Genomic DNA, 57,311 nt, shown 5'->3' with positions numbered 1-57,311 from the left:
GTCCAGCCCCGCACCGATCAAGCGCTGGCGCCATTGCGCCGCCAGCGTGCTCTTGCCACTGCCCGCAGGTCCCAGGATCAAGGTCAACTTGCGCTCGCGCCCTGCCTCGATCAGTTCCAGCAGACGCTCGCGCGGCAGCGACCGGGGATCGATTCGGGGCGGCGACCATTTGGTGCGGATGAGTATCGTGTTGGAGGATTTCATAAGGCTAGCGAACCAATGAACTGCTCATGTCACGCTTGATGAATTCTAGCGCGCTGCCGTTCCTGCGCGAGGAAGGACGAGATGATCGGTGCAACGGTTTGCGCCCGGGCCACCAGGAACAGATGGCCATCGCCGATCACATGCAACTGCGAATTGGGAATGCGCCTGGCCAGCAGGCGCATGTTGGGCAGCGGAATGATCGGGTCGTCATCGCCGGCCAGAATCAGGGTCGGCTGATGGATCCGATGCAGCCAGTGGATGCTGGTCCAGCCCAGGCCTGCCAGCAGTTGCAGGTAGTAACCGCGCCTGCCGCCGGAGCGCACCTTGCTGGCGAACGCTTGTGCCAGTGCCGGGTCATGGCGAAAAGCGCCGCCATAGATGTCCGGCGCGATCCGCGCGCCGTAGGACGGCTGGATGTAACGGCGCGGAGTGGCCATCCTCCAGAGCACTTTGGGTTTGGCCGGCAGCATGGCCATGCCCGCACACGTGGCGGCCAGGATCAGTTTCTTGCAACGCTGCGGAAAATCGTGGGCGAACTGTTGTGCCAGCGCTCCCCCCCAGGACACGCCGATCACGTTGACCTGGCCAACGTCCAGATAGTCGAGCATGCGCGAAACCCGTTTCGCCAGGTCAGAAAACCGGTAAGGCAAGCTCGGCAGGGAGGAGCCGCCGACACCGGGCACGTCGAAGGCGATCACTTCCATGTCCGGATCAAGCGCCCGGACGAATGGAAACAAAAGCTCCAGGTTGGCGCCAATGCCATTGAAGACTAGCAACGGCGGCAGATCGGCCTTGCCTGGACGAATGGCAACACGCAGATGCCCACCCTCCAGTTCGATGGTGCGATAGACAAAGGGCTGTGACATGTTACGGAGGTTCCTTCTGCGGCGCCGGGCCAAGGGATCTGGAGCGTGGACAGGACGGGACGCGAGCGCCCGTCCGGCTACAGCGAGTCAGCGCACGTGCACGTAGGTGCCAGGAGCCGCTTCAGCCGCGACGTAAGCCTTGTTGCCCAGCTTGACGGGGGCCTTCCTGCTCTGACCGGAGCGTGCTTGCAACCAGGCCAGCCAGTGAGTCCACCAGGAGCCGGTCTCTTTACTGGAACCTTCCAGCCAATCCTGGGCATCAACCGGCAGGCTGCTGCCGGTCATGAAGCGGGCCTTGGGGTTACCCGGCGGGTTGAGGATGCTCTGGATATGCCCGCTGTTGGACACCACGAACTCACCCTTCCCGCCGAACAGGTGCATCGAGCGGTAGCAGGCATCCCATGGGGTGATGTGGTCGGTCAGGCCTGCCATGCAATAGAAATCGCTGGTGACCTGCTTGAGATCTATTGGAGTGCCGCAGACCTCCAGGGCGCCGGCACGGGCCAACGGGTTGGTCTGGTACATCTCGATGAATTCGCCGTGCAGCGCGGCCGGCAGGTTGGTGGTGTCGTTGTTCCAGTAGAGGACATCGAATGCAGGCGGCTCGTTACCGAGCAGGTAGTTGTTGATCCAGTAGCTCCAGATCAGGTCGTTGGGGCGCATCCAGGCGAAGACTTTTGCCAGCTCACGACCTTCCAGCACACCCGCTTGATAGGAACGGCGCTTGGCCGCCTCCAGGGTTTTTTCATCAGCGAACAGCGAGACCTGGGTGTCGGGGCGAATATCGAGCATGCTGACCACCAGGGTGAAGGCATTCACCTTGCTCTCGCCCAGTGCCGCGTAGTGGCCCAAAAGCGATGACATGGTACTGCCTCCGGAGCACGCTCCAAAGGTGTTCAGATCAGTGCTGCCGGTAATCGCCAGCACTGCGTCGACCGCCTCTTTCAGGGCTTCGACATAGGTGGACAAGCCCCACTCGCGCTGCGCCTTGCCCGGATTGCGCCAGCTGACGGCAAAGGTCTGGATGCCACTGTCGAGGAGGAAACGAATCAGGCTCTTCTCCGGCGCCAAATCAAACAGATAGAACTTGTTGATCTGGGGCGGCACCACCAGCAACGGGCGTTCCAGCACCTGCTCGCTTCGAGGTTTGTACTGAATCAGCTCCAGCACCTCGTTTCGAAACACCACCGCGCCAGGCGTCGTGCCCAGATTGCCGCCCACCTCGAAAGCCGTCTTGTCCACCTGGCTGGGCATGCCACCGTTTTCAATCAGATCGCGGGTCAAGTGCGCGAATCCATCCAGAATGCTCTTGCCACCGGTTTCGAAGAAACGCTTGAGGGCCGCAGGATTGGCCAGGGTGTTGGTCGGCGCCATCGCCTCGGCCAGCAGGTTGATGACGAACTGGCAACGGCTGGCATCCTGATCGCTGAGGTTGCTGCTACTGATCCAGTCGTTCATTTCCCGGCACCAGGCCAGGTAGGCCCGCATATAGCGACGATACAGCGGGTTGCCCTGCCAGGCTGGCTCATCGAAACGCTTGTCCCCCGCCGCCGGCTTGAGATCCGAACGGTCGAGCAGGATGTTTTTCAGTTCCATGCCGAACGCCGCCATGTGCCGGGCGCTGTGCACGGGTTGCTTCAACACTTGTTGCAGGACCATGCGAGCGCTGCTGAGTATGTCGCGCCCGCGAGGGCCGAACGCTGGATTCAGGCTAAGCGTGTGCTTGGCGGCTTGCAGGGAGAGCTCTTTATCATTTTTATCCATTGTGACACCCCATGCTTGACACTAGGCCCCTTGGTGGCTCGGGGCCTTGATCGCTTCGTGGAAGTAGCTCGAATCACAGACAGGCTCACAGGTGACGCGCGTCTTCCTTGAGCATGGCGGCAGCCTTTTCACCGATCATGATGGTCGGCGCGTTGGTATTGCCCCCGGGAATGGTCGGCATGATCGAGGCGTCGGCAATCCGCAGGCCTTCGACACCGCGCACCCGCAGACGCGCATCGACTACGGCCAGCGGGTCACTGTCAGGGCCCATCTTGCAGCTGCCTACCGGGTGATACTGGGTATCCGCGCGACGGCGGATGTCCTGCTCGATCTGCCGGTCGTCATTCCAGTCGACGGGATAGATCAGTTGCGGCCCGAAACGGGCGAAATGGGTGGACTCGAGGATCCGGGCCTGGGTCTTCGCCGCCTGGATCAGCAACTCGATGTCTTCCCGTCGATCGAAAAAGCGTGGGTCGATGACCGGCGCGTCGAGCGGATTACGGCTGCGCAGGGTCACGGTGCCTGTGCTTTTCGGGCGCAGTACCTCGATATGGCAGCTGTAGCCATAACCCCAATGCAGGTGACGACCATGGTCGTCGACCACGGCGGTGACGAAGACCATCTGCAGGTCGGGCTTGTCCAGCGCCGGATCGGAACGCAGGAAGGCGCCGGCCTCGGCGAAATTGGTGGTCAGCATGCCGCTGCGCTTGCTCGCCCACTCCACGGCGGCAGCCGCCAGCTTGACGCTGGAACCCACGGTGAGGCCCAGGCAACCCTCCGGATGACTGACCTTGTACGGCACCGTGTAGTCGATGTGATCCTGCAGGTTCTGGCCTACGCCTGGCAGGTCCACCAGCACCGGGATACCGAGCCGCGTCAACTCCTCGGCCGGCCCGATGCCCGACAGCATCAAGGCCTGTGGAGTACCAAAGGCGCCGGCGGCGAGAATCACTTCACGGCGGGCACGCACTTCCTGCACATCCTTGCCGTTGTGGTAACGCACACCCACGCAGCGCTTGCCCTCGAAGATCAGGCTGTGGAACGGAGCGTTGAGGTAAAGCTGAAGATTTTTCCGATCAAGGATCGGCCACAGGTAGCCCTTGGCCGCGCTGCAGCGTTCTCCGTCCTTCTGGGTCACCTGGTAGCGAAAACAACCGTCCTGCTGGCGACCGTTGTAGTCGTCAGTACGCGCGATGCCCTGCTCCTCGGCGGCGCTCATGAAGACTTCGCACAGCGGGCTCGGCGACTTCAGTTCAGCGACATTCAGCGGGCCGCCAGCGCCATGGAACTCGGTCTCGCCAAAGCGCTCGTTGTGTTCCGACTTCTTGAAATACGGAAGAACCTCCTCATAACTCCAGCCGGGGTTGCCGAGGTTCTCCCAATGGTCATAGTCCCAGCGATGGCCGCGGACGTAGACCATGCCGTTGATCGAACTGGACCCGCCCAACGCCTTGCCACGCGGCTGGTAGCCCTTGCGCCCGTTGAGCCCCGGCTGGGGCACGGTTTCGTAGGACCAGTTATGGAAACCTTCGCGCATCATCACCACTACGCCTGGTGGTGCCTGAATCAACACTTTCTTGTCACTGCCACCGGCCTCGAGCAGGCAAACACTGACCTGAGGATCTTCACTGAGGCGCGCCGCCACCGGACAGCCACCCGAGCCGCCACCCACCACCACGTAATCGAACACACTCTGACTCATATCAATCTTCCTCAAGACTTCACATCCGCATCCGGCTTGCCCAGGTAAAACGCCAGCGCCAGGCTCTGCAGCCGGCCGCCAAAGGGTGGATGGAAGAGATGGGTGGGGAACCAGGTTCGCCTCTTGAACACGGTGCGTGCGTGACTGAGTTCGCGAAACCCTTCTTCTGCGTGATAGTTGCCCATACCGGAATTTCCCGTGCCACCGAAAGGAGCACCGTGGTTGAAAGCGTGCCAGCCCCAATCGTTGATGGTCACGCCACCGGAATGGGTCCGTTTGAGCAATCGATCGATGCTCGTCGTGTCGGTTGAAAAAATGTACAGCGCCAGGGGACGTTGCCCGCTGTTGATGTGGGCCACCACACCGGTGAGGCTGTCATAACCCAATACCGGCAGCAGCGGACCGAAAATTTCTTCCTGCATCACCCGCATTTCCGGGGTCACACCCGTCAGGATGTGCAACGGCATCCTGCGCCCCGGGGCAACCTCGCCACAGACAATGATCCGGGCGCCCTTGGCCCGCGCATCTTCAAGCAGGCCCTGGAGGCGCTGAAACTGACGATCATCGATGATCGAACTGTAGTCATCGTTAGCGGCAGGCCGTTCGCCGTACAGCGCCTGGAACTGGCGGCGCACTTCGCCGACGAAGCGCTCGATATCGTCCTGGGGAACCAGGGCGTAGTCCGGTGCAATGCAGATCTGCCCGCCATTGGTGCCCTTGCCGTGAACGATACGTCGCGCGGCATCGCTCAGGTTGTAGTCCGCCAGCACCACCGCAGGCGACTTGCCACCCAACTCCAGTGTTACCGGTGTCAGGTTGGCTGCGGCGGCACGCATGACCAGACGCCCGACCCCGGGGGATCCGGTGAAGATGATGTGGTCGAATGGCAGCGAAGAGAAAAAGCCCGGATCTTCAAGCTCACCACCGACCAGGGCCACTTGCGAGTCGTCGAACACCTCTGCCAGCAGACGCTTGAGTACCTCGTTGGTGTGCGGGTTGAACTCGGACATCTTGAGCATCACCCGGTTGCCTGCGGCGAGCGCACTGACCAAACCCGCAATGGCGATGTAAACCGGGAAATTCCATGCCGATATGACCCCCACCACGCCTTTTGCCTGATACTCCACCCACAACTGATTGCCTTTGAACAGCAGCTCTGTGGGTCGTCGGCTTGGCTTCATCCAGCTCCCCAGATGCTTGAGGGTGTGATTGATGTGCAAGATGCAACCCATCAGGTCAAGGAACTTGGTATCGACGGCGGAGCGATGGCCAAAATCGGCGCTCATCGCCGCGACAATGGCGTCCTGGTAACGCCGTAGCTGGGTGCGCAGTGCGATCAGATTGGCCTGGCGCTCAGCCAGCGAGGAATGAGGTTGAGCACGGAAAGCCTCACGCTGGGTATTGAACACGCGGGCCACTCGCTGAACCGCCATTTCCTGGATCATGCCTTGATTCCTCTGAACTGAAGACCACCAACACCCACTGTCGCGTTCAACCATGCAGGTATCGCTGCGTGAGCAGAGGGTATGGCCGTCACTGTGGACTTCAAATAGCCGAAGACATCAAAGCTATTGCACTTGACCTCAGTTGCCGGCCGCCTTGCCTGGCACAACACTCGGGTGAAATCTTCGTCGCGCAAACAAAGATGCCACCCGGAGGTGGCATCGATGGGTTACTACTGTTTCTGCTGCCGCGCGTTCTCTTCGATCTGCGCATCCACCCGCTTGCGTACCTGGTCGATACTGAAGCTGGCGGGTTTCTGGCTGGGCGGGTACTCGACGAAAGTTTGCAGGAACTTCGCGGCTTTCATCGTGGCCACACCAAGCAGGTAGGCGTTCTTGATTATCCAGTCGTAGTACTGATTGGAAACAACGTCCGCCCTTTCATAGGGGTCCATGCGCAAGTTGAAGATCTTCGGCGCCCGCAGACAGACGAAAGGTTCGCTCCAGACCTCGAACCCCCCTGGCTTGCGCTGCTCGCAGAACACCGCCTTCCAGTCACCGAAACGCGACGCGACCAGCACGCCGTCGTCGTTGAAGTAGTAGAACTCCTTGCGCGCACCGCTCTTGGCCTTGCCGGTCAAATAGTCGAGCTGGTTGTAGCCGTCCAGGTGCACCTTGAAGTTCTTGCCCGAAAAATTCGCCCCCTTGAGCAGGCGTTCCTTGACGTCGGTATCACCGGCTACCGCCAGCAAGGTCGGGAACCAGTCGAGACCGGAGAACATTTCAGTGGACACTTCACCCGCCTTGATCTTGCCCGGCCAACGAACCATCGCCGGCACACGGAACCCGCCTTCCCAGTTGGAGTTTTTTTCGTTGCGGAACGGTGTGGTTGCCGCGTCCGGCCAGGAAAACTGATTCGGACCATTGTCGGTGGTGTAGACGACGATGGTGTTGTCGGCGATATTCAGGTCGTCGAGGGTTTTCAGCAGTTTGCCGACGTCACCGTCGTGCTCGAGCATGCCGTCCGCGTACTCGTTGCCGGGCATGCCACTCTGGCCTTTCATCGAGTCGCGCACGTGGGTAAACAGGTGCATGCGGGTGGTGTTCATCCACACGAAAAACGGTTTGTCTGCCTTGGCCTGTTTCTCGATGAACGCCTGGGCGGCGGCGGTGGTTTCGTCGTCGATGGTTTCCATGCGCTTGGCGGTCAGTGCGCCGGTGTCTTCAATCTTGCCATCGGCATAGGAATGGATGACCCCACGCGGTGTGGCGGCCTTGACAAAGTCCGGATCATCTTTAGGCCAATTGGCACGCTCAGGTTCTTCTTCCGCATTGAGGTGGTACAGGTTGCCGAAGAACTCGTCAAAACCGTGATTGCTCGGCAGGAACTCATCGCGGTCACCCAGATGGTTCTTGCCGAACTGGCCGGTCGAATAGCCCCGAGCCTTGAGTGCCTGCGCAATGGTAATGTCGCGCGCCTGCAGGCCGACTGGTGCACCAGGCATTCCGACTTTGGTCAGGCCCGTACGCAACGGCGTCTGGCCGGTGATGAACGAAGAGCGTCCTGCGGTGCAACTGTTCTCCGCGTAGTAGTCAGTGAACATCATGCCTTCGTTGGCAATGCGATCGATGTTCGGTGTTTTGTAGCCAACCACGCCATGGCTATAGGCACTGATGTTGGTCTGGCCGATATCGTCGCCGAAGATCACCAGAATGTTGGGTTTATCCGCCGCCCCGGCTGTCGCCGAAAGGCCTATCAACGAGACGCCCACCAGGGCCATCCGCGACAACCACGCGCGCTTGTCTTTCATGATTTGTCCTTGTTGTTTTGACTGAATGCTTCGGATTGTCCGGACAGCGGTGGCGCTTAGATTCCGGTCAGACCGCCGCTACAGATCAACGTCTGGCCACTGACATAGTCGGACTCGGGAATGCAGAACATGTACACCGAGCCGGCAGCTTCTTGCGGGGTACCGGCACGCCCCAACGGAATGCTGCGCTCGAGCATGGTCATCAGGTCAGGGTTGATGCCGACCTTGATCTCGCGACCTTCGATCTCGGCGGTGGCGTTACCGTCAGCGGTGGCTTCGGTCAGACGAGTCTTGATAAAGCCGTAGGCCACGCAGTTGACGGTGGTGTTCAGGCGCCCCCACTCCTTGGCCAGCGTCATGGTCATGCCGGTGATACCGGCCTTGGCGGTGGAGTAGTTGGCCTGACCGGCATTACCGAACAACCCGGCAACGGAGGAAATGTTCACCACTTTGCGAATGTTACGCAGGCCGGCGTCCTGTTCAGCCTTGACCAGGCTGCGAATGACCGGCTGCGCCGCGCGCAGGATGCGAAATGGCGCGGTAAGGTGCACATCGAGCATGGCGTACCACTGCTCGTCAGTCATCTTCTGGATCACGCTGTCCCAGGTGTAGCCCGCGTTGTTGACGATGATGTCCAGCCCCTTGTAATGCTCGACCGCGGTGCCGACGAAGCGCTCGGCGAAGTCAGGTGCTGAAACGCTGCCGATACAGGCGACGGCTTCACCGCCCATGGCCTTGATGGCCTCGACCACTTCCTGAGCCGGCTCGGCGTCAAGGTCATTGACCACCACCCGAGCACCATCGGCTGCCAGCTTCAGGGCGATGGCACGGCCGATTCCACGACCGGAACCGGTAATCAGGGCAACTTTACCTTCGAGTTTCTTGCTCATCTGTCTCTTCCGCAAAAGGTTGAAAAAAGGGGTTAGCCAATGGCGATGGCGATCAACGCGTCGCCGACGATCTTGACTTGGCCGTACTGGTTGACCGTGGCCACCTCGACCCTGGCGCAACGTTCGCCGTTGACTTCGACTATCTCGGTTACCTGGCCCTTGCAGGTGATGACATGCCCCAGGTGAGTGATGCCCTGGAAGCGCACGCCAAAGCTGCGCAGCCGGCTTTGCGGCACCCACTGGGTCAGCAGGCGACCCAGCCAGGCCATACTCAACATGCCGTGGGCAAACACGTCCGGCATGCCGGCCTTGCGGGCGAAATCCACGTCGATATGAATCGGGTTGAGGTCGCCCGAGGCGCAACCGAACCGCGCCAGCGTGGTGCGGTCGACCGCCGCCAGCGTCAGGGGTGGCAGCCGGTCACCGACCTTCACGTGTTGCAGTGAATGACTCATGGTCGGGACTCCTCAGTTGCGGACCACGAGCACGGTGCGCAACTCGGCGACCAGCTCGTTTTTGTCGTTGTGGACTTGCGAGGTCTTGACCAGGAACTCCAGCGCACCGTTTTTCTTGTCGAAAATATCGGCGATCCGCGACTTCACGGTGACCGTTTCCCCAGCACACACCGGCTTGTGATAGGTGAAACTCTGTTCACCGTGAAGAATCTTCGCGATCGGGATTTCCAGATCCGCCAGCATGCTGTCCACGGTGCCGGCATCCAGCTCGGCACCGAACAGGAATGTCGGCGGGACCAGCACGTCGCACAAGCCGGCTCCTTGGGCGGCAGCGAGATCGATGTACAACGGATCGGTCTCGCCAATGGTCCGGGCGAATGCGCAAAGGCGCCCGCGCTCAAGCGTCATCGTGGTGGCGGCCAGTTCGTGGCCGATCCACTTCTTGTCGATCATCCGTCGCCCCTCAGACTTTTTCGTAGAGGGTGACGACGCAGGCGCCGCCCAACCCGAGATTGTGTTGCAGAGCCAGACGCGCGCCGTCTACCTGGCGTGGACCCGCCTCGCCACGCAACTGCTGGACCAGCTCGGTGCACTGGGCCAGGCCGGTGGCGCCCAGTGGATGGCCCTTGGAGAGCAACCCGCCGGAAGGATTGGTGACGAATTTGCCGCCATAAGTGTTATCGCCGTCCTCGACAAAGCGCTCCGCCCCGCCGATCGGGCACAGGCCCAGCGACTCGTAGGAGAGCAGCTCGTTCTGTGCGAAACAGTCGTGCAACTCGACCACCTGGATATCTTGCGGACCGACTCCGGCCGCCTCGTAGACCTTCTGCGCGGCCGTGCGGGTCATGCTGAAACCGACCACTTCGCGCATGTCTCTCGCATCGAACGTCCTGGACGTGTCGGTGGTCATGGATTGCGCACGGATGCGTACTGCGCCCTTCAGGCCGTGGCGCTTGAGAAAGTCCTCCGAACAGATGATCGCCGCCCCGGCGCCGCAGGTCGGCGGGCAAGCCATCAGGCGCGTCAGCACGCCGGGCCAGACGGCGGGCGAGTTCATCACGTCTTCGGCGCTGACGACGTTACGGAACAACGCCATCGGGTTGTTGGCGGCATGGCGGCTGGCTTTGGCGCGGATCTTGGCAAAGGTTTCCAGGCGGGTGCCGAACTCCTGCATGTGCGCCAGGCCAGCGCCACCGAAGTAGCGCAGCGCGAGCGGGATGCCGGCGTGCCCGACCAACTCATCGGTGGCCAGGTCGAAGCGCTCGAAGGGGCTGGGGCGGTCGCCAAAAAGCGTGCCCAGCGCACCCGGGCTCATTTGCTCAAAACCCAGCGCCAGGGCACATTCCGCTGAACCGCCGCTGACTGCCTGGTTGGCCAGGAACAGCGCGCTGGAACCGGTGGAGCAGTTGTTGTTGACGTTGACCACCGGGATACCGGTCATGCCGACTTCGTATAGCGCGCGCTGGCCTGCAGTGGAGTCACCATAGACGTAACCGACGTAGGCCTGCTCTACCTGCGCGTAACCCACGCCGGCATCGACCATCGCGGCACGCAAGGCGGCAGCGGCCATTTGCGGATAGGGCGCGTTGGCGCCCGGCTTGACGAAAGGGATCATGCCGACCCCAATCACATAGACATTGCGACTCATAGCGGCTTTCCTGAATTTAAGTTGCGGCACGGTGTGACTTTGTGGGCTTAATGTGATGGCCGTGCGCAAAACCGCCAATGTCATGGCGCCGCAAATGACTTGCAGAATCCACCAATGTCGAATCCAACCCCCGTTACCTTCGCCTCCGTTTTCGTCTCCTCCCTGCTCGCCGCAGCCCGTGATCGCGGTTACGAGATCGAGGGCTTTCTACGCGACGCAGGGATCGATCCACAGCAGCCTCAGGACTTGGACCACCACGTCACCGTCGACCAGTACGTTGCGCTGCTGCGCAAGACCATCAAGGGTCTCGATGACGAAGGCATCGCGCTGTTTTCGCGAAAATTGCGCCGCGGCAGCTTCATGCTGATGATGCGTTCAGCCCTGACCGGCGACACTCTGTTCGGCGCCCTGCGGGAATTCACCCACACCCTGCGGCTCCTGCAAGACGACCTTGACCCGGTGCTGCTGGATGACGGTCGGCATGTACGGGTCGAACTGCACTTCCTCACCACTCAGGTCGAGTCCCGCGATTTCGCCCACGTGCTGTTTCTGCGACTGATCTGGCGCGTCATGGCTTGGCTGGAAGGCGGGAGCCTGCGCCCCGCTGGTATCGACGTGGCATTCACACAACCTGAATCGGTTGGCGACTACCGCAAGCTCTTCCCTACGGAACTGCGCTTCGGCACAGCCTTCTCGACTATCTGGTTCGACTCCCAGGCACTGCAGGCCCCCGTGCGCCGTGACAGTTCCCATCTGCATGAATACCTGGCCAAGGCCCTGCTCGACCTTCTGGTGCCCGCCATACCCGCACGCGTCAGCGACCGGGTGCGGGTCTATCTGCGTGAAGAACGCGCGCGCCATAGCGGCTGGCCAGACCTTGAACAGACCAGTGCCGCCCTGCACTGCTCGGCCAGTTCATTGCAACGTCACCTGGCTCAGGAAGGCGCCTCTTTCCAGAACATCCGCGATAGCCTGCGCCGCGACTGGGCGATCTACCGACTGAAAACCAGCAAGCTGCCGACACCGGTGCTGGCCGAAGAACTTGGCTTCGCCGACAGCGCCAGCTTCCAGCGCGCCTTCAAGCGCTGGACCGGCCAGACCCCGGGCCAGGTTCGCAAGGGCAACTGACAGATTGAGGTCAAGTGCAACAGCTTTGGGGCCAGCGGCTATGTGCGCTCACGGCCCCTCGTTCTAGGCTCGCATTTCGCACGCTGCCATCGGTGGCGAAGCCCAAAATTGCGGAGACCGAGCTTATGCTGCCCCAACTGCACCAACATTCCTGGATGGATAGCGACATCGAGGCCTATCGCGACCAGGTACGTCGCTACATCGCCAATGAGATGACACCGCATAACGATGCCTGGCGCGAGCAGGGCTACGTGCCACGCGAGATCTGGCAGGGCTTTGGCGAGATGGGCTTCCTGCTGCCGGAGATCAGTGAGGAATACGGCGGTGCCGGCGCGCCGCTGTCCTATCAACTGGTTGCCCTGGATGAACTGGCTCGCGCCGGAATGCCGCCCAGTACTGCGGTGCACTCCATCGCCACCCACTACATCCTCGACTACGGCACCGAAGAGCAGAAGCAAAAATGGATTCCCCGCCTGGCCAGCGGCGAACTCTTCGCCGCCATCGCCATGACCGAACCCGATTGCGGCTCCGACCTCAAGACCCTGCGTACACGCGCCCGCCGTGATGGCGACGAGTACGTGATCGATGGTTCCAAGACCTTCATCACCAACGGCTACAGCGGCAACCTGGTGGTGATCGCCGTGCGCACTTCCGACGATGGCGCCAAGGGTATTTCACTGGTGGTGATCGAGACGGGGAACCTCAAGGGCTACAGCGTCAACAAGCTGAAAAAGATCGGCCTGCATGGCTCGGACACATGCGAAATGTTTTTCGACGGCGTGCGCGTACCGGTCGCCAATCTGCTCGGCCCGGTCGAAGGCAACGGGTTCATCCAGCTGATGAGCCAACTTTGCTATGAACGCATGTTGCTGGCTGTGCCCGCCGTGGCGGTCATGGAGCGTGCGCTGGAACTGGCCACGGACTACGCCAAGGAACGCCGGATGTTCGGCCAGAAACTGTTCGACCTGCAGAACACCAAGTTCAAGCTGGCCGAGTGTGCCACCATCACCCACATCGCCCGCACATTCGTCAACGACTGTACCCAGCGCTTGCTCGACGGCAAGCTCGATCCTCAGGCCGCCTACATGGCCAAGTTGTGGTGCAGCGATATGCAGTGCAAGGTCACCGACGAACTGCTGCAACTGTTCGGTGGATACGGGTATATGGACGAATACCCTATCGCCCGGATGTTTGTCGATTCGCGCGTACAAAAGATCTATGGCGGCGCCAATGAAGTCATGAAGGACCTGATCGCTCGTCAGCTGTAGGTCTGGGCTGCGCTTGTTACCTTGGCAGCCCCCCTCCCTGGTGTCTGCTTATTTTGTTAGATGTAAAGCCCGCTCTTCGAAGCGGGCATTTACTGTTGTTGCCTCCCTCCTCCTGCTCCGAAAGCCAACACTCCCGACCGACGCAGTTGCTCCAGCCTCTCTTCAGCGGTTGTTTCATCGTTTAGCGTTTTCCAGGTATGGCAATTTATGCCACGGATAGCCCTTCGCGCTGAGTTGAAAGGCGTAATTGAATAAACGCTTCATGTACTCGCCATCGAATTTCCGATTGCGCGCAAAAGTAAAGTCGGAGCCGATGTACGCAAGATTGAAATCCGCCCCATCCTGTTGCGCCATACGGTAGATACGCTCCAGGTCGCTGATCCCCTGGGTTTGGATCAAGGCACTGATGGCTCGGCCGCCGATGCTCAATGTACGGCGCTTGGTCCCGGACCACTGCGGTTCCAGTGTCCCGTTACGAATGACATAGAAATGACGGTCGAATCGCAGCGGTGCTCCGGTGGCTTTGCTCAGCGCCATCACGGTGCTGGGTGGATAAAGAAACACTTGGGTGATGACTCCTCCGTCCACGTGCATTTCCTGGAACTGTTTGCCGTCAACGTCCACATCAATCATGACGGGTGAGACTGCACCGGGAATGCTCATTGACGCGAGCATGATGTTGCGAAAGAGGTCGAGCGCTCCCGGTGCCAGGCTTGCAGCAATCGCGCCCATGTTCCAGGTGACGGGCCGTCCCGAATCGAGGTCGGTTGTGCCGATCAGCAGGATTCGTCCTTTGGCGTACTCCGTCGCAATGGCCTCAAGAGTCTGTGCAGTGACGTATTTTGCGATGAGCCGCGACAGTGGCTTGCTGTCCGCTATGCCGTCGCTGGCAAAACGGGTTAATACGTTTCGCGAATGAAAAATGTCCTTGGGGCCGATTGCGTTGGAGACATACCGAATCACGCTGTCGTAATCGGACCCCAGGTAAGCGAACGGGGCGACCAGGGCCCCCGCGCTGATGCCGGTGACGACCTTGAACCGGGGGCGAGTCCCATGCGTCGTCCATCCTGCAATCAGTCCCGCTGCGAAGGCGCCCGCATCGCCACCACCGGAAACCGCCAGCATATTGGCCAGCGGCAGGATATGGTTCGGCTTCCCGGCCTTGGCAAGCTCCTCGCTCTCACGCTTGTTGGACTGAACCGCATCCTCAATGAAAGGCGTCAGGTCGTGGTCCAGCCTGTAGCGAGCATTGGGAATGCCGGGGATGACCGCTTTTTCCGTCAAGGTTGGCGGAACAGCCTCACGACGTGGCAGACACGCTTGAAGAAACATGTCCAGGGTTGAGGCGCCAGGTCCGAGCGGGAATGGTTTCAAAGCGCGTCTCCAGCCCTTGCCGTCGTCAGCAAGCGCTCATCATCGCCGAGAGAGTCCCTACCCCTGGTGCTCGAGATGACTACACGCCAGCCCCGCCTGCGGCACTTCATTCGAACGCCAGGCTGCTCATTCTGCGCTCCTTTACCTGATAAAAAAACTCATTGGCCGCGCGCGCCAGGTTTTATGCGAAAGCTGTTGGACTCACCAGATTAAGGGGCTGAGCGTAATATTCAACAAGCCGGGTTGGAGCGTCTGATGAAAGAGCATGATTTCAATAACCAGCAGAAGATCTACCAGAACTTCTAGCTCGCGAGTGACAACCCACTATTAGAACAGGACATTGTATTTATTGCTGGCGATATTCAGTGTTGCCATAACCCTGACGGAACTATCAGCGTATAACTTCTTGATAACACCGTCATATACACAGAGCACAACCCCTTCACTCGACACGTATGAACTACCGTTATCCACCAGCATCAAGTTGTGCACGCCGTAACTACGAGTGATATCCGGCTTGAGCTCGTTGCAAATGGCCAGATGATCAGGTTCGCCAGCAATGGCGATAAGGGGTGCAAGCAGGGTCAGCAGGATGAGTGACTTTTTCACTTTGGCTCGCCTTAACGCACATTTAGTTTGAATCTGACAGGCTCGGTAATCAGCAATGCTGCAGACACAACAGGCACATGAATATATATTTCCACCCGGGTGTCGGAGCAAATGCAAGATACCCGTGATTAGCTGCCTTAAAGTTGATGGCGCCGGATGGTAATTTTGGTTTGACTACCTGTCAATATGCGATATCTGCTAGCTTTTTATACAGCATCGAATTCCATCAAACACAAAAATCGACTGTTTAACTATTGAAAAATCAATAATAAAACCGACAAGCCAACTAGGTTAATACTGATCTTCCATCGTTAAGATCAGCGATATGCAAGGCACCCAAGTTATCTCATGCTTCGAGAAGCGTGCTGCCCGAGCTCCTGGGCAAGTCCGATGAGAATGCCTTCGGGCCCCCGGATGTAGCACAGACGATACGTACCGGACCACTTTGCCGACGAGCTCTGCGCCGTGTTTGTGGAGCCTGGCGAGTGTGTCGTCGATGTCCTCCACAGTGAACATGACTCGCAGGTAACCGAGCGCGTTCACCGGGGCGCTGCGGTGATCGGCGACCACCGGGGGTGCGAGGAATCGGGAAATTTCGAGCCGGCTGTGACCGTCCGGCGTGCGCATCATGGCAATCTCGACGCGCATGTCACGCAATCCGGTGACGCCATCTGCCCAGTCGCCCTCGATGGGGGCGCGCCCCTCAAGCTCAAGGCCCAGTTCGGTGAAAAACTCAATGGCAGCGTCGATGTCTTCTACAACGATGCCGATGTTGTCCATGCGCTTGACCGTCATGGTGTCTCCCTGGCGCTTGAAGGGGCCCGACGCCCGGCCTGAGGCATGCCCACGCCCTCCCCCAGGCGTGAGCATGCGTCGATCACTCAGGTAAAGGCGAAGTCCGACTCGGTGATGGCGGCCTGTGGCACGCCGCTCAAGGTGATGGTTCCCACCCCCGGTTGGCCCGTGACGCTGATGATCGCCTCGCCGAACTGTTCTCCAATGGTGAGGTTGGCGAAGGTCAGACCGCTGGTGCTCAGGTCGATCAGGTCAGTGCCGTCCTCGAAGTCGGCGATGGTGTCCGTACCCCAGAGGGCGCCGAACTGGAACCTGTCCGCATCGAGGCCGGGTTCGAACTGGACGCTGCCGACCATGAAGTCATCCGCCGCGCTGCCCACCAGCCGGTCGTCCCCCGTGCCACCAATCATGAAAGCGCCTGCGCTGCCCGATTGCAGTGTGTCGTTGCCTTCATTGCCCTCAAGGGTCGTCTGGAAGGCGAACGCGGCGCTGCTGCCGATCACCAGGTCGTTGCCGGCGCCACCGAAGGCACTGCCGAAATCCTCGATGGTGAGCGTGTCGTTACCCTCGCCGCCGAACAGATTATCCAGGCCTGTGCCGCTGAGCAGCACGTCGTCACCCGTACCGCCATCGAGCAGGTCCTCCCCTGCCTGGCCGAACAACTGGTCGTTGCCGCCGAGGCCGAAGATCTTGTCGTCGCCATCGGTACCGACAATGATGTCGTTGCCATCGGTGCCCGCCGTGACGAACTCGGTATTGTTACCAAAGTCGCCCACCGTGAAGTTGTTGACGCCGAGGAACTTCGCCGTGAAGTCGGTGTTGTCGAGCCGGCCGTTGTCATCGTCGTCCGCTATCAGCCAGGTGTTGCCCTGGCGGACCGTGTAGAACAGATCGGTGATGCCGTTGCCGCCGCCGACCAGTACCGCGCCAAGCTGTGGATTGAGCGTAACCTGGCCACGAAATACGAACTCATCGTTCAGCTCGAGCGTATCGCCCCCGGCCACACCTGCGCCCTGGAAGTCCTGGACCGTATCGAAGGTCGCAAAGGTCGAACTCGGGTTGAACGAGCCGAGGAAGAACTCGAACTCGTCATTGCCGGCGCCGCCGTTCAACTGGTCTGCCCCGGCGTCGCCTTCGAGCGCGTCGTCACCATTGCCGCCGAACAACTGGTCGTTGCCGGCATCGCCGAACAGTTCGTCGTTGCCGTCTTCGCCAAAGATCTGGTCGTTACCCTCGCCGCCAAAGAAGTCGTCGTTACCGACACCGCCGAACAACTGGTCGTTACCGGCATCGCCATCGAGGGTATCGTTGCCGGCACCACCATTGACGATGTCAGTGCCGTTGCCGCCGGAAAGCGTCGTGTCATTGCCGGCGCCACCATCAATGATGTCGTTGCCGTCGCCCCCCGTGATGAGGTCGCGGTCATCGCCACCGTTGAGGATGTCATTGCCCAGCCCCCCGGTAAGCCGGTCGATTCCCGCGCCACCGTTGAGGATGTCGTTGCCGGCGCCGCCGTCGACGATGTCATTGCCGTTGCCGGCGTTGACCACGTCGTTGCCACCGAGCGCCAGGATCGTATCGGCGTCCGGGGTGCCGTTGATCACGTCATTGCCCTCGGTGCCACGCACGACGAAGGCCGTGGTGCCGAAATCGGCTTTTGTGAGGTTGTGTTGTCCCGTCAGCTGTACGGAGAAGTCACTGGCGTCGAGCACGCCATTGTCGTTGGAGTCCGCGAACAGCAGCGTGCTGGCGGCACCCACGGCATAGAACACCTCGGTAAAGCCGTTGCCGCCGAAACCGAGCGAAGCGCCCAGCGTCGGCACCGTGGGGCGAGCCCCCTCGAAAACCAGGCGGTTGCTCGCGGAGAGAAGCAGGTTGTCACCACCGGCAACGCCGGCCCCCTGGAAGTCGGTCACTGTGTCGCGGGCCAGGGAAGTGGAATCCGCGCCACTGCCGACGAACCAGTTGAAAGAATCATTATCCGCCCCCCCGGTCAGGGTATCGGCACCGACATTGCCCGTGAGACTGTCGAGTCCGGCGCCACCGCGCAGGAGGTCATCGCCGTCGCCACCGACGACTTCATCGTTGCCGTCACCACCTTCTATCGTGTCGTTGCCTCCGTCACCCAGGATAAAGTCGTCGCCACCCAGGCCGAAGATCTGATCAGCCTCCGGGTTGCCAAATATGAAGTCGCCTTGTTCAGTCCCATTGATAACAGCCATGGTACTACCCTCCATTAAAGGAAATGGTAAGCGTTAACTGCGTTACAGCGGGTTGAGGAAATTAGACAAGCCCAAGGGGTCACAAGTGCGCCATTTCGGCCTTACCGTTTATCGCGAATGCAGACGGGTGTTCTGGAGCCTTCGCCCATCTTCCAACGTCGCTACGTGGCTGGTTCGGGGGGTCCAGGGCAGGAGGGTTTGAAAAGCTGCCCTCCTCCGGCGAGCGGATGAAATATTTGGAAATACTAAAGGCCTCCCCTGCGTGAACTTTTATAAAAGTTCTACCGCACACCTTTTTATTCGACAAAAACCCAAAGAAAGGCCTGGCGAACGAACACCACCATTACGCAGTGGTCACAACATCTGATGGCATCGCAAATGACAGGTGGTCACGAACCTGATTCATACAAAAGCGACGCTTGAATTCACACATTTCAGGGCGCGCCGGATAACTTCAGCGGATTCAGTTCCTGCCAGATGCAGGCGCCTGCCGCTGCTCTCATCCAATGCTCCCTCAGCGGAGTATGCAAATGACTCAATCAATGCGGTTCTTCCTCTCGTTCTTCCTCGCCACTGCAACATTGGCTTCGACCGGTTTCCTGAACACTGCAGGAGCGGCCACCGCCGAGGATCTGAATGCCGATGCCAAACAAGCCTTGCAATTGCTTTACAAGGCCCATCCTTTTGCCGAAAAAATCTCGCACGAAGCCAAAGCGGTGCTGGTTTTCCCGAAAATCATCAAGGCGGGTCTTGTGTTCGGCGGCAGCTACGGCGAAGGCGTCCTGATGAGAGGCGCCACAGTCGACAATTACTACAACTCCGTCAGCGGTTCATGGGGGCTGCAGGCCGGCGCCCAGTCGTACGGCTATGCGGTTTTCCTGATGACCGATAAAGCCGTGAAATATGTCGCCGAAACCAAGGGCTGGGAAATCGGTGTGGGACCAACGGTTGTCGTGGTTGATGAGGGGGTTGCGAAGAACCTGTCCAGCTCGACGCTGAAAGACGACGCCTACGCGTTCATCTTCGACCAGCAAGGGTTGATGGCGGGGGTCAGTATCGAGGGGACGAAGATTTCCCTGATCAAGCGCTAAGCTCCGCTGTTTGATTGGCCATCGGGAGTGTGATGGCGGCCTATGCCAATACTGGTGGGTTTTTCCATTCAGGCTAGGCTGTCATCACTCCTGGCGCACAGACGTAGCTGATGATCGGAGCTATCTGGACGAGCAAGGCTGGCATTTGCTGTATCGACCGTTCATTGATCCAGGTCTAAACATTGAATGATCGAATCCTGATAATGATTGATCAGTTTTTAGGTAGGCCTTAAATGACTTCACAGCTCTTCCAGGTTCACGGCCTCGTGAGTTTTACCCTTGCCATCCTCCTGCTTTTCCTCGGCAAAACCCTCGTCCAGCACAACGCCTTTCTCCGTCAATACTGCATCCCCGAATCGGTTGTCGGCGGCTTCGTCTGTGCGGCGGTGACGTCCCTGCTCTACTTCGGCCTGAATATCCAGGTCGAATTCGATCTGCAGGTTCGCGACACCCTGCTGCTGTATTTCTTCGCCGGTATTGGCCTGAAATCGGACATGCGCCAACTGCTCAAGGGTGGGCGCCCGTTGCTGATCCTGCTGTTACTCGCCGCCGTGTTCATTCTCCTGCAGAACTCGCTGGGCATGGGTGTGGCCCAGGCGTTCGGGCTTGATCCCAAGGCGGGCCTGATGGTGGGCTCCATTTCCCTCACGGGCGGAGTGGGCACTACCCTGGCCTGGGCACCGCTTTTCGTCGAGAAACTGGGCATCAGCAACGCCCATGAACTGGGCATCGCCAGTAACACCGTCGGCCTGATTGCCGCTTGCGTCATCGGCGGCCCTATCGCCAACCGACTGATAAGTCGTTATCGACTGACGCCGTCCAGGGATGCGGAACTGGAAGTCGGCATTCTCGAGCAACAACCGAGCAAGGCGCTGGACTACTACGACGTGCTCTGGGCGTGGATGTGGCTCAACCTGACCCTGATGCTCGGCTATGGACTCAACCTGTTGCTGGTCGATGCCGGCATCACCCTGCCGAAATTTGTCAGCTGCCTGTTCGCGGGCATCGTCATTCACCACCTTGTGCTGGCCTTTGTGGGTGATCAACGCCTGAAAAGCTGGAGCGGCGCCAGCCTGGGTCTGTCGCTGATCTCCGATATCTGCCTGGGCATGTTTTTGACCATGGCCCTGATGGGGCTTCAGCTATGGCAGCTCAGCGGCGCGCTATTGTTCATTCTGTGTGCGTTGACCCTGCAAATTCTGCTGACAGTCGCCTATACGTATTTTGTGGTCTTCCGCTTCATGGGGCGCGATTACGAAGCCAGCGTGATCGCTTCCGGATTCGGCGGGATCGCCCTCGGCTCCACGGCGACAGCCATCGTCAACATGTCGACCGTGACACAGAAGTACGGCGCGGCGCACCAGGCCTTCCTGATCGTGCCACTGGTGTGCGGTTTTTTCATTGACCTGGTCAACGCCGTGATCATCAGCCTGTTCAGTGGTCTTTAGCGATCGCCCCTTCGGCTCTCGAACGGCCAGGCACACAGGACGCTCGGTCAGCGCTGAGTGTGCCTCTACCTTGACCCTGGGCGACCGCGAGATCGTTAATGGCTGCGAAAGTGCTCGTGAGGACTCGGCAATACCCTGTCGCGCATCGCACTCAACCCTGCCGGGAACTCCAGCACTTCCATAACCCGGCTGTGACAGGACATCAGCTGCAAGTCCGCCTATAAAGGGGCGGTGAACCGGTGGCGCGGGACAAATCCGCGCTGCCGGCCTGCATGGAACTGCACTTCACTCAATATCCATGGGTATCGCAAAAGTTCTTTTGTTGTTCTGCATCGCCACGAATGTCTTGAACTGCTTGATATTCCCAAAAAAGAAAAGTTCACGAGTGAGTTGCTCATACTCCGTCATATCCTTGACGTTCAACACCAACAAAAAGTCAAAGTCGCCCGTCACGTAATAAACCTGTTGCACTTGCGGGCAACTAACGAAGCGCTTTTTTATCTCATCCAGCAAGTCAAGTCGCTCATTCTCGAGCTTGACTTCGACAATAACGGTAATGGGGCGCCCTACAGCAGCTGGGTCCACGATACTGACGTTGTATTTTATTACACCTGCAGATTCCAATGCTGCGATTCTTCTATTGACCGCAGAGGGAGACAGGTTCACGCCTTCTGCCAATTCGCGCTGGGAAATCCGATTGTTCTCTTGAAGGAAGCTGAGGATTTTTCGGTCATAGGCATCAAGTTGCATCTTGAGTCTCCTTCGCTTGGGCGAACCCATTACAGCAGAAAAGCGCACTGAACGCTCATTCGTTGCGCAAAGCCCCTCCACTCTCGCCCGCTCTCCCCCAACCCGCGCAACAAAATACTGAAAACGCAACGATGATGCATTTGACCACTCGATTTTCGAGCAATCGTGCGCATCCGACGCATTAGCATCCTTCTATCCCACCTGCTTGTCAGGCAAGGGCTGCGCCTTCAACTGCAAAAAACAATAAGAGCGGAGAAAGCATGATCAAAGCTATCCCAACAGCAACCGCAGCTTTTAGTTTGGTACTGCCCCGCCACCTATCCGATGGGAGTTTCACGATGCATATCGCTCAAGAAAAGTGCACAGACCGAAGTGTCATGTTCAAAGCGGGTCGTTTTCTCGCAATTGGCGCGGCAAGTATTATCCTCAGCGCTACCCTTGGTATTACCAGCATGGCCAATGCGGCCAGCCTGGCAGAGATCAAAAGTCGCGGCACACTCAATGTTGCAACCGAAGACAGCTACTACCCCTTTGAGTTTATCAAGGATGGTGAGTCGGACGGCTTCCACAAGGACATTATCGCGGAGCTGCGCAAGTACGCACAATTCAAGGTAAACCAGGACATTATGCCTTGGACCGGCCTGCTGGCCGGTGTCACATCCGGTAAATACGACGCAGCAATCACGGGTGCTGGCGTTACCGAGGAGCGGTTGGGAGCGTTTGATTTCGTTGCACCGGTCGCCCCCGAGGTCTCGTATTACATCAAGCGGGCAGATGACGACCGCATCAAGAATATTTCAAGCCTTTCGGGGATGACCGTGGGTGTACAGGCCGGTGGTGCCCAACTGGCACGATTGACGCAACTGGATGCAAAACTGAAAGCCTCCGGCGGAGCGATAGGCAAGATTGTGCAGTATCAATCTTACCCGGAGGCGTATGCCGACCTGGCTAACCATCGGCTGGACTACGTCGTCAACTCGATCGTGCCTGCCAACATGCTGGTGAAAGAGCGACCAAAAGTGTTTGCCGTTGGCGAGGCCACTTCAAGCATGGGTTATATCGCTTGGCCGGTGGCCAAGGGGAACAAGGAACTACTCGACTATCTGAGTGGTTTTGTTAACCACTTGCGCGAAACCGGCAAACTCGCTGAGCTACAGAAGAAGTGGCTCGGACAATCTTTCGACAACCTGCCCCACGCTCCCATTACTTCCGGTGAACAATTTACACAGCTGACGGCGAAATAATCCGAGCGCCTCCATCGTTGGCAAAAAGAGTTGTCAACGATGGTCAGGTCGGCAACTTACTCTTTTGACTCGCTAGCTAGCAAAGAGCCGAAAGACTTGCTCGAAGGACGTACTCAATGGATAGCAGTGACTGGATCACTCTACTTTATGCTGGCTGGACGACCATTTGGGTTTCCGGCGTATCTATAGTGTTTGGCATTATCCTGGGGCTGGTTGTTGCGATGTTGCGAGCAGCAAAAATCCCTGTCGTCAGTCAGGCTCTCGCTGTGTATGTCAGCTTGATCAGGGCTACACCGATGGTCACCCTGGTTCTATTTCTGTTCGTAATAGCACCTTCCGTTGGCTGGGAAGTCGATGCGAGAGTTGTCGCCATTGCGGCGATGACTATCAATACCACCGCATTTAACGCCGAGATCTGGCGTAGCGCCCTGACGAGCTTCTCGCGTGAACAACTGGAGGCGGCAAAAGCAGCAGGCATGACCACGGGATTGACCCTGCGACGCATCATGCTTCCACAGATGCTGACGACAAGTCTTCCCGGGCTTGTAAATGAAATGTCTCTATTGGTCAAAAGCAGTCCGGCGATTGCGATGATTGGCATTGTGGATTTAACCCGTGTCACCAACCGGATTGCTGCTGTGACCTACGATCCGCTTCCGCCCATCCTCGCGGCAGGCCTTCTTTACATTTTGATCATTGGTGGCCTTGTTCGCTTCCAGCGGATCGCCGATTCGCGCGCCAAGCGCCTGGCCATGTAGGGGGACCCCATGAACGGAATTAAAATGCTGTGGGACAACCTGGATGTGTTCTCGGTTGGCCTCCAGAACACACTCATACTCTTTTGCGTATCGGCCGTGTTTTCATTTCTGTTGGCCTGCTTCATCGCCTTCCTGTTAGAAGGACGGGACAATATTCCCAGACGGTTTGTACGTGGGGGATTGGATCTCATGCGGATGCTGCCGTTCCTGATTTTTTTATACCTGCTTTATTACGGACTTCCTAACGTTGGCATCAGCATGGATGTCTGGTCGGCCGGGTTCATTGCATTGATTACTTATCACGGCGCTTATTTCGCCGAGATCCTCCGTGCGGCGAGAACTTCGTTACCCTCTGGCCAGGCAGAAGCTGCATGCGCTCATGGTTTCATCAACTCCAAGATGTATTGGAGGATTTTACTGCCGCAAATGGTGATGCGTTCAGGTCCGCTGTTTGGCAACCAACTAGTCTGCCTGCTAAAGGACACCGCCTTTTTGTCGATCATCACCCTGATGGATCTAACGGCCGCGGCATCTGCAGTTCAAGCTAAATACTTCGTTCCGCTACCACCCTTCGTATTTGTGATTGTTCTGTATTGGTCCATCACATTGTGTGTAGAGGCGTTATTACGTCGCCTGGGCCGGCGAGCGCAGAAAAGAGGATTGGTAAATGAATAAGTCAGCTCCAGTCGTTGAAATACGTGACCTCCATAAACACTTCGCCGGTATCGAGGTTCTTCGCGGGATCAATCTCAACGTTGAACGAGGACAAACCGTCAGCGTTTTAGGCTCATCCGGCTCAGGTAAATCCACGATGCTGCGCTGCATCAACTGGCTGGAGGTTCCTGACGGCGGTGAGATCTACATCGGCGGGGATCGCATGGGGGTCAAGAGCGGTGGGGTTAAACCCATGTCAAACCGCGAACTTTCAGCCATGCGCGCTCGAACCGCCATGGTGTTCCAAAGCTTCAATCTTTGGCCGCATCTCACGGTGCTCCAGAATGTTACCGAGGCCCCTGTTCATGTCATGGGCGTCAGCCGAAAGGATGCCAACGATCACGCCGTTGCGCTGCTGGAAAAAGTAGGCCTGTCCCACAAGCACGATGCCTACCCCTGGTCTTTGTCGGGTGGACAACGACAACGCGTGGCTATTGCCAGAGCCCTGGCGATGAACCCTGAAGTCATTTTGTTCGATGAGCCGACCTCTGCTCTCGATCCGGAGCTTGTCGGAGAAGTCCTTGCGGTAATGCGCTCGCTGGCCGAGGACGGTTTCACCATGGTCATCGTCACTCATGAAATGGAGTTTGCGCGCGCCGTATCAAATGAAGTGGTCTTCATTGAAAAAGGACAGATCATTGAACGGGCTGCACCGGAAAAATTCTTCACGAATTCAGACAGTGAACGCGTACGTCAGTTTTTAGGGCGCTACAGAACGGCGAGCGCATGACTGACCATGCCACTCGCTGATATTGCACCCAAAGCAACGCCATCCGCGCCTATCCACACGCCACTTCTCAATGAGTTACAAGGAACCGGTATGTTATTCGTAAATCCTCGCGCCTCTCGTTGCCCTTATCCTGCCGACCTCAAGGAAGTCATGAGCGTCGGCTCAGCACATGAATCACGAGACTGGCTTTCGAGCTGGGAGCATCTGAGCCAGGACGCAACGCCGCTGTGGGAGCTTCCCGGCATTGCAGCAGAGCTTGGTGTCGCCCGGTTTTGGGTCAAGGATGAGTCGACACGCTCACCCTTGGCCAGCTTCAAGGCACTCGGTGCCCCCATCGCGCTGATCAGGCTGATTCTGCGTCTCATGCCCCTGGAGTCCTTCGACCCCAAAGGGCTGATTACCGGCAGGTATCGGGAACGCCTTCGTGACTTCACCGTTATCAGTGCCACCGACGGAAATCATGGCCGGGCCCTGGCTGCCGCCGCTCAAAGTGTCGGCTGCAAATGCGTCATCGTCTTGCACGCCAATGTGAGTGCCGAGCGCGAGGCTGCCATTGCGGCGTACGGTGCTCGCATTATCCGCATTGAAGGCAACTACGATAAGTCTGTCGAGCATACGGCCAAGGTTGCTGAACAGAATGGATGGCCCGTCGTCTCCGATACGTCATACGAAGGTTACGAGATTGTCCCTCGTGATGTGATGCAGGGTTACGGCACCATCGCCGCCGAACTGATAGAGCAAACCACGGGGGATACCACAGCGCCCTGCCCCTTTACCCACGTCTTCCTGCAGGGGGGCGTTGGCGGAATGGCCGCCGGGATCAGCAGCTATCTCTGGGAAATTTATCAAGACCAACGACCTGCATTCGTGATGGTCGAACCCCGGCAAGCCGATTGCCTTTATCAAAGCGCGGTTCAGGGTCGTCCTGCCAAAGCGACAGGCTCGGTAGATTCCGTCATGGCGGGTTTGGCCTGTGGTGAGACCTCTCCCCTCGCCTGGCGATTCCTCGAGCCAAGCATCGATTTCTTTTTGACCATCGCTGACCACGAAGCTGTAACCGCGATGCGCAAGCTCGCTCAAGGGAGCGCAAACGATATTCCCATCGTTGCCGGTGAGTCGGGGGTGGCCGGTCTGGCGGCTGTTCAAATACTGGTGCGCGATTCAGAAGCAGCCAGAAAAATCGGCCTCAACAGTGACTCTCGCATCCTGATCATCAGTACCGAAGGTGCTACTGCACCGACAGTATACGAAAGCCTGGTGGGTGAATCCGACGAAGCAGTGATCGACCGCCAGCGCCAATGGCAGAAACGAAAACATCTGTGATTCGAAGAGAAAAGGAGCACCTCCAGTGATCAACCAAGACGAATTCCACGCACAGCTTGTGAGCTGGCGTCATCACTTGCACCAACACCCCGAGGTCGGCTTCGAAGAGCTGCAGACCTCAAACTACGTTGCCGATGCGCTCACCTCTATGGGCCTCGAAGTTAACCGAGGTATTGGTGGCACGGGGTTGGTCGCGAGCCTGAAGATCGGTGATAGTCCGGCGGTCGTAGGCTTGCGTGCCGATATGGATGCGCTGCATATCCATGAAGATGCGCCTGGACGCGATCACGCCTCCGTATCCGCCGGGAAGATGCATGCCTGCGGTCACGACGGCCACATGACGATGATCCTCGGAGCCGCGCGGCTATTGACCGAAAGTCGCGATTTCAATGGCACCGTACGTTTCATTTTCCAGCCCGCCGAAGAACACGGTTGTGGTGCAAAAGCGATGATCGCCGACGGTCTGTTTGAGCGCTTTCCTGTTGATGCGATCTACGGTGCTCATAACATGCCCGGGCTCCCCGCTGGATCGATCGCGACTCGCTCGGGGGGGATCATGGCCAGTGAAGATAACTTCGTTATTCGAATCAAAGGCCAGGGGACCCATGCGGCACGACCTCACATGGGGGTTGACCCAATCGTCATCGCGGCTGAAGTGGTGTTGGCATTGCAGACCATCATTTCCCGAAACCTCGACCCGAGCGTTCCGGCGGTGATTTCGTGCACAGAGTTCATCACTGATGGAATCCGCAATGCGATTCCAACCCATGTGGTGATCAAGGGGGACACTCGCAGTTATGCGCCCGACGTCCAGTCCATGCTGGAAACGCGGATGCGAGAAGTTGCAGAAGGTATTTGCAGGCTCCACGGCGCTTCCTGCGAATTCGAATACTCCCATGAGTTCGCACCGACGGTGAACTGGGCACAGTGCACCCCCATCGCTGTTGCTGCCGCGACAAAAATCGTTGGCGCAGACAAGGTGAATGCTGAAATCCAGCCGATGATGATCTCGGAGGATTTCGGTGCCTTCCTTCAAGTCGTCCCCGGAAATTTTGTGTTCATCGGCAACGGCGAAAAGGCGGATGAAGGGGGTGTTCCACTTCACAACGCCAAATACGATTTCAACGACAATGTACTGACCACCGGTGCGCATTATTTCGCTGAGGTGGCCCGCACTGCCCTGTCTGCGGGATAGGCAAGAAGAGGACAGCACTGTGACGTGCTGTCCTCTCGCAAGGGCGTGAAAGGGGGTACCGCTTTAAAGTATCGAGCGTATGGTTCCACCTTCAATGCGCATGGCCATGCCGTTGAGCGCCGGCGATGCTGCCAGGTGCAGGACGCTGCAGGCCACCTCTTCGGGCTCGATCATGCGTCTGATCAGGGATGTCGGTTCGGTCTCGTCAAAATAATCGTGTACCACCTGTTGCGCCGAGATGCCCTTCTCTTCCGCGATTTCCCGGTGATAGCGCTTGACCGCCTCGGTGTAGGTAGGCCCGGGGAGTATCGAGTTGACGCGCACCGCAGTGCCCTTGGTCAACTCCGCCAAAGCCCTGGAGATACCCAGCAGGCAGGTTTTCATCGCGCCATAGTGAACCATCCACGGCTGTGGCTTGACGGCGGACTCACTGCTGATAAAGACAATCGACCCATGCCCGCGATTGAGCATGTCCTTCATGACAAGGCGCGTCATGCGCACACCGCTCATGACATTGACGTTGAAGTAATGAAACCACTGGGCATCATCTGTTTCGAAAAAATCCCTGACCTCGAATATCCCGACATTATTGATCAGGAAGTCGATCGGGCCGGACTCCAGGGCCATGTTGACCAGGCGCTCCGCCGCCCCGTCCTGCGTCAGATCGGCAACCAGGCCCCTGCAGGAGTCGCCCAGTTCTTCCACCGCAGCGTTCACTTCGTCTGCCAATAGCCCGCTAATGACAACCTTTGCACCTTCGAGAATGAAGCGTTGGGCGATGGCCTTGCCAATGCCTGTCGCTCCGCCTGTGATGAGTGCGGTTTTGCCAGTCAGTTGATAATCCATGAAAGCGGCCTTGTTTGTTGTTATGCGCAAAATCTTGCCCCAGGCTCGGGCTGAAGTCTTTCAAGGGTTGCAGAAGACTGCTTTAACAAAACTCTGAAAATGGCTGCTTGACCTGCCGTTATCAAGGTCTGAGATGCGGGCCAATCCTTTCCAACAGAAAATCAATAAAAACCCTGACGCGATGGGGTAGCTGCTGTCCCGGGCCGATAAACACCGCGTGAATCGCCTCGGTTTCACCGCTGTTGAATGGCTCCAGCAGGGGTATCAAACGCCCCGACTCGATATCGACATTAATATGGAAGCTCGCGAGTCGAGCGATACCCAATCCCGCCAGCGCAGACTGGCGCATGCTCTCGCCATCACTGAGCAAGGCATTGCCTTTGGGTTCAATCTCGATGCGCTGGCCTTCGGCGTCGCGATAAACCCAGGCCTGCGAATGACGATGAAAACCAAAGCTCAGCCGATTATGTCGCTGCAGGTCATCCAGGGTTTTCGGCTGACCGTATCGTGCGATGTACGCCGGTGACGCCACCGTGATCATTCGGCTTTCACCCAGTCGACGCTGAACCAGGCTCGACTCCTTCATCGGTCCGGTACGTATCGCGACATCCGCGCGTCGCTCCAGTAGATCCACAACAGTATCGGTCAACTCAACGTTCAGGGTGATGTCCGGGTAAGCCGCCAGAAAATCAGGCAATTGCGGTAACAAGCAATGCAGACCAAAGGGAAGATTGGCATTGACCTGAATCAACCCGCTAGGTTTGGCCACATTGGCAACATCACGTTCGGCGGAGTCAATCAGCTCAAGTATCCGCAGGCACTCATTGTTGAATCGCTCGCCTTCGGCCGTGAGCTCGAGGCGTCGGGTGGAGCGATGAAGTAAACGCGCACCCAGCCGCGCCTCCAATCGGGCGATCAACTTGCTCACCGCCGAGGGCGACATGTGCAGAAGCCGGGCAGCCTCGGAAAAGGTGCCTGCGTTGACGACTCGGGTGAACACTTCCATTTCGCCAGAGCGGTTGATGTCTTTGAGATTTAGCATGAACTGTATTCACAGATACTTGTAGTTAGAGCAGTCTAGCTCACAAACGGACCCCATCGTATCGTGAAGAGATTCCTTAACCAGGAATGACCGCGCCTTTGTTTCAAGTAACGGCCGGGCAAACTCAAGATGCGAAGGAGACAGAACATTGAAAATTTTCGTTACCGGTGTGACCGGTTACATCGGCGGTTCGATTGCCAAATACCTGGTAGATGCGGGTCATGAAGTCACTGGCCTGCTGCGTAATCCGGAACAGCGCAGTGCGCTGCTGGCGCTGGGCATCACCCCTGTGCTCGGCACCCTGGATGACGCGTTCATTCTCAGCGAACAGGCGCGTGCTGCAGACGCGGTTGTGAATGCGGCCAATTCGGATCATCTGGCATCGGTTCAAACCTTTATCAGCGCCCTGGGCGGCAGCGGTAAAGTACTGCTGCACACCTCTGGTTCAAGTGTTGTAGGAGACGATGCTCGCGGTGCTTATGAGCGTGCCGAGATCTTCACCGACGAGACGCCATTCACCCCCATGGACATCCGCAAGGATCGGGTTCACATCAACCAGACCGTGCGGCGCGCGGGTGTCGAACAAGGTATCCGCAGCATCGTGTTTTGCCCGACCATGATCTACGGTGAATCATTGGGATTGCCGGCAAAAAGCGATCAACTGCCCAAGCTGTTCGCGCAATCGCGCAAATATGGCGCCGGGGCCTACATGGGTGCCGGAGTACATCGCTGGTCCAACGTGCACATTGAAGATCTGGCAGAGCTTTATCGCCTTGCAATCGAAAAGGCCCCATCGGCCTCGTTGTTCTTCGCCGAAAACGGCGAAGCATCGTTCCTCGAAATCGCTACGTCGATCAGCAAATCACTTGGCTTTGGCGGCGAGATTCAAAGCTGGCCGGCTGATGATGCCATCGCAAAACTTGGAGATTGGGCGCGTTTTGCCATCGGCTCCAACAGCCGCGTGCGGGCAGTCAATGCGCGCACTCTGCTTGGCTGGAAGCCAAAGCGCGAATCGATTTTGCAGTGGATCGAAAACAGCGGAGTTCAATGGTAGTAACCGCTGACTGTCGAGATTCTGAAAGCTCACTTCGGTGAGCTTTTTTTATGGGCTGGCTAATGCAGCTTCCAGGCAAATCACACCCATAAAAAAACGTGCAACCAGGGTGATCGTCAATGATGACCCTTGTTGCACGCCAGGCCCATCAAGCCTAAAGGGAAAATTCGTTATCGCGCTACTGCCGGTCAGTCAGGTGGGAGCGAACCTGCTCGCGAAAGCGATGTATCCGTCGAATCATCGGCGACTGACACACCCCCGCGAGCAGGCTCGCTCCCACCCGATATCAAGGCTTAACCCAACACCTCCAGCGCCACGCTTTCGATGCCCGCCGCATCCAGCCGGTAATGCCGATAAAGGTGAGTCGGCGGCGCAATGAGGCTGTACTCGTCGTAAATCCCATGGCGTCGCACTTTGACGCCAATACCTTCTTCGGCGATGACTTCACACACGGCGCCACCCAGACCGCCAATGATGTTGTGTTCTTCAACGGTAAGAATGGACCGGCTGTTGCGCGCAGCCGTCAGTACCGCTTCACGGTCCAATGGCTTGATGGTGGTCATATCGATCACGCCAACCGAACGCCCGGCAGCATTCAAGGCTCGCGCCGCTTCAAGGGCGGGGTGAACCGTGGAGCCGGTCGCGATGATGGTCAGTTCATCGCCCGTCAGGTGCACGGTTGCCTTGCCAAAGACAAAGTCCGGAACGGTTTCATACACCACCGGATCACGCCCGCGCTGGATGCGGAAGTAGATCGGTTGCGGGTAGTTGGCCGAAGCCAGGATCGCCGCCTTGAGCTGATTGCCATCGGCAGGCGCAACCACCGTGATATCGGCAATCGAACGCATGATCGCCAGGTCCTCGGTGGCGTGGTGCGAGGTGCCGTAGAAGCCCAGGGAAATCCCGGCATGGTGGCCGATCAGGCGCACCGGCAAGGCTGAGTACGCGACGTCCATACGGATCTGCTCGCAGCACAGCAATGGCAGGAAAGACGCAAAGGTCGCTACGAACGGCTTCATGCCTACTGCGGCCATCCCGGCCGCGGCAGATACCATGTTCTGTTCGGAAATACCGAACTGCACGAATTTCTCTGGATGCAGTTCGGCAAATTTAGAGAGGCCGTTGGAGTACTGAAGGTCCGCGGTACCGGCAACGATCGGCTCGCCCCGTTCGACCAGTTCGATCAGGGCATCCGACAAGGCATTCAAGCTCGGTGTCTGGCTGTTCAGTTCCCGGTACTGCCAGGAGTTGTTCGACAGAGGTGCGGTATTCATGAGTTAGATCACCTTGCTTTTGATTTCGTCGATAGCACGTTGCGCATCTTCGGGATCGAGATACCCCAGGTGCCAACCTGGCTCGGTTTCCATGTAGGAAACCCCTTTGCCTTTGACCGTATTGGCGATGACGCACACCGGCTGCGTGCGCGTCGTGTCGGCTTTGAGGCGTCGCAACAGGCTGGTGACTGCAGCGAGATCATGGCCATCCACCACGTGGGTTTCCCAACCGAAAGCAATCCACTTGTCCGCCAACGGTTCGATACCGATGACGTCATCGACATTACCGTCGAGCTGATAGCCATTGCGGTCGATGATCGCCACCAGGTTTGCAGTCTTATGGTGGGCCGCCGACAGTGCCGCCTCCCACACTTGCCCTTCCTGCATTTCCCCGTCGCCGAGCATCACGTAAGTGGTGAACGACTTGCCCAGCATCCGCCCTGCCAGGGCCATGCCCAGGCCGCCGGACAGGGCATGACCGATGGAACCGGAGGAGAAATCCACACCGGGGACTTTTCGCATATCAGGGTGGTCGCCCAGGGGATTTCCAAGGCGCGTGTAGTTGTCGAGGATTTCTTTGGCGAAGAAGCCCCACTCCACCAACACTGGAAACAACCCGACGGCCGCATGCCCCTTACCCATCATGAAACGGTCACGGTCGGGCCATTTTGGCTCGGCGAACCGCAGGTCCATCACGTCGTAATACAACGCGGCGAACAACTCGGCGGCGGAGAACACTGAGGTGTAGTGGCCGACCTTGGCGATCTCGATCAGCCGGATGGTTTCCAGGCGAATGAACTGGGCTTTCTCCCGCAGTCGAGACAATTCGTTCTCGGTCAGTTCAAAAGCGTGATCCGCGCTTTCGCGGAAATTCGTCAAATCAGTCATATGTCGTGTCCAGGCGCAATACCAGAGTTTCGGCCGCATCCGCGACGCGGCCGCACATAAGCCCAGCGCAATCGGGCGATTACTGCGCTTTCAAGCGTGGCGTCATGTAGTCGTTGAGGCGCGGCATGACCTGCTGCGCGGTCAGCTGCATCGAGCGCCGCCACAGCGCTTCGTCGTCCCACTCGTGGAAGGTGGTCATCAAGGTACCGAACGGCCCGGTCTGCTCACTGAACGCGACCAGTTGCTCGGTGACGGAATTGACGTCGCCGTAAATCACCATTTCCTTGATGCAGTGGTCGACCGTCACTTCCTCGTCGGTCATGTCGGGGCGGGTCTTGAAGATCTTGGTGTAATGGTTGGTGGCCAGGTTATCGATCATGTAGTCGAAGTAGCGCCGCAGCGTGCAGCTCTCTTGCGCCAGATAGTCTTCGGCCTGGGCCTGGGAGTCGGCAACGAACACCGAACGGGCCACTCGCCAATTATTGGCATCGGCCTTGATCCCGGCACTTTCCGCGCCCTGACAGTAAGCCAGCCAATGGGAAGCCACCGTTGCCGTCGGGTTGAAGTTGGCGGACATCAGGTCCCAATCCCTGGCGCCCGCAAGTTTTGCGGTACCGGAAAACGGACTCATGGCCGTGGTTGCCACCCGAGGAAACGGCTTCTGGAAAGGCGTCGGCATGTAGCCGATCTCCAGTTCGTGGTGCACCGATTCCTTGAGGCTGACCTGGTAGTGCTGCGAGGAAAAATCATAGGGCGCCCCCGAGTTCCAGATCGCACGGATCATCTCGTAGCACTCCACCATCATCTGCCCACGGTCCTTGCCGTTGCTGCCGTACACCTCGAAGTCGGAAGCCAGCCCACCCGGGCCGATGCCCATGATGAAACGCCCCTTGGACATGTGGTCGAACATCGCGGCATCGGCGGCGATTCGCGCCGGGAAATGGTGCGGAAGATTCAGCACACCGGTGCACAGTTTCATGCGTTGGGTGAGCGGAATCAGGGTGGACAGAAATTGCAGCGCATTGGTAATCGGCTCGGTGCGCTGTGACGTATGTTCACCGACCCAAAGCTCATCAAAACCGACGCTGTCGGCATGGACGGCACACGCGATGTCCTGATCGTACATCTCGTGATAGTCCCAGCCCTTGTGATGAAGCGGCTGCATGAACATGGCGAGTTTCATGTCGTTCTCCTGCTGTTTTCAGTGACCGGTGCACTGCGAAACTGTTTTCGCTGCACACCGTTTTGATGACGAGCGCTCGTTTCGCAGGCGTGCCAGTGCCGGCGCTGCAAGTCGCAACGTTCAAGGAATGGGTTAAATATCCGGGGCAATTTACGCGTCACTTCAGCGCGTACAACTCACCCTCAAATGCTTTATTTGTGCTTCAACTTCCGTGCAGCAACCAGCCGCCGTCCACCAGCAAATCGATGCCCGTCACATAGGACGACAGCGGCGAAACCAGGAACAGCACGGCATCGGCGATCTCCCAGGGCTCGGCCGCCCGACCCAGGGCGATGTTGCCCAGCACGTTGTTCTGCCGGTGCTGTTCGAGCAGTTCCGGCTCCAGGTTGCCCGGCGTCGCGGTCAAGCCTGGCGAGATCGAATTGACCCGAATGTTGAAGGCACTCAAGTCCTTCGCCAGGCTTCGGGTCATGGCCAGTACCGCGCCCTTGGAAGCGTCATAGGTGCAGTGATTGGCCATGGGTCGGTGACCGCAAATCGACGACAGATTGACGATCGCCCCGGCGCTTTTCTGCCGGCGCATTTGTCGTTGTGCGGCCTGAGCGCCCAGAAACACCGCTCGCGTATTGATTGCGTGGACTGCGTCCCAGAAACCCGCATCGATGTCATCAACCGCCTGGAGCGGGTAGACGCCAGCGTTATTGACCCAGATATCCAGGCCACCGAAACGTTCGATCGCGGTGTCCGCCAACCCTTGAATGTCACTCGGACGACTGACATCGGTGGCGTGAAAGTCCACGGCGAAACCGGCCTCGATCAGTTCGCCGCTGCGCTCCGGCGCCAGACTGCCGATCAGTACATTGGCCCCTGCTTCGGCCAGGCGCCGACTGATGGCGAAGCCGATGCCGTTGCTGCCTCCGGTGACGACGGCGGTTTTTCCGGACAAATCCAGCAGTTCGGCAAAGGGCCGATACGGCAGTGCCTGGTACGGGTTCGACATGTTTGATCCTCCTCGATTAATGCCCGTCATCAAGCGGTGGCCAGGGTCATGATGCTGTCGGGGGCAATCTGCGGCCGATGCAGAATGCCCTGGGAACAGCCGCGCGCCATGACCATGACCCGATGGGACAGACCGATGACTTCGTCCAGGTCAGAACTGACGACAATCACTGACACCCCGGTTTTAGCCAGATTGATGATCAGCTCGTAAATCGCCGCGCGTGCGCCCATGTCGATGCCTCGGGTCGGCTCATCGAGGATGATGACTTTTGGATTGCGCGCGATCCATTTGGCGATCACCACTTTCTGCTGGTTGCCGCCGGACAACTTGTCGAGCATCTGCCCCGCCACGCCCTTGATCCCCAGCGCCGCAATGCGTTCACGAGCGAATGCCGCTACCCGGTGATTGGCCATGACGCCGCACGAGCTGAGACTATCCAGATTGCAGTAGGCCAGGTTCTCGGCAATCGTCTGGCTCAGCACTACGCCTTCGGATTTGCGGTCCTCCGGGATCAGCACGACACCGGCATGGATCGCCGCCAGCACGTTATTGGCTGGCAGCGTCCGATCCCCCAGCATCACCCTGCCCTGGCTCAACGCACTCAACCCGGCGATCGCCTGAACCAGCTCCGTTCGACCGGCGCCGACGATACCGGCAATGCCGAAAATCTCCCCGGCCTTCACTGAAAATGACACATCGTGAAAGCGCCCCGCCTTGTCCGACAGATGCTCGACGCTCAATACCGGCGCATCCCCTGGGGTCGGCAATTCCGGAAACAAACGGTCGATCGGGCGCCCCACCATCTGCGACACCAGGACGCCGACATCGGCCGCTCCGCTGTCGTGACGAGCGATCAGGTGACCATCGCGCATGACCACGACCTTGTCGGCGATCCGCGCGATCTCATCCATGCGATGACTGATGTAGATGAAGGAAACGCCCGCCTTCTTCAGTTCCTCGATCTGTTTGAACAGCAGGTCGGTTTCGTCCTTGCCCAGGGCTGCGGTCGGCTCGTCGAGAATCAACAGGCGCGAGTTGAGCGTCAGGGCCCGGGCGATTTCCACCAGCTGCTGGGCGGCGATTTTCAGTTGCCGCACCGGTGTATCCGGCGAGATATCCAGACCCAGGCGCCGCAGTTGCGTCTCTGTTTCACGGAACATCTTCTTACGGTCGATGATGCCGTCGCGGGTCGGCAGATGACCGAGGAAAACGTTCTCCGCCACGCTCAGGTCAGGCAGCAGGTGGACTTCCTGATGGATCATGTTGATCCCCAGCGCCATCGCAGCCCCCGGTCCACTCGGCGCATAGGGTTCACCGGCCAGGAACATCGTGCCTTTGGACGGCGTCAGTGCGCCGGCGACGATGGAGGAAAAGGTCGATTTACCCGCGCCGTTTTCCCCCAGCAATGCCACCACTTCTCCATAGCCGATATCGAGGCTGATATCTTCCAGCACCCTGACCGAGTTGAATGACTTGCCGATGTTGCTTGCACGGAACAACGGCGCCTGGGTGGTATTGATCGCACTCATGACTTGCCCTCCCTTCACCGGTCTCAAGGATGCTGCTCAAGGAAGGTTGCTGCGTTTTCCCGGGTGGTGACGAAGGCCGGCAACAGCTGAGTCTTGGTCACCGGTTTGCCTTGCTGTAGATCGACCGCGGTACGCAACGCGGTACGACCCATTTCCACGGCTTGTTGCGTGATGGTCATGTCCAGTTTTCCATCGCGAATCGCTTCCAGGGCAGATGGCAAACCGTCATAACCGAACACCCAGACCTTGTGATCGATGTTGGCCACCTTTACCGCCTGAGCCGCACCGAGCGCCGGCGCATCGGAACGTCCGATGAACACGTTGATCTTCGGGTTCTTTTGCAGCATGTCCTGGGCGACCTTGAAGCCGTTGTCCTGCAGCCAGTCAGTCGGTTTGCGGTCGATGATCTTCATCTCCGGGGCCTCGGACAGCACCGCATCCAGGCCTTTGGCCCGAGCGACTTCAGTGGAATCGCCAAGAGTCCCTTGCAGCAGGCCGATTTCAGCCTTGCCGCCCGTCAACTTGATCATTTGCCGGGCCAGTTCGCCCGCCGCGGCCAGGTTGTCGGTAGAGATGTAGGCATCGCATTCGACGTTTTTCGGAAAGTTGTCAATGCAGATCACCGGCACCCCCTGCTGTCGCGCCAGGCGCACAGGCACGGCCGAAGCAGCGCTACCGGTGGCGGTGTAGAGCAGCACATCGATGCCTTTGCTCAACATGTCCTGAATCTGACTGACCTGGCGCGCGGGATCGGCCTGTGCATCGGCCACCAACACACTCTTGATGCCGAGGGTCTTGGCTTGCTCCATAACACCGTCTCGAACCATCAGGTAGAACACCCATTGCAGGCTCGGGATCGACATCCCCACGGTGATTTCGTCCGTAGGTTTGCTTTGTGCGTAAGCACCGGCCGACATCAGGCAGCCCAGCAATGGCAACCACAGAAAACGAAGCGAAAAAGCAGACAGGTTCATGTTTTTTACCTTTTTATTGTGCGTGGAACGATGCGGGTGTTGGCCAATGACCCGGGATCAGTCGGCCTTGCGCTTGAGCAAGTCGAGCATCACCGCGAAAGCGATCACCGCGCCGATGACCACTTGCTGGACGAAGGGAGAAATGCCGGCCAGGTTCAGGCCGTTGCGCAAAACGCCGATGATCAATACGCCGATGATCGTGCCGACCACACTCCCCGCACCGCCCTTGAGGCTGCCACCGCCGATCACCACGGCAGCGATCACATCCAGTTCGTAGCCGACACCCGCGCCAGCACCGGCGGTGTCCAGACGGGACGTCATGATGATGCCGCCCAGGGCCGCACAGATGCCGGAGATGATGTACACCGCGCTGGTGTAACCCTTGACCCGGATCCCGGCGAGCTTGGCGACCTTGCTGCTACCGCCGATGGCATACAGGCTGCGACCGGGCACCGTGAACTTGAGAACGAACCAGAACACCAGCGCCAGCACCACGAAACAACTCACGGTGAGCGACAGCACGCCGCCATAGCGAATAACCGAGAGATTGCTGAACCACTCCGGGAATCCGCTGACTTGCGCGCCGTCCGTGACCATATAGGCCAGGCCACGCGCTATGGACATCATCGCCAGCGTCGCAATGAATGATGGAAGGCCAGCCCGAACCACCAGCAAGGCTGTGGTCGACCCACACGCTGCACCAACGGCTATCGCTCCGAGCATGGCCGCCCACATCGGCAGGCCGAGAACCTGTTCGAGCCAGCTCATGACCATGATCGCTACCGCCAGCACTGCACCCACCGACAGATCGATGCCACCGATGAGAATCACCAGCGTCATGCCCAGCGCCATGATGCCCAGCACCGTCACTTGATCCAGCACATTGAGCAGGTTGCTCAAAGTCAGAAAACTATCGGTAAAGAAGGTTAATACTGCACATAACAATAAAAGCCCGACCATCGGACCCGCCACACTGTTTTCCAGACCGACCCACTTTGGAACCGACCCGGGCAGTCTTGTTTTTGCCAACAACTGATTATTCATACCCACATCCACTTCTTATGTAATTGTTATAAGATCGAGCAGTACGCGCCAACCACGAATTAACGACCCAACTCCCTGTAACGCCCCTCCATATAAAGAAGTGGCTCGTCCAGTGGCTGCGTGATGACATAAATGACGTTACCGATAATCACCGTGTGCGTGCCGTGTTCAATCTCCTGTACCACTTCGCAAAAGATCGCCGCCTGGGCGTCGGCCAAGTAACGAATACCGTGAACACCCGTGCGCCAATCACCCTCGACAAAACGTCGTTCGCGCAGATCGGGCTGGCTGAATATTTTGCAGATCGGTTCGTGCTGACTTTGCAGCATGTTCACGCAGAACAGCCCGGAACGCTTGATGATCGGTGAAGCGCTTGCGCTGCGATTGACACAGATCAGGGCCGACGCAGGGTCCATCGACACCGAGGAAAAGGCAGTTGCAGCCAGGCCGTGGGGCTGGCCATCGTCATCAAGTGTGGTGATCAGGGTTATAGAAGAGGCAAAGCGGCCCATTGCCAATTTGAACTGACCGGCCAGGTCTATCGAAGGGGCGGCCTCTTGATATTGAACGCGCATAGCATAAACCCTCTTTTTTATTGTGACTCACAGGCACTGGCTAGCATTATTAACAATCAATCGGACTTTTCTATTCGATTTTAGGAAATTGACTCTTCACCAAAGCTGAAAGATGAACCAAACAACAAACACATTTGAATTCGTTTCACAGACACCCTCAAACCCCTACTCCAAAGCGCTTGCGCACTTATTCACCTTATCCGTCGACTCTTTGATTAGATGGTTTTTACTGAATAATTGGCTGATACTTTGACAGCAATAAAAGGCAACTTTCACGAGGCGAAATCCCCATGGTCGATCGATTGCAGGACATGCGGCTGTTTCGCCTTGTCGTTCAGACAGGTTCACTTTCAACGGCGGGTCGGCAAATGGGCCTGTCGCCAGCGGCCATGAGTGGTCGACTAAAGGCGATGGAGGACTTCTATGGATTGCGCTTGCTCAAGCGCAACACCCGAAGCTTGAGCCCTACCGCCGAAGGGCAGTTGCTGTTTGAAAATGCCCAGAGAATTCTCGAGGAGGTCGACACCCTCGACAGCATCATCAAAAACGGCCACAGCGATTTGCTGGGTACTATCGGCCTGACGTGCCCTACCGATCTGGGTCGGCAGTGGATCAGTCAACTGGTCGATAGCTTCATCAGCGAAAATCCCCATATCCGCATTCGCCTTTTTCTCACTGACCGCGTACTGGACTTTGTCGAGTCCGGCTCGGACATTGCGATCAGGTTCGGCGACCTTCCGGACAGCACACTTATCGCGCGCTCCCTCGGTGTGGACCGGCATATAGTTTGCTGTTCTCCGCAGTATCTTGAGCGGCACGGCGCACCGCTCAGCCCTGAAGACCTGCAGCATCACAACTGCCTGGTACACCTGAGTGCAGATTTCACACTTGATCGATGGAAGTTCATGGACAAAGGCGTGCCGACCACCATTCAGGTCAAGGGCAATCGGCTGGCCAATGACGGTTTCACCTTGCGCCAATGGGGCGTTCAAGGCTTGGGGATCATCTGGAAGTCAGTCTGGGAGGTGGCGGACGACATACAAGCCAAACGGTTGGTCCCGCTGCTTGAAGACTATCAATGCCCCAGCACCGGGTTTCACCTACTGACCGAGGGTGGAAAAAAGCTGCCGTTACGGGTCAAGACCTTCGTCGATTTTGCCGTGCAGTACTTCAAGAAACTCGACACGCCGTCCCGATACAGCCTGCCCTCCCCATGACAAGGCCGGCTCAAAATATCGGCCTTGATCTGACGAACAGAGCACTGTTGTAGCCACCGTTGGAGTCCACAGGCGTGAGGCTTCGCGACACAGCGAAAGCCCCCCCGTTCCATCTCAAAATCCTTCGACCGGCACCCCTTCGGTCAGACCAGGACATCCGGGTTATTTGAAAACCGGCACGCTGCCTGAGCCGTCGGGCTTTTTCAGATACTCACGCAACCGGGCGCCAATCTCGGCGATTTTCGCCTCCCCCGCCCGCAAGGCTTGCGGGTTGGTATGCACCGAGTAGTTGCCCAGTGCCAGTTCATGGGGATGGGGTAACGCCGAGCCGATCACGAAGACCGTATCCTTGTGCATGGCGTTGAGCGTGACGGCACCGCTACCTGGCTCGAAGATCACCATTTCTCCCGCCATGACCACCCCGGGTACGCCAAGGGATCCGCGGCTGACGCTCAACCACAACGACTCATGACCTTCGGGCGGCACATAGCGCCAGAATTCCCCGGCACGCAGCGTGACCAGCAGATAATTGATGCCGGCGGGAGCGCGGACCGGACTCTGAACGCCCTGATAGGTGCCGAGAATCACCCGCGCCGGCCCCACTTCGGGCATCGCGCCCGACTCCAGGTACTGGCTGTCGACACTGGCGTTTTCCAACGCCGGCGGCAGTGCCACCCACAATTGAAAGCCCTGGATCCGCTTCGATGTACCCATCGACATTTCCTTGCCGTGCCAGACCCCGCCTCCGGCCCGCATCCACTCGACACCGCCGTAGTCGATCATGCCCTTGCCCGAATCCGCATCCTCGAAGCGCAGGTTGCCTTCGGTAATGACGGTGACAGTGGCGATGCCCGAGTGCGGGTGCATGGGCATGCCATTGATGAACGAGCTCTCACCTTCGAACAGGTCAAGGAACACAAAGGGCTTGACCAGGTGGCCGAGATCACCCGGGCTCATCAACCGGACGATCGCGCCATGCCCGCTGCCTGTGGTGCGGTAGCTGATTGCCCGATAAGTGTCGGTTTCACGCGCAGTGCCCGGAGCAACCGCGTTGTAAGGCTGTGGCTGAACGTTCATCAGGATCACTCTAAGCAGGAGGCCTCGCAGCCCGATACCCCAGACAATAGAGCGAGGCCGATTACTTGATTAGCCGGTACAATTGGATTTCACTCGTCCACCCATGTCAGGAATGACCGGCCATGCTCGACCTCAATGACATCGCGATGTTTGTCCAGGTGGTCCGCTGCGGCAGCTTTGCCGAGGCGGCGCGCCGGCTGGGCATGCCGCCCAATACCCTGAGTCGCCGCATCCAGCAGCTCGAAGCGCACCTCAGCACACGGCTGCTGCAACGCTCCACCCGCAAGCTCACGCTCACCAGTGCCGGCCAAGGCTTTCACGAGCGTTGCGTGGGAGCGGTCGACGGTCTGCTCGAAGCGGGACAAGCGTTGATGACCGGCAGCAACGAGCCCAGCGGTCTGGTGCGGGTGGCGGCTCCCGCCGACTTTTTCGACTTTTTCCAGATGGAATGGGTGAGCGGGTTTCTGGCCGAGCACCCGCGCGTGCGGCTCGATTTCGTGCTCAGCGACGCGAAGGCCGACCTGATCGCAGAACAGATCGACGTCGCCTTTCGCGGCGGCCCCTTGCGCGATTCCGGTTTTGTCGGCCGCCAGATCCTGGACCCGCGCAGCGTCGGCATGGTGGCCAGTCCGGCCTACATCGCGGCGCGTGGCGCCCCCCGCACCTTGCAGGATCTGGCGGACCACGACTGTGTGATCTCCGCGCAGCCGGGCGGTCACGCCACCTGGCGCCTGGTCGGTCCCGATGGCGAGGAAGAAGTGCAGGTTGCCGGGCGCTTCAGCGGCAACACCGCACAGGCATTGCGCAAGGCCGCCGTGGCCGGGCTCGGCATCGCGCTGCTGCCGCCCGTGATGGCCAGGCTGGAGGTAGAGACCGGCGCGCTGATCCCGGTACTGCCGCAATACCAACCCAAAGGCTATGGCCTGAACGTGCTGTATCCGAGCCGCCGGCAGCTGCCGCTGGCGGTATCGGCATTCATCGGGCTGGTGATCCGGAAGATGAATACGGCAGACGCACCGCAGGAGCCTCGGTAACCACCCCCGTTACTGGCACCCCATGGACCCAAACCGCGTGAGCACCTAGACTTTGTGCGCCCCTGCCCTCCTCGCCGATTGTTGAACGGGTCCCATGACTGAGCATGCCAAGTACCATCACGTGTCCGAAGTGCCAGGCCTGGTCTTGGGTTCCGCACGCTTTGCGGATGTCGGTTTCGATCGCCATTACCACCTCGATTTCCACATTGGCTTTGTCACCGAAGGCATCCAGCGTCATCGTTCGAAAGGCGAGTCGTTTCTTTTAGGGCCGGGCCGTATTGCCCTGATGCCGCCGGGTGAAATTCACGATGGTGCGTCTGAAGGCGGCGGCGCCTATACGCTAAAGACGTTCCGCCTGTCGCAGGCACTGATCGCGGGCATGACCGAGGAGATCAGCGGTCAACCGAGAGAGCTTGAGTTGAGCAGTGTGTTGCTGGAAGACCCGCGGCTTGTCGGCAACCTGCGCGGGCTGCACGAAGCGATGCAGCAGGACGTTGGCCCCGGCAGTCTCGCGCTGCAGACACAATGGATCACCCTGTTTGAACGCCTGTTGCGCCAGTCACGGGCAATCACGCCCGAAAGCATTCCCGGATCGCTCTCAGCCCTGCAATGGTCCCGCGTCAGGGACTATTGTTTCAGTCACATCGATCAGCGCATCACGCTCGATGATCTTGCCGGACTGTGCGGTCTGGGCCGATTCCCGTTCCTCAAGCAGTTCAAGCGGACCATCGGCATGACGCCGCACGCATGGCTGCTTCGGCTGCGTCTGGAACGGGCGTGTGGCCTGCTATCGCGCAGCGGGCAACCGATCGTCGATGTCGCCCACGCCGTCGGCTTTTACGATCAGAGCCATTTCAACCGCGCCTTTCGCCAGGCATTCGGCGTCGCACCCTCGCGCTACAGGACTTAGGGCGTCGCATCAGGCGAGCGTCAATTTTTTACAAGCGCGACAACCGTCCCTCTCCCTAGGATGCGCCAATCCAGGCGAAACACCTTCGCCTGCGCAGCCGAGAATTCGATGATGAACGGTGAAACAAACAGACCGCCCGCCCTGGGTTTTTCAAGTGACAACATCGCCGGCGCATCGCCGGAGGTGGCACACGCCCTCGTGAAACACTGCACGGGCCAGGCGGGTCCCTATGGCACCGACGAGTTGACGGCGCGGGTCCAGCGCAAGTTCAGCGAGATCTTCGAGCGCGACGTAGAGGTCCTTCTCGTGCCCACCGGCACCGCCGCCAACGGCCTGTGCCTGAGCGCGATGACGCCACCCTGGGGCAATATCTATTGCCACCCCGCCAGTCACATCAACAACGACGAATGTGGTGCGCCGGAGTTCTTCTCCAACGGCGCGAAGCTGATGACCATCGACGGCCCGTCGGCCAAGCTGGACATCACCCGACTGCGTGAGCGCACCCGCGAAAAACTGGGTGACGTGCACACGACCCAGCCCGCTTGCGTCAGCATCACCCAGGCCACCGAAGTCGGCAGCCTCTACACCCTGGACGACATCGCGGCTATCGGTGAGGTCTGCAAGTCGGCTTCCCTCGGGTTCCATATGGATGGGTCCCGTTTCGCCAACGCCCTGGTGTCCCTAGGATGCTCGGCGGCAGAGATGACCTGGAAGGCCGGCGTGGATGCCCTGTCGTTTGGCGCCACCAAGAATGGCGTGCTGGCGGCGGAAGCCGTCGTCCTGTTCAACACCTCGCTCGCAACGGAGATGAGGTACCGCCGCAAGCGTGCAGGTCACCTCTTCTCCAAAATGCGTTTTCTTTCGGCGCAGATCGATGCGTACCTGACCGATGATCTCTGGCTGCACAATGCCCGCAAGGCCAACGCTGCCGCCCAGCGCCTGGCGCAGGGGCTTGCCGGGCTGAGCGGCGTTGAAGTGCTGGGCGGCACCGAGGCGAATATCCTGTTCTGTCGGCTGGACTTTGCCGTGATCGATGCACTGCTGAAGGCCGGGTTCGTCTTCTACCATGATCGCTGGGGCCCCAACATCGTGCGTTTTGTCACCTCGTTCGCCACCACTGCCGAGGATGTCGATCACCTGTTGAGCCATGTGAGGCGAGTGGTGAGGTCGGTACACGCATAACGGGCGCAATGCGCGATGACGGATGGCGGCGGTGCTCACGCCATGTCGAATGAGCACCCGCCACTGCGGCGTCAGGCGTCTACATCTGGCGATAAAGAATCATGCCCGCGTGATACAGGATCCCGTCGCGGAACTCCCCGTCAGCCGTGAAGCCGGTGTCATCGACGTACTCGATGTGGTCACCCTCCAGCCAATACTGGCCCTGATAGGCACTCGTCTTGCGGCCCCGGGCTTCATCGTACCGGCCACCCGGCAACAGCTCATGGCGGATGAGCCCGTCTGCCGTGACCCACAGACCAACGTACTTAGCCTGATCAGCGGATTTTTTCATCGTCATCTTCAAGTCCTTCATTCAGAACGCACTGGCGGTCGGGCGGACAATCAGTTCGCTGACGTCCACATCGGCAGGCTGTTCAATGGCGTAAGCGATCGCACGAGCAACCGCCATGGCAGGGATGGCGATCTTGCGGAACTCGCGCATCTCGGCCCGCCCGCCTTCATCGGAAATGCTCTCGGCCAATTCGGACTCGGTAACCCCAGGGGAAATCACGGTGACACGGATGTCCCCACCGACCTCCTGGCGCAACCCTTCCGAGATGGCGCGCACGGCAAACTTGGTCGCGCAGTAGACCGCCGCCGTCGGGCTGACGGTGTAGGCACCGATCGAGGCGATATTGATGAACTGGCCTGATTGCTGTTTTTGCATCAGCGGCAAACCGGCCGCGATACCGTGCAAGACCCCGCGAATATTGACGTCAATCATCCGGTCCCACTCGGAGACTTTCAGCGCCTCGAGTTTCGACAGCGGCATCACCCCGGCATTGTTGACGATCACATCGACCCGGCCATGCAAATTCAACGCAAAGTCCACAAACCCTTGCATGTCGTCTCGGCGGGTGACATCCAATGCCTGAAAGTGAGCGACTCCACCGCTCGCGTTGATCTCGCCACAGAGTGCTTCGAGGCGCTCGGTACGACGCGCCCCGAGTACGACATGCGCCCCCTTGCTGGCCAACAGGCGCGCTGTCGCCTCGCCTATGCCACTGCTCGCGCCCGTGATCAGAACGACTTTTTTCGAGATATCCGACATGACCTAATCCCTCACTTGAGTGTCTGGTGACGCGAGAGCGGTGTCTCGCTGCCAGTCCAGATTAGGGATAACGGCGGTCGGCCAGTTAGTCAGATCCTTCTGACAACTTGCCTGATCCTGTCGGGGAACCCTTTACTTCGTGGCGTCGAGGACAAGCCTGCCCTGTAAATGCCGGCCCATGCTTTTTTCGATCGCCACTTTCGCCTCACTCAACGGGAATGCCTCGACGTCGACCCTGAGATGTCCCTTGTCGAACAGTTCGGCAATCAGCGAAAGCTGCCGGCCATCGGAGCGAGTGGCAAAGTTGGCGGGGGTCACACCGTAGTCGTTGGCCAGTGACATGTTCGGCAGGCTCACGGGCGATACCAGCACGCCGTGTTTTTTCAGCACCGCAAATGAACGGGTCTGTGTGTCGCCGCCCACCAGGTCCAGTACCACATCGACACCGGACACCAGCTCTTCGAATGCCTGGGTCCTGTAGTCGATGGTGTAATCAGCGCCGAGGTCTTTAAGGTAAGCGTGATTGTGCGCGGAGGCCGTTGCGTAGACTTCGGCGCCCAGGTACTTGGCCATCTGCACCGCCATGCTGCCCACGCCACCGGCCGCGGCGTGGATCAATACTTTCTGCCGACGTTGCACACCCGCGTGTTCGGTCAGGGCCTGCCACGCCGTCAGGGCCGTGGCGGGGACAGCGCTGGCCTGCAAGGCACTGAGCGATTTGGGCTTTAGCGCCAGTTTTGCAACCTGGGCGACGGCTTTGGTCGCATAACCTCCGACGATGTTGATGAAACCAAACACTTCATCGCCAAGGCTGAATTCAGTGACGCCCTGCCCCAGCGCGATCACGGTACCGGCCACTTCAACCCCCGGGGTAAAGGGCAGCGGCAAAGGGATGAACGCTTTCATGGCACCGGAGAGGATCTTCCAGTCAATCGGGTTCACCCCGGCTCCGGCGACATCGATCAGCACTTCACCGACGCCGGCCACCGGGTCGGCAATGTCTTCCAGACGTAAAACTTCAGGGCTGCCGTATTCGTATACGCGTATGGCTTTCATGGAGGTCTCGACTATCGAAAAAGAAGGGAGAAGAACATTGCGCTGCGAGGGGCTGGCCTTCGCAGCGCGGGGGTATCAACGACGGCGGGCGTCGAGGCTGAAACGACCGGCACCAAAGGCCACGACCTGCAGCAGGCCACCGGCCATGGCGATGTTCTTGAAGAAGTGAATGAACTGGTTTTGATCGCCCAGGGCGTTATGGAAGGCCAGTGCGGTAAACACGCTGAACACGGCCAGTACGGCGGCAACGGTGCGGGTGCGGTAACCGGCGATCAGTGCCAGGCCACCACCGATTTCAACGATGATCGCCAGCGCCAGCGCCAATTGCGGAAGGGGAAGACCCACAGAACCGATGTAGCCGACCATCATGGCCGGAGCGGCCAGTTTCGAAAAACCGGAGAGGATGAAGATTGCGCTGAGCAGTACGCGGCCGATCAACGAGGCCGAGGCTTGGGTGACGTCGGAGCGGCTCTGTTCAGCGGTGGCGGAATGAGCGATGTTTGCGGAAGTCGTCATGAGGCATTTCCTTCAATGGGGTGCGATTCGACATGAACCGCCCTGTTGAGGAAATGTTGCTCTTGGACAGCTCATCTGAATAGACGACTAATTTAGATCATTAGATTCGATAAAATAGACAAGCCAATCACCCCATCGAAAGGGAGCTCAATCGTGCAAACTGCTGAGCGAACGTCTGCAACAGGCCTGGAGGCCCACATTCGCGGTCAGCGCCTGGCCGCCTCCGACGAGGTTTTTTCCAACGATGTGCTGGTGCAGATCTTTACCCGCGAGCGGATCGAGCAAAGCGTTATCGTTCCCGCCGTGGCTGAGCCGCTGATTGTCTGGGTACTTTCCGGGAGCGCCACCATTGAGGAACGGGAGGCAGGCGAAGCGTGGCGGGCGAGTGAAGTGACACAAGGGGATTTTTTCCTGACCACCAGCGCCATGCCCTACGAAATGCGCTGGCAAGTGACCAGTGCGGAGCCCTTTGTGGTGATGCACATTTACCTCGGCCTGCCCCTGCTGGAACGAGCGATCCAGGAAACCGGCAAACAGGTCACGGGTTCGATTTGTCTGCGTGAAATATCCGGGGGGCGTGACGAGACGTTATCGTTGTTGTTCGAACAGTTCAGAGTCGAACTGCAATCCCGGGGAGAAACCAGCCCGCTGCTGATGCAAGGCATCGCCCAGTGCATCGCCGTGCACCTGGCGCGCCACTATCTGGATGCGCAAGCCGATAACATCGTTCAGCGCAATGCCCTGCCGGCCTTCAAGCTCAAGCGTGCGGTGACTGCGATGGAGGCGTCGCTGGGTGAGACGTTTTGCCTGGGGGATCTGGCCGACGCAGCCGGGATGAGCGAGTACCACTTCAGCCGCCTGTTCAAACGCGCCACGGGCCTTTCACCCTCGCGCTACTTCATCAGGCTGAGAATGACCAAGGCCAGGCAACTGCTGATTGAAACCGACATGAGCATCATCGATGCGGGACTTGAGGTCGGGTACAGCAGCGCCAGCCATTTTTCCCAGGCATTCAAACGGGAGGTCGGCGTCCCGCCCAGTCATTACCGCAAATGAAAACGCGGCACGGTGCTCGCCGTACCGCAAATGCAACCGGCCAATCAACTGCCCACGGGAATGCTCATGCCGCCATCGGCCATGACAACCGAGCCGACAATGAAACTGGCGCGCTCGGAGGCCAGGAACGCCACGATCTCGGCGATTTCATCGGGCGAAGCCGCACGACCGATCGGTGCCGACTTGCCGTGCTCTTGCAGGAAGCCCGGGCCATCTTCCATGAAGTGATTGAGCAGATTGGTGACCACGTCGCCCACGCCAATCGCGTTGACCCGAATACCGTGCTCTATCGCTTCCAGGGCCTGGGTCCGGGTCAGTTGCGCCAGTGCCCCTTTCGATGCGGTGTAGGCTGCGATGCCCGGGAACGCGAAGTAAGAGGCATAGGATGCAATGTTGACGATGGCGCCTGACTTTTGCTTCATCATTTCTTTCGCCGCCTCACGGGAATGGAGGAACGCGCCCGTCACGTTGGTCTCCATCTGCCAGCTCCAGTCCTCGCGTGTCATCTCGACCAGAGGCTTGTAGATGATCCGTCCCGCGTTGTTGACCAGCACATCGAGCTTGCCGAAGTGCTGAACGGCCAGGGCAACCGCTTTTTCCGCCGAGCCATCGACCGTGATGTCGGCCACTAATGGCACCAGGCCCGGACGCTCGAGAGCGTTCACTTCAGGGTTGATGTCTTCGGCAATGACCTTGGCGCCACGGGCATGGAACAGCTCGGCGATGGCACGGCCGATACCACTGGCGGCGCCCGTCACAATCACGACTTTGCCGGCGATTTCGTTGGGGGTAGGCATAAAATCAGTCATTTCGTTTCTCCTTTCCAGAGAGCAGCTGAACCATTCCAGCCGCTGCGCATACGCCGTATGCGGGTGTCGCTTTCGACGACTCAACTGTCGCCGATCACGGTTCGCCACTCTTTAGGAGCCTTGTTCAACCTGTCGCGGTTTTGCGCTTATCTGCCTGGTGTTTCATTTTTTCAGCACACCGGGCAGATGCATGACGCGATAAGTTGTACCGGGATAATATTGGCCATTACGTTCGAGGAAACAGGCATGATCTCTGACCCCGGAACACCGACACTGGACCAGCTGCGCGTGTTCCTGACGGTCGTGGAAGTCGGCAGTTTTGCCGCAGCGGCCAGAAAACTGCACCGGGCCACCTCGGTCATCAGTTACTCGATCGCCAACCTGGAAATGCAGCTCGGCGTGTCGCTGTTTGACCGTCAGACCACCCGCAAACCCCAGCTCACCGATGCCGGCCGCACCGTGCTGGCCGAAGCCAGGACCATCGCCAACGGTATTCATGGATTGCGCGCCAAAGTGAAGGGCCTGCTCCAGGGGCTCGAAGCCGAGGTTCACGTGGTACTCGATGTGATGCTTCCGCCCGATCGCGTGGTGGACGCACTCAAATCCTTTCGCGAAGCATTCCCGACCGTTGCCCTGCACTTGCATATGGAAGCGCTCGGCGCCGTCACTGAGCTGGTGATCAACCGTGGCGCGATCATCGGCGTCAGTGGGCCCATGAATGAAGGCATCGACGGTATCGAAAGAATGGGCGTCGGCAGTGTCGAGTTGATTCCGGTGGCCGCCCCGAATCATCCACTGGCATCGAGCGACTCGAATGTTCCGGGCGCCGGGCGAGAGTTCACGCAACTGGTGCTGTCCGACCGTTCGGTGCTGACCAAGGACAAGGATTTCGCCGTACTCAGTAACCGCACCTGGCGGCTGGCGGACCTGGGCGCCAAGCACATGCTGCTGCGTGAAGGCATCGGCTGGGGCAACATGCCGGCCCCGATGGTCCAGGAAGATCTGCAGAGCGGTCGGCTCGTGCAACTGAACATTCCGGAATACAAAAGCGGCCAATATGCCTTCGACGTCATCTACCGCACGGATGTGCCACCGGGGCCGGCGGCGCGATGGTTGATTGAACGTTTCGTTCAACAAGGCTCGGCGCAGGTGGCATCGGCTTGAGGATGGAACTTGTCGATTTTCTGGAAATCCCGGGGGAACAGAGATTACGAAATATCTGTAGGAGCTGCCGAAGGCTGCGATCTTTTGATCTTGCTTTTGCGATCTGGAGATTGCCGAAGATCAAGATCAAAAGATCGCAGCCTTCGGCAGCTCCTACAGTTTCCCGGAATTACGTGATGAACCACTTTTTGACCAGACCGTGAACATCCCAGGGCAACCCCATTACCCACTTCAGATGGCATAATCGCAACCGGTTCATAACAGGTGCGTATCAATGACCGTCGAAAGCTACGACCAACTGGCGATCTTCTCGGCCGTGGCGCAGGAGCGCAGTTTTACCCGTGCCGCCGCCAGGCTGGGTATGTCGCAGCCGGCCTTGAGCCGCGCCATGCGCCAGCTGGAGGATCGACTGGGTGTCCGGTTGCTATCTCGCACCACACGCAGCGTTTCGCCGACTGAAGCCGGCGAGCATCTGCTGCGGGTGATCGCCCCCAGGTTCGAAGAGATCGACAACGAACTGGCCCTGCTCAGTGCATTCCGCGACAAGCCGGCGGGCAAGTTGCGGATCACGGCCGGCGAGCATGCAGCGATCACGGTTCTGCACCCCGTACTGGCCAGATTGCTGCCGGACTATCCTGACCTCAACATCGAAATCATCGTCGACTACGGCTTTACCGACATAGTGGCCGAAGGCTTCGACGCTGGCGTACGGTTGGGTGAGCAGGTCGCCAAGGACATGATCGCCATGCGCATCGGCCCCGACATGCGCATGGTGGTGGTCGGCTCCCCCGCGTATTTCACCCGATATTCAAAGCCCGTCGTCCCGATCGATCTGATGCAGCACAATTGCATCACCTTGCGCATGCCGACTCACGGTGGGCTGTATTCGTGGGAGTTCGAGAAAAATGGCCAGTCAGTGAACGTCCGCGTCGAGGGCCAACTGGTGTTCAACAACATTGCCATGCGCCTGCAGGCTGCCCTGCAGGGGTTGGGCCTGGCCTACATGCCGGAAGACCTGGTGCAGGAGCATGTCGCGCAGGGCCGGTTGATCCGCGTGCTCACGGACTGGTGCGAGCCGTTCTCCGGCTACCACCTCTATTACCCGAGCCGGCGGCAGAGCTCGCCGGCCTTTACCCTGCTGCGCGAAGCCTTGCGCTATCCGGGCTGATTGGCCTGATTGGCCTGGGTGACGTCCAGCGCCTCGGCGGCCCGCTTGGCTGCTTCGGCATCCCCCTGATCGGCCAGTAGCCGGGTCAACTGACGCAATTGCCCGACAGTCAGGCCAACCCGCAGGCTGGCGGCCATGTGCGAGCGCAGTTGTGACTCTACGCCCGGCGTGGCGGCCAGCGCCGCGACGGTCGCCAGCTCCCGACTTTGCCAGTCAAGGTTGTCGCGCTCGAAAATGTCACCGAACAGATGCGTTTGCAGGTACTGATTGATGACAGGGACGAAGTCGAACAGCGGCCCCTGGACAGGCGCCCCGGCAATGCGCGTCTGGTTGGCCTTGCCAACCGCCAGCAACTCATCGCCGACGGGAATGACGCGACCGGACTCGCGCCCCGCCACATCCTCGATGCCCCGCTGTTTACGTGCTTCGACCACTTTCATCAACTCGCCAAGGGCATTGAGGCTGCGCGGGAAACCGCTGTAGGCGTAGAGCTGCACCAGTATTTCCTTGGCCTCGCTGACCGTCAGCCCTGCATCAAGCCCCTGGTTCAAGGCCGCATTGAGTCGGGGAATATTGCTCGTGGCCATGGCGGCGGCAATCAACGGGATGGCCTGCTGCCTTTCGGACAATGTCTCGGAAACGGGTTGCGTAGCAGGCGAGGATTGCGGCGCAACGGAACGTTGGGCGCTGTACTGGGCATCGGTGACCTTCTCCAGCCATTGCACGCTTTGGCCCTCTACCGATCCGGTCACAGCCAGGTGCGTCATGCGGCTCGTCGCAGCGGCACCATGCCAGTGCTTGACGCCCGGCGGGCAGACAATCACATCCCCCGGATGGATTTCCTGCACGGGCTTGCCCCACTCTTGCGTCAGGCCGACACCGGAGGTCACCACCAATCGCTGGCCGGCAGGATGGGTGTGCCAGGCCGAACGCGCGCCCGGCTCGAAGGTGACGTAGGCACCGGATGCATTGTTCTCGCCCGTGGCAGGAAACAACGGATCGACGCGCACCTGCCCGGTGAAATAATCTGCCGGGCCGGCGACCGAAGCCTGGCTGCCTGCCCGACTGATCTGCTGGGCGGCCCTGGGCTCACTGACACTGTCGGCCCCTGCTGCGCCGGCAAAAGGCGCCGCGGCGCACACCGCGATGCCAAAAAGCGTGTTTTTCATGATGAAGGATCCCTCGAGTCAGAGTGTTCTGGCGTAGAACGCGTTCAACTGGCCAATGGCGACGTCCACATACTCAGGCACCCAATAGGTTTCGATATGGGTCGCGCCATCGATCGTGAACAGTTTCTTGTCACCGGTTCCAGTGGCCTTGGCGAACGCCTGCTCCGACATGTACAGGCTGTCGGCCTTGCTGCCGGCGATCATCAGCAAGGGTTGGTCGATCAGCTCGATCTGGTCCGTGGCATCGAAGCTCATCAGGTCCAGCAGGCTGCTCTGGGTGTAGCGGAAGGTCGAGTTCGGATGGGCGTGGGTCTTGCCGTAATACTCAAAACCCTGCCGATACAGATCGAACGGCAGCCTGGCGATCTGCTCATCGGTCAGCCTGGCGTCGCCAACGTAGAGCACCTCCCCGCCCGCCGCTTCCTGCGCGCGGGCGGCCGAAGCCTGTCGCAAGCGCTCCTGAATCGTCGACAGTTGCGAGTCCCGGTAACCATTGCGACGTACCAGCCCGGAGTTGAACATGCTCAAGGTCGCGATCGACTGGAAGCGTTTGTCGGTTTGCGCCGCCTTCAACGAATACCCCCCGCCGCCGCAGATACCGAGCAAACCCAGTCGCGCGCTGTCGACACCGGGATAGCGGGCGATGAAGTCCGCCATGCCATGGATGTCCTCGATGCGGTACGCGGGCTTGTCGATGTTGCGCGGCTCGCCACCGCTGGCCCCCTGATACGCCGCATCTGCCGTGATCGTGATGTAGCCCTGATCGGCCAGGCGCTGGGCATACAGGCCGGCGACCTGCTCCTTCACCCCGCCATTGGGATGCGCCACGACGACGGCCGGGTATTTCTTCGTCGCGTCATAATTGGCCGGGGTGTAGACGTTGGCGGCGATGTCCAGGCCGTTGAGTCTGTAGGTGACCGGATGGATGTTGACCTTGCCTGGTTCGTTCTTCACCAGCGCGCCTGCGTAGGTCAAGGTGTAGGGATTCTGTCTGTAGTCCGCCGCCTCGGCGTCAACGCCGGACATGCCGATCATGGCGGCCATGAGTGTGGCCTTCAGCGTGGTTCGCATCTTGTGAATACTCCTGACAATTCCAGTTTCCAAGGGTGTGCGGCAACGATTGCCCTGCTCGGCATCAATCGAGTTTTTTCTCGGCGAGAAACTGCGAAACCAGGTCCGCGATCTCGACGTTGTTCAGGTCCGAAAACGGGAAGTGGCTGTTGCCCCTGATGCCGATCTCCGGCAGGTGAATGAGCCGCACGTCGCCGCCATGGCGGTTCACGGTGTCTCGCCACAGTCGCGCCATCTCGAGCCGGGCACGCCAGCTGTCCTGTGCCGGTAAACGAACCGGCTTGTCGGGGATGTTGTCGCCGTAGATGATCAGGATGGGGATATGCGTCAGCGCTTCGAACTGCGCCTTCGATACGACCTGCGCCGAGAGCGTGTCGAACGCGCTGGGAATCGGCGCCGGCACCTCGCCTTCGGGAAACACAAAGCTGCTACCCGGCTCGAACGCGACGATGCCCCGCACCTGTTGGCTCTTGATCGCGGTCATCCAACCGGGTCCACCGCCCTGAGAGTGGGTGAACAGGATGGCGGGCCCGGTCTTGTCCAACAGCGCGGATACGCCATCGGAGGCGACTTCAATGTCATAAGGGCCGGTGTTGGGTGTCATCGAACGGAAGAATTGCTCCAACGCCTGCGGCCCACGGGGGAACTGACTGCCCTCGAAGGTTTCAGGCCACAGTCCGATGCGGAACTGGTTGAACCACAGTTGCTCGTCCGGCACTGGCTTGATCGTCGTTTCCACCAGGCTGCGCCCCGCATCGCCACGGCGCGGTTGGTCAATCAGGTAGGTGGAGAACCCGCGCCGCAGGAAGATGTTCTGGAAGCCTTCGCGGCCATCGGCCGTGGTTTCCCAGGACTTCGCCGATTGCCCCGCGCCATGCCACATGACGATGGGCAAGGGGTGCGCATCGACCGGTACCTGATAGAACGCATACACATGGTCGCCATGGTAGGTCTGGCCGTCAGGCATCATGGGTTTGTAAGGATCAAAGCGACCCGGCTGGGTGATCAGTCCCCCGCCGGCAATCAGGCTGCCTTGATCCTTGATGATCAGTGGGCTGTCCTCACTGCGCTCGGCAGCCTCCACCAGCGCCCCGCCAGTCAGGGTGAGACAGAGCGTGCCCGCCCTGACGGCGGCATGTGCGTACTTGCGGATGGAATCCCGGGTCATGAGTGGCTCTCGATGTGTAATCGCAGAGAGGCAAACTACCGCCCAGGCATTAATTAATGAATAGATCCAATCGGATAGCAGTAATACCAAAAACACATAATTCTATTGATTGAGGCAGGTCCAGCCGAAGGTGGAGGATGCCCTGAAAGAGGCCTAATCTGAATAGACACGACCTTGATCGCCTCTTGATACAGGGGAAACGCAATGACGGGACAGACTGCACGCCAAGGCTCGTCATGGATCCTGCTTTCCCTGCTCGCGGCCAATCTGGTGCTGACAGGCGGATGCTCAGGCAAGACCAACACGGCTCGCTATTCAGCCTCTAGCACCGGCTCAGCCTGCTATGCAAAAGCCCTCCCCACTGTCGGCGAAGGTGGCCTCGCCTGGGGCGACACGCTGAACATGGCTCGCCAGAAATCCCTGAGTAACTGCATCCGCTATGCCGGCCGATCGGGCGGCACGCCGAATACCTGCCAGGTGGTGTTGGCGGAATGTAAACACTGATAGAGCGGTTTTGCGTTTCTGCGTCGCTTTTGCATTTCTGTGCGACAGATCCCACTTCAGGGGCTCCCGTTTCACACGCGCATGGTGTTAGTTTTGAAATGTTTCTGATCAGACGATCAGATATTTCTTACAACCCGCCTGCAAAGGAATGCCCCCAGCAATGGATTTTTCACTCAAGCACCTGGCTGCGACCACCCTCATGCTCGCCAGCCTTTCGTCGTTCACCGGCGCAGCCCACGCCAACATCACACCGCAACAGAGCGCGATCATCCTCAAGACGTTCAATGATGCTTCGGTCAAGGATTTCCGCCAGTTCCTGCAAACCCTGGCCAAGAGCGATGTCGCCAAAACCGACGACCTCGGCCCGGCCATCAGTGCCTTCCTCGGCAACAAGACGCTGTCCGCTGAGCAGCAGAACGAAATCCATCGTTTGCTGGGTCTTTATGCCCGGGTGAAGTACGGCAGCGCGGCCACCGAAACCCTGAAGGAGCTGGTGGCCATTCCGACCGTGCGCGTGGACGGCGTTGACCAGCACGACAACCCCGAATTCCTCAAGATTGCCGAGAAGATCAAGGGCCTCGCCCAGGCGTTCAACCTGAACTTTCGCAACATCGACAACCGCGTCTACGAGATCTCCCTCGAAGGCAAGGGCGATGAAGTCGTGGGCATTCACGCCCATGCCGATGTGGTGCCGGTGACGCCGGAGAACTGGGTGCTGCAGGACGGCACTCGCCTCGATCCGTTCAAGGTCACCCTGGTCGGCGATCGCATGTACGGCCGCGGCACCGAAGATGACAAGAACGGCATCGTGGTGGCGCTCTACGCCATGAAGATCATCAAGGAGGAGCAACTGCCGCTGGCGCGCAACTTCAAGCTGCTGGTCGACACCACCGAAGAAACCACCGGTGACGCCATCCCCTACTACTTCGAGCGCAACCCGACGCCCAACTACAACCTGGCGCTGGATGGCGGCTACCCGGTGGTGATCGCCGAGAAAGGCTACGGCACCGTCATGGCCAGCTTCGCCAAGCGTGCTGGTGAGGGCAAAGGTGCAGAAATCATTTCGATGACTGGCGGCCTGGCCACCAACCAGATTCCATCGACATCGGTCGCGACCCTGGTGACCGACAAGCCCGCCGAACTGGCTGCCAGCCTGCAAAAGGCCGGCACTGAGTACGCCAAGCAAAATGGCGGCAACTTCGAAGTGGCTGCCAAGGTCGACGGCAAGGACGTCAAACTGACGGTCACCGGCGTTTCCGCCCACTCCTCCGAGCCCGAGTCCGGCGTCAACCCGGTGGCCAGGATGCTCGACTTCATCAACAGCCTCGACGGCAAGGTCGCGCTCAAGCACAACCAGATCACCGACGCCGCCCGCTACGCCGCCGACAACTGGGGGCTGGACTACCTGGGTGGCAAGCTGGGGGTCGGTTTTGCCGATGCGTTCATGGGCCCGCTGACCACTTCCCTGACCTATGTCGGAATGGATGACAAAGCCTTCAAACTCGCCGTCAACCTACGCGTGCCGAAGGGCAAGACACCAGAAGCGCTGAAGTCCGAAATCGCCGCAAAGCTGGACGCCTGGAGCAAGAAGACCGGGATCGCACCGACCTTCGACCTGTCGATTGCCGAACCGATGTATCGCAACCCCGAGGGCGAATGGGTCAAGGCCTTGCTCGCAGTGGCCAGCGAAAACCTCGGCATGGAACACAAGTTCGGCACCTCCGCCGGCGCCACGTCCGTGCACGAATTGCCCAACGGCGTGCAATTCGGCCTGGCCATGCCGGACGTCAAGTACACCGGTCACAACGACAACGAGTTCAAGACGACCGAGCAGTTCCTGCTGGACTTGCAGATCGTGACCGAGATGATGGGCCGCATCGGGCAATTGCCGACGCTTTGATCGGTTCTTTCCCTGGTTTGAACTCGGCCGCGGTCCCCTGTAGGAGCTGGCTTGCCAGCGATGGTTGTCAACGATTACGCGTGTTAACCGGATAACCGCGGCGCACTGGAGTCCATCGCCAGCAGGCTGGCTCCTACAGTTTCAGCGTGGGCACGGTCCCCTGTGGGAGCTGGCTTGCCTGCGATGGTCGTTAACGATAACGCGGGTGAGCTGGATAAACGCGGCGCATCTGAGTCCATCGCCAGCAGGCTGGCTCCTACAGTCTCAGCGTAGGCACGGTCCCCTGTGGGAGCTGGCTTGCCAGCGATGGTCGTTAACGATAACGCGGGTGAGCTGGATAAACGCGGCGCATCTGAGTCCATCGCCAGCAGGCTGGCTCC

54 protein-coding genes (1 of these 54 running past the window's edge) are annotated in these 57,311 nt (G+C 59.0%); 20 read left to right on the top strand and 34 right to left on the bottom strand.

Annotated features, from left to right (window positions below):
- The 10 genes from AC07YV_RS12320 to AC07YV_RS12275 all read right to left on the bottom strand — a co-directional run.
- Window positions 1-204, bottom strand: partial view of a LuxR C-terminal-related transcriptional regulator gene (locus AC07YV_RS12320; protein WP_102699718.1) — the start only. The gene continues 2,517 nt to the left of window position 1, outside the view; only the first 204 of its 2,721 coding nucleotides appear in the window; it begins with the start codon at window positions 202-204; its stop codon lies off the left edge, out of view.
- A 29-nt stretch (window positions 205-233) separates the two neighbouring features.
- Entirely contained in the window at window positions 234-1,070 is an 837-nt protein-coding gene (gene phaZ, locus AC07YV_RS12315) for a poly(3-hydroxyalkanoate) depolymerase (RefSeq protein ID WP_102699719.1), read from the bottom strand.
- Window positions 1,071-1,157: 87 nt separating this feature from the next.
- Entirely contained in the window at window positions 1,158-2,834 is a 1,677-nt protein-coding gene (gene phaC, locus AC07YV_RS12310; protein WP_102699720.1) for a class II poly(R)-hydroxyalkanoic acid synthase, read from the bottom strand.
- A gap of 85 nt (window positions 2,835-2,919) precedes the next feature.
- A complete protein-coding gene (locus tag AC07YV_RS12305) occupies window positions 2,920-4,536 on the bottom strand; it encodes a GMC family oxidoreductase (RefSeq protein WP_102699721.1) in 1,617 nt (538 codons plus the stop codon).
- A gap of 11 nt (window positions 4,537-4,547) precedes the next feature.
- Window positions 4,548-5,981: a coniferyl aldehyde dehydrogenase gene (locus AC07YV_RS12300; RefSeq protein ID WP_102699722.1), complete on the bottom strand. Its 1,434-nt coding sequence runs from the start codon at window positions 5,979-5,981 to the stop codon at window positions 4,548-4,550.
- A 230-nt stretch (window positions 5,982-6,211) separates the two neighbouring features.
- Complete coding sequence (locus AC07YV_RS12295) at window positions 6,212-7,789, bottom strand: arylsulfatase (protein ID WP_102699723.1); 1,578 nt, start codon at window positions 7,787-7,789, stop codon at window positions 6,212-6,214.
- A 56-nt stretch (window positions 7,790-7,845) separates the two neighbouring features.
- Entirely contained in the window at window positions 7,846-8,679 is an 834-nt protein-coding gene (locus tag AC07YV_RS12290) for an SDR family NAD(P)-dependent oxidoreductase (protein WP_008059174.1), read from the bottom strand.
- 32 nt (window positions 8,680-8,711) lie between these two features.
- Window positions 8,712-9,134 (bottom strand): MaoC family dehydratase, encoded by a 423-nt coding sequence (locus AC07YV_RS12285; protein ID WP_095967153.1) that lies wholly within the window; start codon window positions 9,132-9,134, stop codon window positions 8,712-8,714.
- A 12-nt stretch (window positions 9,135-9,146) separates the two neighbouring features.
- Window positions 9,147-9,587 (bottom strand): MaoC family dehydratase N-terminal domain-containing protein, encoded by a 441-nt coding sequence (locus AC07YV_RS12280; protein WP_102699724.1) that lies wholly within the window; start codon window positions 9,585-9,587, stop codon window positions 9,147-9,149.
- 10 nt (window positions 9,588-9,597) lie between these two features.
- Window positions 9,598-10,782, bottom strand: coding sequence for a lipid-transfer protein (locus AC07YV_RS12275; protein WP_102699725.1), 1,185 nt, complete (start codon window positions 10,780-10,782; stop codon window positions 9,598-9,600).
- A 114-nt stretch (window positions 10,783-10,896) separates the two neighbouring features.
- Here AC07YV_RS12275 and AC07YV_RS12270 point away from each other — a divergent pair, with 114 nt between their 5' ends.
- A complete protein-coding gene (locus AC07YV_RS12270; protein ID WP_007973383.1) occupies window positions 10,897-11,910 on the top strand; it encodes an AraC family transcriptional regulator in 1,014 nt (337 codons plus the stop codon).
- Between the two features lie 125 nt (window positions 11,911-12,035).
- Window positions 12,036-13,178, top strand: coding sequence for an acyl-CoA dehydrogenase family protein (locus tag AC07YV_RS12265; RefSeq protein ID WP_102699726.1), 1,143 nt, complete (start codon window positions 12,036-12,038; stop codon window positions 13,176-13,178).
- Between the two features lie 174 nt (window positions 13,179-13,352).
- On the opposite strand, the gene AC07YV_RS12260 is transcribed toward AC07YV_RS12265, so the two are convergent.
- The 4 genes from AC07YV_RS12260 to AC07YV_RS12245 form a co-directional block, all read right to left on the bottom strand.
- Window positions 13,353-14,552: a patatin-like phospholipase family protein gene (locus AC07YV_RS12260; protein WP_102699727.1), complete on the bottom strand. Its 1,200-nt coding sequence runs from the start codon at window positions 14,550-14,552 to the stop codon at window positions 13,353-13,355.
- A gap of 327 nt (window positions 14,553-14,879) precedes the next feature.
- Window positions 14,880-15,161 (bottom strand): hypothetical protein, encoded by a 282-nt coding sequence (locus tag AC07YV_RS12255; RefSeq protein ID WP_102699728.1) that lies wholly within the window; start codon window positions 15,159-15,161, stop codon window positions 14,880-14,882.
- 291 nt (window positions 15,162-15,452) lie between these two features.
- Window positions 15,453-15,956 carry a VOC family protein gene (locus AC07YV_RS12250; RefSeq protein ID WP_494990298.1) on the bottom strand — a complete coding sequence of 168 codons (504 nt, stop codon included), beginning with the start codon at window positions 15,954-15,956 and terminating at the stop codon, window positions 15,453-15,455.
- Between the two features lie 86 nt (window positions 15,957-16,042).
- Entirely contained in the window at window positions 16,043-18,178 is a 2,136-nt protein-coding gene (locus AC07YV_RS12245; protein ID WP_102699729.1) for a calcium-binding protein, read from the bottom strand.
- A 530-nt stretch (window positions 18,179-18,708) separates the two neighbouring features.
- On the opposite strand from AC07YV_RS12245, the gene AC07YV_RS12240 reads away from it, so the two are divergent.
- Together AC07YV_RS12240 and gltS are read left to right on the top strand one after the other, a co-directional pair.
- Window positions 18,709-19,269, top strand: a complete 561-nt coding sequence (locus AC07YV_RS12240; RefSeq protein ID WP_102699730.1) for a lipid-binding SYLF domain-containing protein — start codon at window positions 18,709-18,711, stop codon at window positions 19,267-19,269.
- 233 nt (window positions 19,270-19,502) lie between these two features.
- Window positions 19,503-20,717 carry a sodium/glutamate symporter gene (gene gltS / locus AC07YV_RS12235; RefSeq protein ID WP_102699731.1) on the top strand — a complete coding sequence of 405 codons (1,215 nt, stop codon included), beginning with the start codon at window positions 19,503-19,505 and terminating at the stop codon, window positions 20,715-20,717.
- Between the two features lie 285 nt (window positions 20,718-21,002).
- Here the strand turns inward: gltS and AC07YV_RS12230 are convergent, their stop codons facing one another.
- Entirely contained in the window at window positions 21,003-21,467 is a 465-nt protein-coding gene (locus AC07YV_RS12230; RefSeq protein WP_007979515.1) for an Lrp/AsnC family transcriptional regulator, read from the bottom strand.
- A gap of 260 nt (window positions 21,468-21,727) precedes the next feature.
- Here AC07YV_RS12230 and AC07YV_RS12225 point away from each other — a divergent pair, with 260 nt between their 5' ends.
- The 6 genes from AC07YV_RS12225 (at window position 21,728) to AC07YV_RS12200 (ending at window position 27,431) form a co-directional block, all read left to right on the top strand.
- Window positions 21,728-22,711, top strand: a complete 984-nt coding sequence (locus AC07YV_RS12225) for a transporter substrate-binding domain-containing protein (protein ID WP_494990297.1) — start codon at window positions 21,728-21,730, stop codon at window positions 22,709-22,711.
- Window positions 22,712-22,827: 116 nt separating this feature from the next.
- Window positions 22,828-23,469 (top strand): amino acid ABC transporter permease, encoded by a 642-nt coding sequence (locus AC07YV_RS12220; protein WP_007979518.1) that lies wholly within the window; start codon window positions 22,828-22,830, stop codon window positions 23,467-23,469.
- Between the two features lie 9 nt (window positions 23,470-23,478).
- Entirely contained in the window at window positions 23,479-24,144 is a 666-nt protein-coding gene (locus tag AC07YV_RS12215) for an amino acid ABC transporter permease (RefSeq protein WP_102699733.1), read from the top strand.
- A complete protein-coding gene (locus AC07YV_RS12210) occupies window positions 24,137-24,913 on the top strand; it encodes an amino acid ABC transporter ATP-binding protein (RefSeq protein WP_102699734.1) in 777 nt (258 codons plus the stop codon). The genes AC07YV_RS12215 and AC07YV_RS12210 overlap by 8 nt, the downstream gene beginning before the upstream one ends.
- Window positions 24,914-25,003: 90 nt before the next feature.
- Window positions 25,004-26,236, top strand: a complete 1,233-nt coding sequence (locus AC07YV_RS12205) for a diaminopropionate ammonia-lyase (RefSeq protein WP_102699735.1) — start codon at window positions 25,004-25,006, stop codon at window positions 26,234-26,236.
- Between the two features lie 25 nt (window positions 26,237-26,261).
- The gene (locus AC07YV_RS12200) at window positions 26,262-27,431 is read left to right on the top strand and encodes a M20 aminoacylase family protein (RefSeq protein WP_102699736.1); all 1,170 of its coding nucleotides are present in this window, start codon (window positions 26,262-26,264) and stop codon (window positions 27,429-27,431) included.
- Window positions 27,432-27,494: 63 nt separating this feature from the next.
- On the opposite strand, the gene AC07YV_RS12195 is transcribed toward AC07YV_RS12200, so the two are convergent.
- Both AC07YV_RS12195 and AC07YV_RS12190 read right to left on the bottom strand, forming a co-directional pair.
- Window positions 27,495-28,277: an SDR family NAD(P)-dependent oxidoreductase gene (locus AC07YV_RS12195; RefSeq protein WP_102699737.1), complete on the bottom strand. Its 783-nt coding sequence runs from the start codon at window positions 28,275-28,277 to the stop codon at window positions 27,495-27,497.
- A gap of 121 nt (window positions 28,278-28,398) precedes the next feature.
- On the bottom strand, window positions 28,399-29,319 hold the full coding sequence (locus AC07YV_RS12190) for a LysR family transcriptional regulator (protein WP_102699738.1): 921 nt from the start codon (window positions 29,317-29,319) through the stop codon (window positions 28,399-28,401).
- 148 nt (window positions 29,320-29,467) lie between these two features.
- Between AC07YV_RS12190 and AC07YV_RS12185 the strand changes: the two genes are divergently transcribed.
- Window positions 29,468-30,373 (top strand): NAD-dependent epimerase/dehydratase family protein, encoded by a 906-nt coding sequence (locus tag AC07YV_RS12185; protein ID WP_102699739.1) that lies wholly within the window; start codon window positions 29,468-29,470, stop codon window positions 30,371-30,373.
- Window positions 30,374-30,666: 293 nt separating this feature from the next.
- Here the strand turns inward: AC07YV_RS12185 and AC07YV_RS12180 are convergent, their stop codons facing one another.
- The 8 genes from AC07YV_RS12180 to AC07YV_RS12145 all read right to left on the bottom strand — a co-directional run bounded on the left by AC07YV_RS12180 (window position 30,667) and on the right by AC07YV_RS12145 (window position 38,840).
- Window positions 30,667-31,647 (bottom strand): transketolase family protein, encoded by a 981-nt coding sequence (locus AC07YV_RS12180; protein WP_007979535.1) that lies wholly within the window; start codon window positions 31,645-31,647, stop codon window positions 30,667-30,669.
- A 3-nt stretch (window positions 31,648-31,650) separates the two neighbouring features.
- Window positions 31,651-32,535 carry a transketolase gene (locus tag AC07YV_RS12175; RefSeq protein WP_007979537.1) on the bottom strand — a complete coding sequence of 295 codons (885 nt, stop codon included), beginning with the start codon at window positions 32,533-32,535 and terminating at the stop codon, window positions 31,651-31,653.
- A 79-nt stretch (window positions 32,536-32,614) separates the two neighbouring features.
- Entirely contained in the window at window positions 32,615-33,718 is a 1,104-nt protein-coding gene (locus AC07YV_RS12170) for an LLM class flavin-dependent oxidoreductase (RefSeq protein ID WP_102699740.1), read from the bottom strand.
- 202 nt (window positions 33,719-33,920) lie between these two features.
- Window positions 33,921-34,718: an SDR family NAD(P)-dependent oxidoreductase gene (locus tag AC07YV_RS12165; protein ID WP_102699741.1), complete on the bottom strand. Its 798-nt coding sequence runs from the start codon at window positions 34,716-34,718 to the stop codon at window positions 33,921-33,923.
- 29 nt (window positions 34,719-34,747) lie between these two features.
- Window positions 34,748-36,247 (bottom strand): sugar ABC transporter ATP-binding protein, encoded by a 1,500-nt coding sequence (locus tag AC07YV_RS12160; RefSeq protein WP_102699742.1) that lies wholly within the window; start codon window positions 36,245-36,247, stop codon window positions 34,748-34,750.
- A 23-nt stretch (window positions 36,248-36,270) separates the two neighbouring features.
- Window positions 36,271-37,221 carry a sugar ABC transporter substrate-binding protein gene (locus tag AC07YV_RS12155; RefSeq protein ID WP_102699743.1) on the bottom strand — a complete coding sequence of 317 codons (951 nt, stop codon included), beginning with the start codon at window positions 37,219-37,221 and terminating at the stop codon, window positions 36,271-36,273.
- A 57-nt stretch (window positions 37,222-37,278) separates the two neighbouring features.
- The gene (locus tag AC07YV_RS12150; protein ID WP_007979549.1) at window positions 37,279-38,265 is read right to left on the bottom strand and encodes an ABC transporter permease; all 987 of its coding nucleotides are present in this window, start codon (window positions 38,263-38,265) and stop codon (window positions 37,279-37,281) included.
- Window positions 38,266-38,324: 59 nt separating this feature from the next.
- A complete protein-coding gene (locus AC07YV_RS12145; RefSeq protein WP_102699744.1) occupies window positions 38,325-38,840 on the bottom strand; it encodes a flavin reductase family protein in 516 nt (171 codons plus the stop codon).
- 290 nt (window positions 38,841-39,130) lie between these two features.
- Between AC07YV_RS12145 and AC07YV_RS12140 the strand changes: the two genes are divergently transcribed.
- Window positions 39,131-40,057, top strand: coding sequence for a LysR family transcriptional regulator (locus AC07YV_RS12140; protein WP_173900805.1), 927 nt, complete (start codon window positions 39,131-39,133; stop codon window positions 40,055-40,057).
- Window positions 40,058-40,219: 162 nt separating this feature from the next.
- Here AC07YV_RS12140 and AC07YV_RS12135 read toward each other — a convergent pair whose 3' ends face one another.
- A complete protein-coding gene (locus AC07YV_RS12135; RefSeq protein ID WP_102699745.1) occupies window positions 40,220-41,134 on the bottom strand; it encodes a pirin family protein in 915 nt (304 codons plus the stop codon).
- A gap of 122 nt (window positions 41,135-41,256) precedes the next feature.
- Between AC07YV_RS12135 and AC07YV_RS12130 the strand changes: the two genes are divergently transcribed.
- The 3 genes from AC07YV_RS12130 to AC07YV_RS12120 all read left to right on the top strand — a co-directional run bounded on the left by AC07YV_RS12130 (window position 41,257) and on the right by AC07YV_RS12120 (window position 44,260).
- Window positions 41,257-42,168 carry a LysR family transcriptional regulator gene (locus tag AC07YV_RS12130; protein WP_102699746.1) on the top strand — a complete coding sequence of 304 codons (912 nt, stop codon included), beginning with the start codon at window positions 41,257-41,259 and terminating at the stop codon, window positions 42,166-42,168.
- A gap of 94 nt (window positions 42,169-42,262) precedes the next feature.
- Window positions 42,263-43,078 carry a helix-turn-helix transcriptional regulator gene (locus AC07YV_RS12125; protein WP_102699747.1) on the top strand — a complete coding sequence of 272 codons (816 nt, stop codon included), beginning with the start codon at window positions 42,263-42,265 and terminating at the stop codon, window positions 43,076-43,078.
- A gap of 60 nt (window positions 43,079-43,138) precedes the next feature.
- Entirely contained in the window at window positions 43,139-44,260 is a 1,122-nt protein-coding gene (locus AC07YV_RS12120; RefSeq protein WP_494990296.1) for a threonine aldolase family protein, read from the top strand.
- 79 nt (window positions 44,261-44,339) lie between these two features.
- Here the strand turns inward: AC07YV_RS12120 and AC07YV_RS12115 are convergent, their stop codons facing one another.
- The 4 genes from AC07YV_RS12115 to AC07YV_RS12100 all read right to left on the bottom strand — a co-directional run bounded on the left by AC07YV_RS12115 (window position 44,340) and on the right by AC07YV_RS12100 (window position 46,922).
- Complete coding sequence (locus AC07YV_RS12115) at window positions 44,340-44,597, bottom strand: Atu4866 domain-containing protein (RefSeq protein ID WP_102699763.1); 258 nt, start codon at window positions 44,595-44,597, stop codon at window positions 44,340-44,342.
- A gap of 15 nt (window positions 44,598-44,612) precedes the next feature.
- The gene (locus tag AC07YV_RS12110) at window positions 44,613-45,350 is read right to left on the bottom strand and encodes an SDR family oxidoreductase (protein ID WP_102699748.1); all 738 of its coding nucleotides are present in this window, start codon (window positions 45,348-45,350) and stop codon (window positions 44,613-44,615) included.
- A gap of 132 nt (window positions 45,351-45,482) precedes the next feature.
- Window positions 45,483-46,406: an NADP-dependent oxidoreductase gene (locus AC07YV_RS12105; RefSeq protein WP_102699749.1), complete on the bottom strand. Its 924-nt coding sequence runs from the start codon at window positions 46,404-46,406 to the stop codon at window positions 45,483-45,485.
- Between the two features lie 75 nt (window positions 46,407-46,481).
- Complete coding sequence (locus AC07YV_RS12100) at window positions 46,482-46,922, bottom strand: DoxX family protein (RefSeq protein WP_102699750.1); 441 nt, start codon at window positions 46,920-46,922, stop codon at window positions 46,482-46,484.
- A 153-nt stretch (window positions 46,923-47,075) separates the two neighbouring features.
- Here AC07YV_RS12100 and AC07YV_RS12095 point away from each other — a divergent pair, with 153 nt between their 5' ends.
- On the top strand, window positions 47,076-47,978 hold the full coding sequence (locus AC07YV_RS12095) for a helix-turn-helix domain-containing protein (protein WP_102699751.1): 903 nt from the start codon (window positions 47,076-47,078) through the stop codon (window positions 47,976-47,978).
- Window positions 47,979-48,022: 44 nt separating this feature from the next.
- Here AC07YV_RS12095 and AC07YV_RS12090 read toward each other — a convergent pair whose 3' ends face one another.
- Complete coding sequence (locus tag AC07YV_RS12090) at window positions 48,023-48,787, bottom strand: SDR family NAD(P)-dependent oxidoreductase (protein ID WP_102699752.1); 765 nt, start codon at window positions 48,785-48,787, stop codon at window positions 48,023-48,025.
- A gap of 246 nt (window positions 48,788-49,033) precedes the next feature.
- Between AC07YV_RS12090 and AC07YV_RS12085 the strand changes: the two genes are divergently transcribed.
- Window positions 49,034-49,951: a LysR family transcriptional regulator gene (locus AC07YV_RS12085; protein ID WP_102699753.1), complete on the top strand. Its 918-nt coding sequence runs from the start codon at window positions 49,034-49,036 to the stop codon at window positions 49,949-49,951.
- Window positions 49,952-50,225: 274 nt separating this feature from the next.
- A complete protein-coding gene (locus AC07YV_RS12080; protein WP_102699754.1) occupies window positions 50,226-51,119 on the top strand; it encodes a LysR family transcriptional regulator in 894 nt (297 codons plus the stop codon).
- Here the strand turns inward: AC07YV_RS12080 and AC07YV_RS12075 are convergent.
- The 3 genes from AC07YV_RS12075 to AC07YV_RS12065 form a co-directional block, all read right to left on the bottom strand.
- The gene (locus AC07YV_RS12075) at window positions 51,107-52,288 is read right to left on the bottom strand and encodes a (R)-mandelonitrile lyase (RefSeq protein WP_102699755.1); all 1,182 of its coding nucleotides are present in this window, start codon (window positions 52,286-52,288) and stop codon (window positions 51,107-51,109) included. The genes AC07YV_RS12080 and AC07YV_RS12075 overlap by 13 nt on opposite strands.
- Before the next feature lie 18 nt (window positions 52,289-52,306).
- Window positions 52,307-53,359 (bottom strand): alpha/beta hydrolase, encoded by a 1,053-nt coding sequence (locus AC07YV_RS12070; protein WP_494990295.1) that lies wholly within the window; start codon window positions 53,357-53,359, stop codon window positions 52,307-52,309.
- Window positions 53,360-53,423: 64 nt separating this feature from the next.
- The gene (locus tag AC07YV_RS12065) at window positions 53,424-54,527 is read right to left on the bottom strand and encodes an alpha/beta hydrolase (protein ID WP_102699757.1); all 1,104 of its coding nucleotides are present in this window, start codon (window positions 54,525-54,527) and stop codon (window positions 53,424-53,426) included.
- 204 nt (window positions 54,528-54,731) lie between these two features.
- Between AC07YV_RS12065 and AC07YV_RS12060 the strand changes: the two genes are divergently transcribed.
- Together AC07YV_RS12060 and AC07YV_RS12055 are read left to right on the top strand one after the other, a co-directional pair.
- Entirely contained in the window at window positions 54,732-55,031 is a 300-nt protein-coding gene (locus AC07YV_RS12060) for a hypothetical protein (protein WP_102699758.1), read from the top strand.
- Window positions 55,032-55,191: 160 nt separating this feature from the next.
- Window positions 55,192-56,931, top strand: a complete 1,740-nt coding sequence (locus tag AC07YV_RS12055) for a dipeptidase (RefSeq protein WP_102699759.1) — start codon at window positions 55,192-55,194, stop codon at window positions 56,929-56,931.
- Window positions 56,932-57,311 lie beyond the last annotated feature (380 nt).

This window comes from Pseudomonas sp. GW456-E7, from assembly GCF_059424105.1.
This window is presented reverse-complemented; position numbering and strand designations above follow the sequence as displayed.

Coding starts and splice junctions, on each gene's coding strand:
- AC07YV_RS12135 (WP_102699745.1), bottom strand. CDS start 41,134: ATGAACGTTCAGCCACAGCCTTACAACGCGGTTGCTCCGGGCACTGCG.
- AC07YV_RS12225 (WP_494990297.1), top strand. CDS start 21,728: ATGATCAAAGCTATCCCAACAGCAACCGCAGCTTTTAGTTTGGTACTG.
- AC07YV_RS12165 (WP_102699741.1), bottom strand. CDS start 34,718: ATGTCGAACCCGTACCAGGCACTGCCGTATCGGCCCTTTGCCGAACTG.
- AC07YV_RS12210 (WP_102699734.1), top strand. CDS start 24,137: ATGAATAAGTCAGCTCCAGTCGTTGAAATACGTGACCTCCATAAACAC.
- AC07YV_RS12290 (WP_008059174.1), bottom strand. CDS start 8,679: ATGAGCAAGAAACTCGAAGGTAAAGTTGCCCTGATTACCGGTTCCGGT.
- AC07YV_RS12220 (WP_007979518.1), top strand. CDS start 22,828: ATGGATAGCAGTGACTGGATCACTCTACTTTATGCTGGCTGGACGACC.
- AC07YV_RS12055 (WP_102699759.1), top strand. CDS start 55,192: ATGGATTTTTCACTCAAGCACCTGGCTGCGACCACCCTCATGCTCGCC.
- AC07YV_RS12100 (WP_102699750.1), bottom strand. CDS start 46,922: ATGACGACTTCCGCAAACATCGCTCATTCCGCCACCGCTGAACAGAGC.
- AC07YV_RS12195 (WP_102699737.1), bottom strand. CDS start 28,277: ATGGATTATCAACTGACTGGCAAAACCGCACTCATCACAGGCGGAGCG.
- AC07YV_RS12240 (WP_102699730.1), top strand. CDS start 18,709: ATGACTCAATCAATGCGGTTCTTCCTCTCGTTCTTCCTCGCCACTGCA.
- gltS (WP_102699731.1), top strand. CDS start 19,503: ATGACTTCACAGCTCTTCCAGGTTCACGGCCTCGTGAGTTTTACCCTT.
- AC07YV_RS12215 (WP_102699733.1), top strand. CDS start 23,479: ATGAACGGAATTAAAATGCTGTGGGACAACCTGGATGTGTTCTCGGTT.
- AC07YV_RS12175 (WP_007979537.1), bottom strand. CDS start 32,535: ATGACTGATTTGACGAATTTCCGCGAAAGCGCGGATCACGCTTTTGAA.
- phaC (WP_102699720.1), bottom strand. CDS start 2,834: ATGGATAAAAATGATAAAGAGCTCTCCCTGCAAGCCGCCAAGCACACG.
- AC07YV_RS12305 (WP_102699721.1), bottom strand. CDS start 4,536: ATGAGTCAGAGTGTGTTCGATTACGTGGTGGTGGGTGGCGGCTCGGGT.
- AC07YV_RS12110 (WP_102699748.1), bottom strand. CDS start 45,350: ATGTCGGATATCTCGAAAAAAGTCGTTCTGATCACGGGCGCGAGCAGT.
- AC07YV_RS12065 (WP_102699757.1), bottom strand. CDS start 54,527: ATGACCCGGGATTCCATCCGCAAGTACGCACATGCCGCCGTCAGGGCG.
- phaZ (WP_102699719.1), bottom strand. CDS start 1,070: ATGTCACAGCCCTTTGTCTATCGCACCATCGAACTGGAGGGTGGGCAT.
- AC07YV_RS12060 (WP_102699758.1), top strand. CDS start 54,732: ATGACGGGACAGACTGCACGCCAAGGCTCGTCATGGATCCTGCTTTCC.
- AC07YV_RS12270 (WP_007973383.1), top strand. CDS start 10,897: ATGTCGAATCCAACCCCCGTTACCTTCGCCTCCGTTTTCGTCTCCTCC.
- AC07YV_RS12105 (WP_102699749.1), bottom strand. CDS start 46,406: ATGAAAGCCATACGCGTATACGAATACGGCAGCCCTGAAGTTTTACGT.
- AC07YV_RS12085 (WP_102699753.1), top strand. CDS start 49,034: ATGATCTCTGACCCCGGAACACCGACACTGGACCAGCTGCGCGTGTTC.
- AC07YV_RS12170 (WP_102699740.1), bottom strand. CDS start 33,718: ATGAAACTCGCCATGTTCATGCAGCCGCTTCATCACAAGGGCTGGGAC.
- AC07YV_RS12130 (WP_102699746.1), top strand. CDS start 41,257: ATGCTCGACCTCAATGACATCGCGATGTTTGTCCAGGTGGTCCGCTGC.
- AC07YV_RS12265 (WP_102699726.1), top strand. CDS start 12,036: ATGCTGCCCCAACTGCACCAACATTCCTGGATGGATAGCGACATCGAG.
- AC07YV_RS12190 (WP_102699738.1), bottom strand. CDS start 29,319: ATGCTAAATCTCAAAGACATCAACCGCTCTGGCGAAATGGAAGTGTTC.
- AC07YV_RS12285 (WP_095967153.1), bottom strand. CDS start 9,134: ATGAGTCATTCACTGCAACACGTGAAGGTCGGTGACCGGCTGCCACCC.
- AC07YV_RS12275 (WP_102699725.1), bottom strand. CDS start 10,782: ATGAGTCGCAATGTCTATGTGATTGGGGTCGGCATGATCCCTTTCGTC.
- AC07YV_RS12155 (WP_102699743.1), bottom strand. CDS start 37,221: ATGAACCTGTCTGCTTTTTCGCTTCGTTTTCTGTGGTTGCCATTGCTG.
- AC07YV_RS12075 (WP_102699755.1), bottom strand. CDS start 52,288: ATGAAAAACACGCTTTTTGGCATCGCGGTGTGCGCCGCGGCGCCTTTT.
- AC07YV_RS12125 (WP_102699747.1), top strand. CDS start 42,263: ATGACTGAGCATGCCAAGTACCATCACGTGTCCGAAGTGCCAGGCCTG.
- AC07YV_RS12150 (WP_007979549.1), bottom strand. CDS start 38,265: ATGAATAATCAGTTGTTGGCAAAAACAAGACTGCCCGGGTCGGTTCCA.
- AC07YV_RS12090 (WP_102699752.1), bottom strand. CDS start 48,787: ATGACTGATTTTATGCCTACCCCCAACGAAATCGCCGGCAAAGTCGTG.
- AC07YV_RS12080 (WP_102699754.1), top strand. CDS start 50,226: ATGACCGTCGAAAGCTACGACCAACTGGCGATCTTCTCGGCCGTGGCG.
- AC07YV_RS12145 (WP_102699744.1), bottom strand. CDS start 38,840: ATGCGCGTTCAATATCAAGAGGCCGCCCCTTCGATAGACCTGGCCGGT.
- AC07YV_RS12245 (WP_102699729.1), bottom strand. CDS start 18,178: ATGGCTGTTATCAATGGGACTGAACAAGGCGACTTCATATTTGGCAAC.
- AC07YV_RS12250 (WP_494990298.1), bottom strand. CDS start 15,956: ATGACGGTCAAGCGCATGGACAACATCGGCATCGTTGTAGAAGACATC.
- AC07YV_RS12140 (WP_173900805.1), top strand. CDS start 39,131: ATGGTCGATCGATTGCAGGACATGCGGCTGTTTCGCCTTGTCGTTCAG.
- AC07YV_RS12160 (WP_102699742.1), bottom strand. CDS start 36,247: ATGAGTGCGATCAATACCACCCAGGCGCCGTTGTTCCGTGCAAGCAAC.
- AC07YV_RS12120 (WP_494990296.1), top strand. CDS start 43,139: ATGCGCCAATCCAGGCGAAACACCTTCGCCTGCGCAGCCGAGAATTCG.
- AC07YV_RS12115 (WP_102699763.1), bottom strand. CDS start 44,597: ATGACGATGAAAAAATCCGCTGATCAGGCTAAGTACGTTGGTCTGTGG.
- AC07YV_RS12180 (WP_007979535.1), bottom strand. CDS start 31,647: ATGAATACCGCACCTCTGTCGAACAACTCCTGGCAGTACCGGGAACTG.
- AC07YV_RS12070 (WP_494990295.1), bottom strand. CDS start 53,359: ATGCGAACCACGCTGAAGGCCACACTCATGGCCGCCATGATCGGCATG.
- AC07YV_RS12300 (WP_102699722.1), bottom strand. CDS start 5,981: ATGATCCAGGAAATGGCGGTTCAGCGAGTGGCCCGCGTGTTCAATACC.
- AC07YV_RS12295 (WP_102699723.1), bottom strand. CDS start 7,789: ATGAAAGACAAGCGCGCGTGGTTGTCGCGGATGGCCCTGGTGGGCGTC.
- AC07YV_RS12280 (WP_102699724.1), bottom strand. CDS start 9,587: ATGATCGACAAGAAGTGGATCGGCCACGAACTGGCCGCCACCACGATG.
- AC07YV_RS12230 (WP_007979515.1), bottom strand. CDS start 21,467: ATGCAACTTGATGCCTATGACCGAAAAATCCTCAGCTTCCTTCAAGAG.
- AC07YV_RS12205 (WP_102699735.1), top strand. CDS start 25,004: ATGTTATTCGTAAATCCTCGCGCCTCTCGTTGCCCTTATCCTGCCGAC.